The organism is Pantoea sp. UYEF8 (genome assembly GCF_040546285.1).
GTDB classification, from domain to species: domain Bacteria; phylum Pseudomonadota; class Gammaproteobacteria; order Enterobacterales; family Enterobacteriaceae; genus Pantoea; species Pantoea brenneri.
The window spans coordinates 1-53,800 of record NZ_JBEPNM010000009.1 but is presented as its reverse complement, the minus strand read 5'-3'; the positions used below and the strand labels follow the sequence as shown (position 1 = coordinate 53,800).

60 protein-coding genes, 1 tRNA gene, 1 other RNA gene and 1 other annotated feature (1 of these 63 cut by a window edge) are annotated in these 53,800 nt (G+C 57.2%); of the genes, 26 read left to right on the top strand and 36 right to left on the bottom strand.

Annotation, left to right across the window (positions count from 1 at the left end):
• On the top strand, positions 1-293 hold the final stretch of the coding sequence (gene amtB, locus ABIB18_RS16605; RefSeq protein ID WP_069727946.1) for an ammonium transporter AmtB. It extends 994 nt beyond the left edge of the window; only the last 293 of its 1,287 coding nucleotides appear in the window; its start codon lies beyond the left edge, outside the window; its stop codon occupies positions 291-293.
• Between the two features lie 47 nt (positions 294-340).
• Here amtB and tesB read toward each other — a convergent pair whose 3' ends face one another.
• Positions 341-1,204, bottom strand: coding sequence for an acyl-CoA thioesterase II (gene tesB / locus ABIB18_RS16600; RefSeq protein ID WP_031374662.1), 864 nt, complete (start codon positions 1,202-1,204; stop codon positions 341-343).
• Positions 1,205-1,393: 189 nt separating this feature from the next.
• Here tesB and ABIB18_RS16595 point away from each other — a divergent pair, with 189 nt between their 5' ends.
• Positions 1,394-1,951, top strand: a complete 558-nt coding sequence (locus ABIB18_RS16595) for a YbaY family lipoprotein (protein WP_069727947.1) — start codon at positions 1,394-1,396, stop codon at positions 1,949-1,951.
• Between the two features lie 39 nt (positions 1,952-1,990).
• Here the strand turns inward: ABIB18_RS16595 and ABIB18_RS16590 are convergent, their stop codons facing one another.
• Positions 1,991-2,302 (bottom strand): MGMT family protein, encoded by a 312-nt coding sequence (locus tag ABIB18_RS16590; RefSeq protein ID WP_354474868.1) that lies wholly within the window; start codon positions 2,300-2,302, stop codon positions 1,991-1,993.
• Between the two features lie 175 nt (positions 2,303-2,477).
• On the opposite strand from ABIB18_RS16590, the gene ffs reads away from it, so the two are divergent.
• Positions 2,478-2,574: signal recognition particle sRNA small type (ffs, locus tag ABIB18_RS16585), an RNA gene on the top strand.
• Between the two features lie 136 nt (positions 2,575-2,710).
• Here the strand turns inward: ffs and hha are convergent.
• The 3 genes from hha to ABIB18_RS16570 all read right to left on the bottom strand — a co-directional run bounded on the left by hha (position 2,711) and on the right by ABIB18_RS16570 (position 3,830).
• Positions 2,711-2,926 carry a hemolysin expression-modulating protein Hha gene (hha, locus tag ABIB18_RS16580; protein ID WP_031374659.1) on the bottom strand — a complete coding sequence of 72 codons (216 nt, stop codon included), beginning with the start codon at positions 2,924-2,926 and terminating at the stop codon, positions 2,711-2,713.
• A 25-nt stretch (positions 2,927-2,951) separates the two neighbouring features.
• Entirely contained in the window at positions 2,952-3,329 is a 378-nt protein-coding gene (tomB, locus tag ABIB18_RS16575) for an Hha toxicity modulator TomB (RefSeq protein ID WP_031374658.1), read from the bottom strand.
• Between the two features lie 147 nt (positions 3,330-3,476).
• The gene (locus ABIB18_RS16570) at positions 3,477-3,830 is read right to left on the bottom strand and encodes a hypothetical protein (protein ID WP_354474865.1); all 354 of its coding nucleotides are present in this window, start codon (positions 3,828-3,830) and stop codon (positions 3,477-3,479) included.
• 350 nt (positions 3,831-4,180) lie between these two features.
• On the opposite strand from ABIB18_RS16570, the gene ABIB18_RS16565 reads away from it, so the two are divergent.
• From ABIB18_RS16565 to ABIB18_RS16555, 3 genes are read left to right on the top strand one after another with little or no spacing between them, the layout of a single operon-like run.
• A complete protein-coding gene (locus ABIB18_RS16565) occupies positions 4,181-4,849 on the top strand; it encodes a metal ABC transporter ATP-binding protein (protein WP_069727949.1) in 669 nt (222 codons plus the stop codon).
• Entirely contained in the window at positions 4,846-5,685 is an 840-nt protein-coding gene (locus ABIB18_RS16560; RefSeq protein WP_069727950.1) for a metal ABC transporter permease, read from the top strand. The genes ABIB18_RS16565 and ABIB18_RS16560 overlap by 4 nt, the downstream gene beginning before the upstream one ends.
• A 16-nt stretch (positions 5,686-5,701) precedes the next feature.
• Entirely contained in the window at positions 5,702-6,580 is an 879-nt protein-coding gene (locus ABIB18_RS16555) for a metal ABC transporter substrate-binding protein (RefSeq protein ID WP_089562058.1), read from the top strand.
• Between the two features lie 45 nt (positions 6,581-6,625).
• Here ABIB18_RS16555 and ykgO read toward each other — a convergent pair whose 3' ends face one another.
• The 4 genes from ykgO to ABIB18_RS16535 all read right to left on the bottom strand — a co-directional run bounded on the left by ykgO (position 6,626) and on the right by ABIB18_RS16535 (position 11,969).
• Positions 6,626-6,766, bottom strand: coding sequence for a type B 50S ribosomal protein L36 (gene ykgO / locus ABIB18_RS16550; RefSeq protein WP_031374653.1), 141 nt, complete (start codon positions 6,764-6,766; stop codon positions 6,626-6,628).
• Between the two features lie 11 nt (positions 6,767-6,777).
• Positions 6,778-7,032, bottom strand: a complete 255-nt coding sequence (locus ABIB18_RS16545; protein WP_031374652.1) for a type B 50S ribosomal protein L31 — start codon at positions 7,030-7,032, stop codon at positions 6,778-6,780.
• 568 nt (positions 7,033-7,600) lie between these two features.
• Positions 7,601-10,756 carry a multidrug efflux RND transporter permease subunit AcrB gene (locus ABIB18_RS16540; RefSeq protein ID WP_046288481.1) on the bottom strand — a complete coding sequence of 1,052 codons (3,156 nt, stop codon included), beginning with the start codon at positions 10,754-10,756 and terminating at the stop codon, positions 7,601-7,603.
• 16 nt (positions 10,757-10,772) lie between these two features.
• Positions 10,773-11,969 (bottom strand): efflux RND transporter periplasmic adaptor subunit, encoded by a 1,197-nt coding sequence (locus ABIB18_RS16535; RefSeq protein ID WP_031374651.1) that lies wholly within the window; start codon positions 11,967-11,969, stop codon positions 10,773-10,775.
• A gap of 142 nt (positions 11,970-12,111) precedes the next feature.
• Between ABIB18_RS16535 and acrR the strand changes: the two genes are divergently transcribed.
• A complete protein-coding gene (gene acrR / locus ABIB18_RS16530; protein ID WP_031374650.1) occupies positions 12,112-12,750 on the top strand; it encodes a multidrug efflux transporter transcriptional repressor AcrR in 639 nt (212 codons plus the stop codon).
• On the opposite strand, the gene rsmS is transcribed toward acrR, so the two are convergent.
• From rsmS to priC, 3 genes are read right to left on the bottom strand one after another with little or no spacing between them, the layout of a single operon-like run.
• Entirely contained in the window at positions 12,747-12,902 is a 156-nt protein-coding gene (gene rsmS / locus ABIB18_RS16525; protein WP_069727952.1) for a pleiotropic regulatory protein RsmS, read from the bottom strand. The genes acrR and rsmS overlap by 4 nt on opposite strands.
• Before the next feature lie 8 nt (positions 12,903-12,910).
• Positions 12,911-13,156 (bottom strand): GlsB/YeaQ/YmgE family stress response membrane protein, encoded by a 246-nt coding sequence (locus ABIB18_RS16520; protein WP_031374649.1) that lies wholly within the window; start codon positions 13,154-13,156, stop codon positions 12,911-12,913.
• Between the two features lie 57 nt (positions 13,157-13,213).
• A complete protein-coding gene (gene priC, locus ABIB18_RS16515; protein WP_069727953.1) occupies positions 13,214-13,744 on the bottom strand; it encodes a primosomal replication protein PriC in 531 nt (176 codons plus the stop codon).
• A gap of 57 nt (positions 13,745-13,801) precedes the next feature.
• Here priC and ABIB18_RS16510 point away from each other — a divergent pair, with 57 nt between their 5' ends.
• From ABIB18_RS16510 to htpG, 6 genes are all read left to right on the top strand, one after another.
• Positions 13,802-14,191, top strand: coding sequence for a DUF454 family protein (locus tag ABIB18_RS16510; protein WP_031374647.1), 390 nt, complete (start codon positions 13,802-13,804; stop codon positions 14,189-14,191).
• Positions 14,192-14,335: 144 nt separating this feature from the next.
• Positions 14,336-14,887, top strand: a complete 552-nt coding sequence (apt, locus tag ABIB18_RS16505; protein WP_031374646.1) for an adenine phosphoribosyltransferase — start codon at positions 14,336-14,338, stop codon at positions 14,885-14,887.
• A gap of 157 nt (positions 14,888-15,044) precedes the next feature.
• Positions 15,045-17,141 carry a DNA polymerase III subunit gamma/tau gene (dnaX, locus tag ABIB18_RS16500; RefSeq protein WP_354474859.1) on the top strand — a complete coding sequence of 699 codons (2,097 nt, stop codon included), beginning with the start codon at positions 15,045-15,047 and terminating at the stop codon, positions 17,139-17,141.
• Positions 16,483-16,544: a sequence feature (DnaX frameshifting element), on the top strand. (Overlaps the previous gene by 62 nt.)
• 55 nt (positions 17,142-17,196) lie before the next feature.
• The gene (locus ABIB18_RS16495) at positions 17,197-17,526 is read left to right on the top strand and encodes a YbaB/EbfC family nucleoid-associated protein (protein WP_031377860.1); all 330 of its coding nucleotides are present in this window, start codon (positions 17,197-17,199) and stop codon (positions 17,524-17,526) included.
• Positions 17,526-18,131 (top strand): recombination mediator RecR, encoded by a 606-nt coding sequence (gene recR, locus ABIB18_RS16490; protein WP_031377861.1) that lies wholly within the window; start codon positions 17,526-17,528, stop codon positions 18,129-18,131. Before ABIB18_RS16495 ends, recR begins: the two co-directional genes overlap by 1 nt.
• A 97-nt stretch (positions 18,132-18,228) precedes the next feature.
• Complete coding sequence (gene htpG, locus ABIB18_RS16485; RefSeq protein WP_046288479.1) at positions 18,229-20,103, top strand: molecular chaperone HtpG; 1,875 nt, start codon at positions 18,229-18,231, stop codon at positions 20,101-20,103.
• A gap of 32 nt (positions 20,104-20,135) precedes the next feature.
• Here htpG and ABIB18_RS16480 read toward each other — a convergent pair whose 3' ends face one another.
• Positions 20,136-21,005: a LysR substrate-binding domain-containing protein gene (locus ABIB18_RS16480; RefSeq protein WP_031377862.1), complete on the bottom strand. Its 870-nt coding sequence runs from the start codon at positions 21,003-21,005 to the stop codon at positions 20,136-20,138.
• Between the two features lie 186 nt (positions 21,006-21,191).
• Here ABIB18_RS16480 and ABIB18_RS16475 point away from each other — a divergent pair, with 186 nt between their 5' ends.
• From ABIB18_RS16475 to ABIB18_RS16460, 4 genes are all read left to right on the top strand, one after another.
• Positions 21,192-22,076 (top strand): DUF6024 family protein, encoded by an 885-nt coding sequence (locus ABIB18_RS16475; protein WP_159223792.1) that lies wholly within the window; start codon positions 21,192-21,194, stop codon positions 22,074-22,076.
• 105 nt (positions 22,077-22,181) lie between these two features.
• Positions 22,182-22,826 carry an adenylate kinase gene (gene adk / locus ABIB18_RS16470; protein WP_031376054.1) on the top strand — a complete coding sequence of 215 codons (645 nt, stop codon included), beginning with the start codon at positions 22,182-22,184 and terminating at the stop codon, positions 22,824-22,826.
• 113 nt (positions 22,827-22,939) lie between these two features.
• On the top strand, positions 22,940-23,899 hold the full coding sequence (gene hemH / locus ABIB18_RS16465) for a ferrochelatase (RefSeq protein WP_031376055.1): 960 nt from the start codon (positions 22,940-22,942) through the stop codon (positions 23,897-23,899).
• A gap of 57 nt (positions 23,900-23,956) precedes the next feature.
• The gene (locus tag ABIB18_RS16460; protein WP_354474854.1) at positions 23,957-25,258 is read left to right on the top strand and encodes an inosine/guanosine kinase; all 1,302 of its coding nucleotides are present in this window, start codon (positions 23,957-23,959) and stop codon (positions 25,256-25,258) included.
• Between the two features lie 298 nt (positions 25,259-25,556).
• On the opposite strand, the gene ybaL is transcribed toward ABIB18_RS16460, so the two are convergent.
• Positions 25,557-27,251, bottom strand: a complete 1,695-nt coding sequence (gene ybaL / locus ABIB18_RS16455; RefSeq protein WP_354474852.1) for a YbaL family putative K(+) efflux transporter — start codon at positions 27,249-27,251, stop codon at positions 25,557-25,559.
• A 487-nt stretch (positions 27,252-27,738) separates the two neighbouring features.
• On the opposite strand from ybaL, the gene ushA reads away from it, so the two are divergent.
• Positions 27,739-29,505: a bifunctional UDP-sugar hydrolase/5'-nucleotidase UshA gene (gene ushA / locus ABIB18_RS16450; RefSeq protein ID WP_069727957.1), complete on the top strand. Its 1,767-nt coding sequence runs from the start codon at positions 27,739-27,741 to the stop codon at positions 29,503-29,505.
• A gap of 35 nt (positions 29,506-29,540) precedes the next feature.
• Here the strand turns inward: ushA and ABIB18_RS16445 are convergent, their stop codons facing one another.
• Positions 29,541-29,972 (bottom strand): multidrug/biocide efflux PACE transporter, encoded by a 432-nt coding sequence (locus tag ABIB18_RS16445; RefSeq protein WP_046288477.1) that lies wholly within the window; start codon positions 29,970-29,972, stop codon positions 29,541-29,543.
• 90 nt (positions 29,973-30,062) lie between these two features.
• Between ABIB18_RS16445 and ABIB18_RS16440 the strand changes: the two genes are divergently transcribed.
• On the top strand, positions 30,063-30,932 hold the full coding sequence (locus ABIB18_RS16440; protein WP_354474951.1) for a LysR family transcriptional regulator: 870 nt from the start codon (positions 30,063-30,065) through the stop codon (positions 30,930-30,932).
• On the opposite strand, the gene ybaK is transcribed toward ABIB18_RS16440, so the two are convergent.
• The 3 genes from ybaK to copA all read right to left on the bottom strand — a co-directional run bounded on the left by ybaK (position 30,929) and on the right by copA (position 34,973).
• Positions 30,929-31,408: a Cys-tRNA(Pro)/Cys-tRNA(Cys) deacylase YbaK gene (gene ybaK, locus ABIB18_RS16435; protein WP_069727959.1), complete on the bottom strand. Its 480-nt coding sequence runs from the start codon at positions 31,406-31,408 to the stop codon at positions 30,929-30,931. The genes ABIB18_RS16440 and ybaK overlap by 4 nt on opposite strands.
• A gap of 176 nt (positions 31,409-31,584) precedes the next feature.
• A complete protein-coding gene (locus tag ABIB18_RS16430; protein ID WP_354474849.1) occupies positions 31,585-32,388 on the bottom strand; it encodes a TraB/GumN family protein in 804 nt (267 codons plus the stop codon).
• 68 nt (positions 32,389-32,456) lie between these two features.
• Positions 32,457-34,973 (bottom strand): copper-exporting P-type ATPase CopA, encoded by a 2,517-nt coding sequence (copA, locus tag ABIB18_RS16425; protein WP_354474847.1) that lies wholly within the window; start codon positions 34,971-34,973, stop codon positions 32,457-32,459.
• A 97-nt stretch (positions 34,974-35,070) separates the two neighbouring features.
• Here copA and cueR point away from each other — a divergent pair, with 97 nt between their 5' ends.
• Positions 35,071-35,487, top strand: a complete 417-nt coding sequence (cueR, locus tag ABIB18_RS16420; RefSeq protein ID WP_354474845.1) for a Cu(I)-responsive transcriptional regulator — start codon at positions 35,071-35,073, stop codon at positions 35,485-35,487.
• Here cueR and ABIB18_RS16415 read toward each other — a convergent pair.
• The 5 genes from ABIB18_RS16415 to tesA all read right to left on the bottom strand — a co-directional run bounded on the left by ABIB18_RS16415 (position 35,463) and on the right by tesA (position 39,260).
• Positions 35,463-35,921: an NfeD family protein gene (locus tag ABIB18_RS16415; protein WP_031376062.1), complete on the bottom strand. Its 459-nt coding sequence runs from the start codon at positions 35,919-35,921 to the stop codon at positions 35,463-35,465. The two genes, cueR and ABIB18_RS16415, sit on opposite strands and share 25 nt — an antisense overlap.
• A complete protein-coding gene (locus ABIB18_RS16410; RefSeq protein ID WP_031376063.1) occupies positions 35,921-36,835 on the bottom strand; it encodes an SPFH domain-containing protein in 915 nt (304 codons plus the stop codon). The genes ABIB18_RS16415 and ABIB18_RS16410 overlap by 1 nt, the downstream gene beginning before the upstream one ends.
• Positions 36,836-36,892: 57 nt before the next feature.
• Complete coding sequence (locus ABIB18_RS16405) at positions 36,893-37,750, bottom strand: tetratricopeptide repeat protein (RefSeq protein WP_354474843.1); 858 nt, start codon at positions 37,748-37,750, stop codon at positions 36,893-36,895.
• Between the two features lie 79 nt (positions 37,751-37,829).
• Positions 37,830-38,603: an SDR family oxidoreductase gene (locus ABIB18_RS16400; protein ID WP_031376065.1), complete on the bottom strand. Its 774-nt coding sequence runs from the start codon at positions 38,601-38,603 to the stop codon at positions 37,830-37,832.
• Positions 38,604-38,633: 30 nt separating this feature from the next.
• A complete protein-coding gene (gene tesA, locus ABIB18_RS16395; RefSeq protein ID WP_152659097.1) occupies positions 38,634-39,260 on the bottom strand; it encodes a multifunctional acyl-CoA thioesterase I/protease I/lysophospholipase L1 in 627 nt (208 codons plus the stop codon).
• Between tesA and ybbA the strand changes: the two genes are divergently transcribed.
• Both ybbA and ybbP read left to right on the top strand, forming a co-directional pair.
• Positions 39,228-39,914, top strand: a complete 687-nt coding sequence (ybbA, locus tag ABIB18_RS16390) for a putative ABC transporter ATP-binding protein YbbA (RefSeq protein WP_159223788.1) — start codon at positions 39,228-39,230, stop codon at positions 39,912-39,914. The genes tesA and ybbA overlap by 33 nt on opposite strands.
• Positions 39,911-42,328, top strand: coding sequence for a putative ABC transporter permease subunit YbbP (ybbP, locus tag ABIB18_RS16385; protein ID WP_354474840.1), 2,418 nt, complete (start codon positions 39,911-39,913; stop codon positions 42,326-42,328). Before ybbA ends, ybbP begins: the two co-directional genes overlap by 4 nt.
• Positions 42,329-42,650: 322 nt before the next feature.
• Here the strand turns inward: ybbP and purK are convergent, their stop codons facing one another.
• From purK to ppiB, 4 genes are all read right to left on the bottom strand, one after another.
• A complete protein-coding gene (gene purK, locus ABIB18_RS16380; protein ID WP_089562577.1) occupies positions 42,651-43,715 on the bottom strand; it encodes a 5-(carboxyamino)imidazole ribonucleotide synthase in 1,065 nt (354 codons plus the stop codon).
• Positions 43,712-44,221: a 5-(carboxyamino)imidazole ribonucleotide mutase gene (gene purE, locus ABIB18_RS16375; RefSeq protein WP_031376070.1), complete on the bottom strand. Its 510-nt coding sequence runs from the start codon at positions 44,219-44,221 to the stop codon at positions 43,712-43,714. Before purE ends, purK begins: the two co-directional genes overlap by 4 nt.
• A gap of 130 nt (positions 44,222-44,351) precedes the next feature.
• Entirely contained in the window at positions 44,352-45,068 is a 717-nt protein-coding gene (lpxH, locus tag ABIB18_RS16370; protein ID WP_279809547.1) for a UDP-2,3-diacylglucosamine diphosphatase, read from the bottom strand.
• The gene (gene ppiB / locus ABIB18_RS16365; RefSeq protein WP_031376072.1) at positions 45,068-45,562 is read right to left on the bottom strand and encodes a peptidylprolyl isomerase B; all 495 of its coding nucleotides are present in this window, start codon (positions 45,560-45,562) and stop codon (positions 45,068-45,070) included. The genes lpxH and ppiB overlap by 1 nt, the downstream gene beginning before the upstream one ends.
• Positions 45,563-45,774: 212 nt before the next feature.
• On the opposite strand from ppiB, the gene cysS reads away from it, so the two are divergent.
• Positions 45,775-47,160: a cysteine--tRNA ligase gene (gene cysS / locus ABIB18_RS16360; RefSeq protein ID WP_031376073.1), complete on the top strand. Its 1,386-nt coding sequence runs from the start codon at positions 45,775-45,777 to the stop codon at positions 47,158-47,160.
• Positions 47,161-47,193: 33 nt separating this feature from the next.
• On the top strand, positions 47,194-48,300 hold the full coding sequence (locus ABIB18_RS16355) for an AAA family ATPase (protein ID WP_354474836.1): 1,107 nt from the start codon (positions 47,194-47,196) through the stop codon (positions 48,298-48,300).
• A gap of 27 nt (positions 48,301-48,327) precedes the next feature.
• Here ABIB18_RS16355 and ybcJ read toward each other — a convergent pair whose 3' ends face one another.
• Both ybcJ and folD read right to left on the bottom strand, forming a co-directional pair.
• Positions 48,328-48,540 carry a ribosome-associated protein YbcJ gene (ybcJ, locus tag ABIB18_RS16350; RefSeq protein WP_031376075.1) on the bottom strand — a complete coding sequence of 71 codons (213 nt, stop codon included), beginning with the start codon at positions 48,538-48,540 and terminating at the stop codon, positions 48,328-48,330.
• On the bottom strand, positions 48,541-49,407 hold the full coding sequence (gene folD / locus ABIB18_RS16345; protein WP_031376076.1) for a bifunctional methylenetetrahydrofolate dehydrogenase/methenyltetrahydrofolate cyclohydrolase FolD: 867 nt from the start codon (positions 49,405-49,407) through the stop codon (positions 48,541-48,543). It abuts the gene before it with no gap.
• 174 nt (positions 49,408-49,581) lie between these two features.
• Here folD and ABIB18_RS16340 point away from each other — a divergent pair, with 174 nt between their 5' ends.
• Together ABIB18_RS16340 and ABIB18_RS16335 are read left to right on the top strand one after the other, a co-directional pair.
• Positions 49,582-50,085 (top strand): DUF1198 family protein, encoded by a 504-nt coding sequence (locus tag ABIB18_RS16340; RefSeq protein ID WP_354474834.1) that lies wholly within the window; start codon positions 49,582-49,584, stop codon positions 50,083-50,085.
• Between the two features lie 94 nt (positions 50,086-50,179).
• Positions 50,180-50,256 (top strand) — tRNA-Arg (locus tag ABIB18_RS16335).
• 15 nt (positions 50,257-50,271) lie between these two features.
• Here the strand turns inward: ABIB18_RS16335 and ABIB18_RS16330 are convergent.
• From ABIB18_RS16330 to ABIB18_RS16300, 7 genes are all read right to left on the bottom strand, one after another.
• Positions 50,272-51,429, bottom strand: coding sequence for a tyrosine-type recombinase/integrase (locus tag ABIB18_RS16330; protein ID WP_354474949.1), 1,158 nt, complete (start codon positions 51,427-51,429; stop codon positions 50,272-50,274).
• A complete protein-coding gene (locus ABIB18_RS16325) occupies positions 51,312-51,659 on the bottom strand; it encodes a helix-turn-helix domain-containing protein (RefSeq protein ID WP_279809545.1) in 348 nt (115 codons plus the stop codon). Before ABIB18_RS16325 ends, ABIB18_RS16330 begins: the two co-directional genes overlap by 118 nt.
• 66 nt (positions 51,660-51,725) lie before the next feature.
• Positions 51,726-52,388, bottom strand: coding sequence for an HNH endonuclease signature motif containing protein (locus ABIB18_RS16320; protein ID WP_354474832.1), 663 nt, complete (start codon positions 52,386-52,388; stop codon positions 51,726-51,728).
• A 46-nt stretch (positions 52,389-52,434) separates the two neighbouring features.
• The gene (locus ABIB18_RS16315) at positions 52,435-52,764 is read right to left on the bottom strand and encodes a hypothetical protein (protein WP_354474830.1); all 330 of its coding nucleotides are present in this window, start codon (positions 52,762-52,764) and stop codon (positions 52,435-52,437) included.
• The gene (locus ABIB18_RS16310; protein WP_354474828.1) at positions 52,761-52,985 is read right to left on the bottom strand and encodes a hypothetical protein; all 225 of its coding nucleotides are present in this window, start codon (positions 52,983-52,985) and stop codon (positions 52,761-52,763) included. The genes ABIB18_RS16315 and ABIB18_RS16310 overlap by 4 nt, the downstream gene beginning before the upstream one ends.
• On the bottom strand, positions 52,982-53,200 hold the full coding sequence (locus tag ABIB18_RS16305) for a hypothetical protein (protein WP_354474826.1): 219 nt from the start codon (positions 53,198-53,200) through the stop codon (positions 52,982-52,984). Before ABIB18_RS16305 ends, ABIB18_RS16310 begins: the two co-directional genes overlap by 4 nt.
• 297 nt (positions 53,201-53,497) lie before the next feature.
• Entirely contained in the window at positions 53,498-53,740 is a 243-nt protein-coding gene (locus tag ABIB18_RS16300; protein WP_354474824.1) for a DNA polymerase III subunit theta, read from the bottom strand.
• Positions 53,741-53,800: the final 60 nt, after the last annotated feature.

Below are 53,800 nucleotides of genomic sequence, written 5' to 3'. Positions count from 1 at the left end.
ATCCCTGCGATGTGTTCGGCGTGCACGGCGTCTGCGGCATCGTGGGCTGTATCCTGACCGGCGTCTTCGCTTCTTCTTCACTGGGCGGTGTGGGCTACGCTGAGGGCGTGACCATGGGCCATCAGGTGTGGGTGCAGCTGTTCAGCGTCGGCCTGACCATCGTCTGGTCTGGCGTAGTAGCCTTCATCGGCTTCAAGCTGGCGGACATGATTGTCGGACTGCGCGTGCCGGAAGAGCATGAGCGTGAAGGTCTGGACGTCAACAGCCACGGCGAGAATGCTTATAACCAGTAAGTTTTCCTCGACAGTTTGAAATCAGGGGCGAGAAATCGCCCCTTTTTTTATTCGCTGCGCTGCCGCATCACCCCTTCCTGCACCGTCGACGCCACCAGCACGCCTTGCTGATTATAGAACTCGCCACGGACAAAACCGCGCGCGCCAGAAGCGGAGGTGCTGACCACGCTATACAGCAGCCATTCGCTGAAGTCGAACGGGCGGTGGAACCACATCGAGTGATCGATGGTGGCGACCTGCATATCCGCCTCGAGAAAGCCTTTACCGTGCGGCTGCAGCGCCACCGGCAGGAAGTTAAGATCGGAAGCATAGCCCAGCAGATATTGATGGATGCGCAGATCGTCCGGCAGCGTGCCGTTGGCGCGGATCCATACCTGACGCTCAGGTTTATCGACGTGACCCTTGAGCGGATTGTGGAGCTGCACCGGGCGAATCTCCAGCGGCCGTTCAGCGATAAACTTCTCACGCAGTTTTTCCGGCAGCAGATGCGCCATTTTCTGCGCCATCACCTGCTCAGACAGCAGGTTGTCAGGGCCGGCAACCTCCGGCATGGCATTCTGGTGTTCAAAGCCGCTCTCCGGTGCCTGGAACGAGGCGGTCATATAAAAAATTGGCTGACCGTTCTGAATGGCGCTGACCCGGCGAGCGCTGAAGCTTTTGCCGTCACGCAGGGTTTCGACATCATAAATAATCGCTTTCTGACTGTCGCCGGGGCGCAGGAAGTAACTGTGAAACGAGTGGATAATGCGATCTTCCGGCACCGTCTGCTTGGCCGCATAGAGCGCCTGTCCCACCACCTGACCGCCAAACACCTGGCGCAGCCCAAGATCTTCACTCTGGCCGCGGTATAACCCTTCTTCCAGTTTTTCCAGATTTAATAAATTCAGCAGATTTTGCAGTGCCTGGCTCATGGCGCATTCCTCAATATAGTGACCGGCTCAGTGTGAAAGATCCGACCAGTTTACGTCAATCAGACTTTCCTCTTTGCTGCGGCCAGGCAAAATCCCGATTTTGTGCCAGTATTAAGCACATACGGCGAGTGAAGCGCTGTACGCAGGATTCGCTGCCGAAATCATTTTGATCAAAAGGAGACGACATCAATGAAACTCTGGCATGTGTTCAGTGGGGTAGTTATGGCGGTTGCTGTTGCAGGATGCGCCGACAAAGGTAAACCGGTGCCAACGCCGACGTTAGGAGCGGCAGTGGCAGGACAGCAGGCGGCGATTGCGCAGCCTAACGTCAGCGGTTCGGTCTATATTCGTCAGCGTATTGCGCTGCCGCCGGATGCGGTATTAACCGTTACGCTGTCTGACGCTTCCGTGGCGGATGCGCCGTCGAAGGTGCTGTCACAGCGCGTAGTGCGTACTGAAGGCAAACAGGCGCCGTTCCAGTTCGTGCTGCCGTTTAACCCAGCCGACATTCAGCCGAATGCGCGTATTCTGCTGAGCGCCGCCATCTCGATTGATGGCAAACTGGCCTTTATTACTGAAGGCGTGAAGCCGGTGATCAACCAGGGCGGCACCAAAGCTGAACTGCTGCTGGTACCGGTACCGTCTATGGCGATGCCAACCCAGCCGGGTGCAGCCACCAGCGTCCCATCGACCTCACCGACTCAGGTGACGCCGTCGGCTGCGGTTCCTGCGCCTACCAGCCTGTAATACCTTGTGGGGCGACGCTGTCGCCCCGTTTCGCTGCGTTTAGTAGCGCCAGCGGTAAGCCTCAAGATCGATATGACCGTCATCACTCACCTCTACGCCTTCTGCCTCCAGCGCATCACGCTGACGAAACAGTCCGTCCCCCTGCAAAGAGATCGCCCCATGACGGTTAACCACCCGATGCCAGGGCAGGGTGCTGCCTTGCGGTAACCGACTCAGCACGCCGCCAACCTGACGTGCGGCGCGGGGAGAACCGGCCAGCTGAGCGACGTCGCCATAGGTGGCTACGCGACCCGCTGGAATGGCAGCAACAATCTGCCAGATGCGTTGCCGAAAACTGTCAGGTTGATCCATCTGCTTATCCCGTCAGGAAAAAAGGCTTCAACTTTAGCACGCGCGGCGCCAGCCGGATGCGGCAAACCACCGGTTGTTCAAGAAACCAACGGTCGTCCCGACTGCGCTTGCAATTGCCAGGGCCTTCCCCGATAATGCCTGCGCTCTCGTAATGAGGGCTTGTCAATGGGGGCCCTGTTGGTTCTCCCGCAATGCTAGCTTGTGAACTCGGTCAGGTCCGGAAGGAAGCAGCCGCAGCAGGTGACGCGTGTGCCGGGATGTAGCTGGCAGGGCCCCCACCCATTTCCCCCGCGTAAAAAATCCCCACTCAGATTGCAGACAGGCGAAACTCGCCTGAGGCCGATCCATTGCCGGCAGGCGAGATGATAAAGCTAAGGATGAGACAGTCGAACGAAAGGGCTGCGCGAATTAACGCACAAATTTCCACACCGAACCTGGGACTTTATCGTAGAGCTTGTTCATCGTCAGTTCAGCCAGGCGATGATCGGCTGCAGAGTAAAATACCGCTAACTCATCTTCAGGTAATTCATACTTATTTTTTTCAATGACCCTTTCAAGGGTATCGATTGAGCGACAGCGGCGCAGTCGCATCAAATAATCCGTTTTAGTCAGGTTTTTGTTCATAAATAAACCGTTCTCACGTCAGTACTTATAATGAATGGCTCGGTTGCTGGAGAAAAGCGCACTCTTCAGTGAACAGGTTAAATAAGCGTTTTGCTGAACGTTGCCATCGTTGCAGATCCTGAGTGTTGACACCGTAGTTGCTGAACAACATAAAGGTATCATCAAGATATTCATCGATTTGCGAAATCAGCGCTTCATCTTCAACGTGCTTAATTTTGTAATTCATGGTGAAAGAGGCGATATGCTCGATCAAATCATTGAGCTGTAAATTGCTTTCAGAAGTGGGATCATTAACCCAGCCGTGATGGCTATCCGTTAATGTTGCCATGCTCTCGTCAAACAGACTCTCACACAGGTATTTAAGCTGGGCAATATCATGCCGTTTCGGTGAGTATTCGTCCATCTTTTTCCCCTCCATAGCTAGCACAGTTGCCGCAGGGCGGCGATATAGGGTAAAGCGGCCAGGAAGCGATTTATCAGGCAGTTATTAAACGGGATTCGTCAAATATAGTGTAAAACCATTAGTTCTGCTCACCTCCATTACTAAATATTACAATTCATCGCTGGGGGAGGGCCGCTGATTGGCGATCACATCAAACTCAAGCGCACCGGGCTCAATATGAAAGCTGACCCGGTCGGAATGGCTAACGGTTTCATTTAGATCCTGGCAGGGACTAAATACATTCCAGTCAAAATCATAAAGTAACTTAAAACTATTCGGACCCTGCTTTTCAACAGAAATAATTTTCAGACTGCCTGGAACTAACCGGGCATTTTGAGAATACCACTGTAAATCGCCTACCAGCGCGGGTGATATTTTGAGAATATTCCACTGAATAATCGCTGCTATTTTTTCGCAGTCGGTTTCGTCCTGCGCAATATCACATTCAATACGTGACAGCATAACTGATCCACTAATAACAGTTGATAAACCTATCATTGGTTTTCTGCAACCGCTTTGCAAGCCAGCCGCGAATGAAATTGTCTATTTCTGTCATTTGCCGACCCCTGACGCCGCAAAATTTGCCTTGCTGGCGGGATTTGCCTCATCCGTTGCCCGGATGACCGTTATTTTTTGATACACATTGCCCTCTGTTCACCGCAGCAGCATTCGATAGAATAAGTGTTATGTTATAACATTATAGGTATGGCGATGCAGCAGAGTGGGCTTTTGATGTCTCTGGCAGGACGGCTGACGGTGGCGATGATCCTCATTGCGTTACTGGCGGCAGCAATGTGGTGGGGTGTCAGCGAATGATTGCGTTTAACGCGCTACAGGTGGGTTACCAGGGCAAGGAGGTGACGCCCGCAATAACCGGCCGGCTTGCGCCCGGCAGTATGACCGCTCTGGTGGGCGCAAACGGCAGCGGCAAATCAACGCTGCTGAAAACCATCGCTGGCTTATTACCGCCGGTGAAAGGCGAGTGCCGCTTGCAGGTGAGCCGCCGTGATACCGGCTGGCTGCCCCAGCGCAGCGAACTGGAAACCCGTTTTCCTCTGACGGTGTATGAACTGGTATCGATCGGCTGCTGGCCGCGCTGCGGCTGGTTTGGCGGCATCAACCGGGCGCTGCGTCAGGAGATCTGGCAGGCGCTGGACGCGGTGCAGATGCGTGATTATGCCGATGCGCAACCGGTCACCTTATCTGGCGGCCAGCTACAGCGGGTGTTGTTTGCCCGACTGATGTTGCAGCGCAGCCGGTTGTGGTTGCTGGACGAACCCTTTAACGGCATTGACAGCCAGACCGTCAGCTTACTGATGTCGATACTTGAGCGGCAGCAGCAGGCGGGGGCCACCTTGCTGGTGGTACTGCACGATCGCCCGCTGGTCGCGCGCTACTTCAGCGACCTGCTGTCACTGGATGACGGCACCTTCACGCATCGTCCCGTCAGCCCTTTCCCGTTACAGGAGGTCGCGCCGTGACGCTGATTCAGCCTTTTCTTGAATTTGGTTTCATGCGGCGTGCGCTGGTGGCCTGTATCGCGCTGGCAATCAGCGCCACCCCGCTGGGTGTGTTTCTCTCGCTACGTCGCATGAGTCTGATTGGTGATGCGCTATCGCATGCCGTGTTACCCGGGGCCGCCATCGGTTACCTGATCTCTGGGCTGTCGCTGGTGGCGATGGGCATGGGCGGATTAATTGCCGGGCTGGCGGTGGCGCTGCTCTCCGGCGCGGTCAGTCGTTATACGCCGCTGAAAGAGGATGCCAGCTTCGCCGGTTTTTATCTTGGTTCGCTGGCGCTTGGCGTCACGCTGATCTCACTGCGCGGTTCAAGCGTGGATCTGCTGCACGTACTGTTCGGATCGCTGCTGGCGGTTGATAACGGCGCGCTGCTGCTGGTTGGAGGCATCGCCGCCTTCACCCTGACCCTGCTGGCGATACTCTACCGGCCGCTGGTGATTGATGCTTTTGACAGTGACTTCCTGCGGGCGCAGGGCAGGTGGAATGCGCCGCTGGTACATGGCCTGTTTCTGATGCTGGTGGTGCTCAATCTGGTGGCGGGTTTCCAGGTGCTCGGCACCCTGATGTCGGTCGGCTTAATGATGCTGCCCGCCGCCAGCGCACGCTTCTGGAGTCGCCATCTCGCCGCCATGCTGGCGATTGCCATCCTGATGGCCGTGATCTCAGCTCTGGCTGGCCTGATATTCTCCTGGCACTTTTCACTGCCGGCCGGACCCGCCGTGGTGCTGAGTGCCGCGATGCTGTTTTTTGTTTCGATTCTGACAGGACCGTGCGGTGGTATTTTGCGCCGCCATTAAACTTAAAGGGGTATTGATGAAGAAATTACCGGTTAGTCTGGCGCTGGCTGCGCTATTTGTCGCGCCATTAGCGATGGCAAAAACGGTGGATGTGGTCGCCAGTTTTACCGTACTGGCGGACATCGTTAAACAGGTCGGCGGTGACCATGTGCGGGTTAAAAGCCTGGTCGGGCCGGATGGCGATCCGCATACCTTTGAACCGACGCCGCAGGACAGCCAGGCGCTGGCAAAAGCCGATCTGGTGTTTGTCAGCGGTTTAGGCCTGGAAGGGTGGATGGATCGGCTGGTCAGCGCGTCGGGTTATCGCGGCCAGCCGGTGGTGGCGTCAACCGGGATTACCACCCGTAGCATGGAAGAGGAGGGCAAAACCATCACTGACCCGCATGCCTGGAACAGTATGCAGAACGGCGTAATTTACGCCACTAACGTAATGAATGCGCTGGTAAAGGCGGACCCAGATGATGCTGCACAGATCCGTCAGCGCGGTGAAAACTATATTCAGCAGTTGCAGGCGCTGGACCGCTGGGCAAAAACGGCTTTCGACCGGGTGCCCGCCGAACGACGCAAGGTGCTGACCAGTCACGATGCGTTTGGCTATTTTGGCCAGCGATATGGCATTACATTCCTCGCACCGGTCGGTTTCTCCACCGAAGCGGAGGCCAGCGCCAGTGAGGTGGGAAGCCTGATCACCCAACTGAAGCAGCAGCATATCCAGCGTTACTTCATTGAGAATCAGACCGATCCGCGGCTGGTGAAGCAGATTGCCAGCGCGACCGGCGCACAGCCCGGCGGGGAGCTTTACCCTGAAGCGCTGTCGCCGGCGGCGGGTCCGGCGCCCACCTATGAAGCGGCATTCAGACATAACGTCAACGCGATGCTGAAAAGCATGCAATAAACATAAAAAAGGCCGGGCATGCCCGGCCAGTCATCACGACACAAACTAGCGTTTTTTCTTTCTTCCCTGTACCGCTTTGAAGCGCGGATTGGTTTTGCAAATCACGTAAATACGGCCTTTGCGACGCACCACTTTGCAATCCCGGTGGCGCTTTTTTGCTGAACGCAGCGAGCTTAATACCTGCATCGTCCTCTCCCTTACTTATGACCCAGGAAGCGACCAAAACGCTGGTTAAAGCGTGCGGTGCTGCCCTCTTTGGCGAAATCTTTCTGTTTACCGGTATAAAACACGTGCGAGGCTGACGAGACATCAAGCGTCACGTAAGGCAGGGTTTCGCCTTCGAATTCCACGGTACGGTCGGTGCGGATAGTCGAACCGATTTTGAACCAGACGTCAGCCGAAGTGTCGTGAAACACCACGTGGCGATACTCAGGATGAATAGCGGTTTTCATAATAATGCCTCTTTTGTAATGTTATAATATAACAATATTATGCGCCGGCTCTGTTGAGATTGCAACCACCGGGAAGAGCGGAGCTAAAAGTGAGGGCAGGGGAGCGCAGCGCTGGCAGTCATACGCCTGGCAGAGTCAGCGCAACCCGTCAGTGAGGAAACGACAGCAGGCAGCAGAAAGACCAGCGCGATCCGTCAGTAAGGGAACGGCGGAAGAGAGCAGAAAGGCTAGCGTGACCCGTCAGTGAGGAAACGGCGGCAGAGAGCAGAAAAGCCAGTGCGATCCGTCAGTAAGGGAACGGCGGAAGAGAGCAGAAAGACCAGCGCGATCCGTCAGTAAGGGAACGGCGGAAGAGAGCAGAAAGGCTAGCGCAACCCGTCAGTGAGGAAACGACAGCAGGCAGCAGAAAGACCAGCGCAATCCGTCAGTGAAGGAACGACAGTAGGCAGCAGAAAGACCAGCGTGGCCGTCAGTAAAGAACAGCAGCATCATCGCGCCCGCCAGCGAGCAGCGACAGCCGCCATAAAAAAAGGCCGCTTGCGCGGCCTTTTATACTGTCAGTCAGATCTTAGTGAGTCTGGTTGTGTTCAACCGGATGACCTTTTTCGATCTCCGCTTTGTTCTTACCGAAGCGGCGACGCACCACCACGAAGAACACCGGAACGAAGAAGATAGCCAGCGCGGTTGCGGTAACCATACCGCCCATTACGCCGGTACCAACGGCGTTCTGCGCACCAGAACCGGCACCGGTACTGATCGCCAGCGGCAGTACCCCGAGAATGAACGCCAGTGACGTCATCAGGATAGGACGCAAACGCATACGACAGGCTTCCAGCGTCGCTTCAACCAGCCCTTTGCCCTCTTTTTCCATCAAATCTTTAGCAAATTCGACGATCAGAATGGCGTTCTTCGCCGAGAGGCCAATGGTTGTCAGTAACCCCACCACGAAGTAGACGTCGTTACTTAAACCACGCAGCGTGGTGAAGATCAGCGCACCGACTACCCCGAGCGGTACCACCAGCATCACGGAGAACGGAATCGACCAGCTCTCATACAACGCGGCGAGACAGAGGAAGACCACAATCAGCGAGATTGCGTACAGCGCCGGCGCCTGGTTGCCTGACAGACGTTCCTGATAAGACATCCCGGTCCAGTCATAACCGATACCGGCAGGCAGTTTCGACGCCAGCTCTTCCATCAGATCCATTGCCGCACCGGAGCTCTTACCAGGCGCAGCCTGTCCGAGGATCTCCATCGCCGGCAGACCGTTGTAACGCTCAAGACGCGGTGAACCGTACTGCCATTTCGCGGACGAGAAGGCCGAGAAGGGCACCATGGTTCCGCTGCCGTTGCGGACATACCATTTACCAATGTCGTCCGGCAGCATACGCGAGTCTGCCTGACCCATAACGTACACCTTCTTCACACGACCGCGGTCGATGAAGTCGTTGACGTAAGAGCCGCCCCACGAGGCCGCCAGCGTGGTATTGATATCGCTTAACGATACTCCCAGCGCCTGTGCTTTCTCCTGATCGACAATCAGCTTGTACTGCGGCGTATCTTCCAATCCGTTCGGACGGACGCCTACCAGAGTATCCGGATGCTGAGCAATCATGCCGAACAGCTGATTACGTGCCTGGGTTAACTTTTCGTGACCCAGGTTAGCCTGATCGATCAGTTCAAAGTCGAAGCCGGTGGCATTACCCAGTTCGATAATCGCTGGCAGGTTAAATGGAATCACCATCGCATCTTTGATCGCGCCCAGCGCCTGCATGGCACGGCCCGCAATCGCCGGTACCTTCAGGTCGCTACTGCTACGTTCATCCCACGGCTTCAGGCTGACGAAGGCGATACCGGTGTTCTGTCCACGACCGGCAAAGCCAAAGCCGTTAACGGTGAACACCGACTTAACCGAGTCCTTCTCTTTGGTCAGGAAGTAGTCGGTAACCTGGTCCAGCACTTTCTGAGTACGTTCCTGGGTCGCGCCAGCAGGCAACTGCGCCTGTGCCAGCAGCAGGCCCTGGTCCTCTTCAGGTAAGAATGAAGAAGGTAAACGCAGGAACAGAAATGCCATGCCGACCACAATGACCAGATAGATCACCAGATAACGGCCAGTGCTGCGAATGATGTGGCCAACGCTGTCGACGTAATGGTTGGTGCTCTTGTCGAACAGACGGTTAAACCAGCCGAAGAAACCGGTGGTTTTACCGTGATCGCCTTTTTTCACCGGCTTCAGCAGGGTGGCACAGAGTGCTGGCGTCAGGATCAACGCCACCAGTACTGACAGCGCCATCGCCGAAACGATAGTGATGGAGAACTGACGATAGATAACCCCGGTCGATCCGCCAAAGAAGGCCATCGGGATAAATACCGCCGACAGCACCAGGGCGATACCAACCAGCGCACCCTGAATCTGCTCCATCGAACGTCGGGTCGCTTCTTTTGGCGGTAATCCCTCTTCCGCCATCACACGCTCAACGTTCTCGACCACCACGATGGCGTCATCCACCAACAGACCGATGGCCAGCACCATCCCGAACATCGTCAGGGTGTTGATCGAATAACCAAAGGCGCTGATAACCGCAAAGGTCCCTAACAGTACCACCGGCACGGCAATCGTTGGGATCAGCGTGGCGCGGAAGTTCTGCAGGAACAGATACATCACCAGGAACACCAGCACGATCGCTTCTAACAGCGTTTTCACCACTTCGAAGATAGAGATCTTAACGAATGGCGTGGTGTCGTACGGATAAACCACTTTCAGGCCAGCCGGGAAGGAGGACTGCAGTTTTCCCAGCTCCGCTTTCACCGCATTTGCGGTATCCAGCGCATTGGCGCCGGTAGCCAGTTTAATACCGATACCGGAGGCCGGTTTGCCGTTATAACGTGCGATGATCTCGTAGTTTTCAGCACCGAGTTCAATTTTCGCCACGTCACGCAGACGCACCTGCGAGCCATCCTCATTCACTTTGAGCAGGATTTTGCCGAACTCATCGGTAGAGGTCAGACGGGTCTGCGCAATGATAGAGGCGTTCAGCTGCTGGCCCGGCACCGGCGGCGTACCGCCTAACTGACCGGCAGCAACCTGGGCGTTCTGAGTATTCAGCGCGCTGATGACGTCAACCGGCGTCAGGTTGTAGTTATTCAGCTTGTGCGGATCCATCCAGATACGCATCGCATACTGCGCACCAAACACCTGAGTATCACCGACGCCAGGCGTACGGCTCAGCGGGTCTTTGATGTTAGATGAAACAAAGTCAGAAATATCATTCTGAGTCATGTTGTCATCGTCACTGATGAAGCCGGCGACCATCAGGAAGCTGCTGGAGGATTTTTTAACCTGAATCCCCTGCTGTTGCACTTCCTGCGGCAGCAGCGGCATCGCCAGTTGCAGTTTGTTCTGCACCTGAACCTGCGCGATATCCGCATCGGTACCTGACTCAAACGAAATGGTCAGCGTCAGCGTACCGGATGAGTCACTGCTCGAGGACATATACATCAGTCCATCGATACCGTTCATGTTTTGTTCGATGACCTGGGTCACCGAATCCTGCAGTGTTTTCGCATCCGCACCTGGGTAGGTGGCCTGAATCTCAATCGCCGGCGGCGCAACATTGGGATATTGCTCGATCGGAAGTTTGAGAATCGATAGCGCACCAGCCAACATGATGATGATGGCGAGCACCCACGCAAAGATGGGGCGATCGATAAAGAACTTAGCCATGAATCAACGGCTCCTGTTATGACGATGACTTATCAGATGGCGACTTTGAATCGGGTGCAGCTTTAGCATCGTCTGAGACTTCTTGTGGGGTGACCTGCGCGCCAGGTTTAGCACGTTGCAGACCAGTACTGATCACACGTTCACCCGCTTTCACGCCGTCGGTCACTAACCACTTATCGCCAATCGCTTGTGCGGCCGTAACGGTACGCGCTTCCACTTTATTGTCTGCACCGACCACCATCACGGTCGCCTGACCGGTTGGGGTACGGGTTACCGCCTGTTGCGGAACCAGCAGCGCATTAGGGTTGGTGCCTTCATCCAGACGCGCACGCACGAACATGCCCGGTAACAGCGCATGGTTCGGGTTCGGGAAGATAGCGCGCAGGGTGATAGAGCCGGTGGTTTCATCGACGGTGACGTCAGAGAATTCCAGCGTACCTGGCTGAGAGTAAGTGCTGCCGTTTTGCATCAGCAGCGTCACATTGGCTTTACCGTCGTTCTGCTTCAGCTGACCGGATTCCAGTTCGGAACGTAAGCGCATGAAATCTTCGCTCGACTGGGTAACGTCAACGTACATCGGGTCAAGTTGCTGCACGGTGGCCAGCGCGGTGGTTTGCGCGCTCTGCACCAGGGCACCTTCGGTGACCGATGATTTGCCGATGCGACCACTGATCGGCGAGGTGACTTTGGTATAAGCCAGATTGATACGGGCGGTTTCGACGTTAGCCTTAGCCACCTGAACCGCAGCATCGTTCTGCGCGGCCGTAGCGACGGCGGTGTCATAGTCCTGCTGACTGATATATTTGGTGCCAAGCAGCGGCTTGTAACGTTTAACGGTCAGCTGAGCGATGCGGGCATTAGCTTCTGCCTGCACCAGATCGCCTTTCGCACTGTCATAAGCGGCCTGATAGGTAGCAGGATCGATCTGATAAAGCGACTGACCCGCTTTGACATCGCTGCCTTCAATAAAATTACGCTTCAGAATGATACCGGAAACCTGAGGACGCACTTCGGCCACGCGATATGCAGAGGTACGGCCAGGCAATTCGGTGGAAATTTTCAGTGGCTCGGTTTTTAACGTGACTACGCCCACTTCTGGCGCCTGTTGTTGGGCGGCTTGTTCGGATTTATTGTTATCACATCCTGTTAACAAAAAGCTGCCTGATAGCATCAGGACGGCCGCCAGAGGCGATAATCCTCTGATTTTATTCATAAATAAACCTCTAGTGTCCGATATCAATTGATCAATGGATCACAATCCGAAGAACCCATTGCTGCGTCAAATCGCGGGTCATGCTATGGTACATACATTCACAAATGTATGTAAACTTACCCGTTTGTAAAAAAAGTCCCTTATGGCACGAAAAACCAAAGCGCAAGCACTTGAAACGCGGCACCAAATTCTTGATGCCGCCATTGTCCTGTTCTCGCAACAGGGCGTTTCTGCCACTTCACTGGCGGATATTGCTTCGGCGGCCAGCGTCACGCGGGGGGCCATCTACTGGCATTTCAAAAATAAAGCCGATGTTCTGCATGAAATCTGGCTTCGTTGTGATGCCGGGCTGGATGACGTGGAACTTGAGTATCAAACAAAATACCCGGGCGATCCACTTTCTGTTTTACGCGCCATGTTGGTCTATATCTTTGACGCGACAGCAAACGATCCACAACGCCGCGCTCTGATGGAGATCATTTTCCATAAATGCGAATTTGTTGGCGAAATGGCGTCGCTGAAGAATATCCAGCAAAGCTTACTGCTCGAATGCTACGACAAAATTGAAGATATTCTGCGTCAGTGTATCGAAGCGGAACAGCTTCCCGGCAGCCTTAATACCCGTCAGGCCGCGCTGATTATGCGCGGTTACGTTAACGGCATGATGGAAAGTTGGTTATTTACGCCCGAAAGCTTTGATTTAGCCGGCGACGCGCCGGCGCTGGTCGACGCTTTTATCGATATGCTGCGTCTTAGCCCGACCCTGACCGCTCGCGCCTAAACCGGCGGCTGACGATCGCGTTTATTTTCGAAATCGCGCTGCACCATCGCCAGCGCGGATAATACCGTCTCCACCGGCAGCTGGTGCTCTTCCAGCAACTGAATTAAATCGACCGCCAGTTTAACGTCATCCGGGGCATTCTCCAGCGACATCTCTCCTCCTATATACGTAATTTTGCTGCCACCAGCAGCATTAATAGTGAACCGGCAATCGCCATAGCTAAAGCGCCCATATGCAGCGTCGCCAGGCTACCCAATTCAAAATAGCTGGCAATATAGCCGCCAATCAGTGCGCCAATCATCGACAGCGTCAGGGTCGCGAACAGGCCGCCGGGTCGGCCCGGCATCACAATGCGCTTAAGCAACCCTAACAGCAATCCGCTGAGTAGCCAGATGAATAAACCCATTATTCTCCTCCGTACCGAACCCTATCGAGTATAGAAGCGCTTTTTTACCGCTGCGCTTTATTCCTCTTGCTGGTCGCCGCGCAGCGATAATGCCCACTCTACCGAACGAATCGCCTGCCGGCAGCGTGCCAGACGGCCTTCTAACGTCTCCAGATCGTGTTTCAGCTGGTGCTGAACCGCCAGGGTTTCCGCCAGCGCCAGCCGCTGTTCGCGCTGATCGATCATCGCCAGCAGGCGCCGCTCATATTCACGATACTCCTGATACTTCGAGACACGTGGGTTGCTCAGCGGCTTTTCCCGGCGGGTGCGCAGCTGCTGCGTGCTGGCTTCCCGTTGCAGCGCGGCAATTTGATCGACCAGCCGCTCAGCCAGCCAGGCGCTGCGGTCCGGATCGCCGGCGCTGTCGCACAGCCGGGTAAAGTTCTGTTCCACCTCCGCCAGATAATCGGCGAGGCGGGTGCCTTTGCTGCGAAACAGCTGGCTGTCGAAGCGGGGAAGCCGGCACTGTCCGTCGGGATGGGTCGCAATATCCTGACGCAGCGTAATAAGGAGATGTTGCAGACGCTGTTGTGCGGTGATCAGGCTCATGGCGTCAGGCTCAGTTGTGCTAACGTAAGGGGATCAGGAAAGAGTTGGGCGGCATTCATGCAACGCATTGTGTTATTAACCCTCGGCTGGCTGGCAGTTGTGCTGGGAACCCTGGGCATTGTATTACCATTATTACCCACCACGCCATTTATGCTATTGGCCGCCTGGTGCTTTGCCCGCTCCTCGCCGCGCTTTCATCACTGGCTGCTGTGGCGCTCGCCGTTTGGCCGTTACCTGCGCCACTGGCAGCAGCATCGTGCTATGCCGCCTGGGGCGAAAGGGCGGGCTATCTGCCTGATTGTGGTGACCTTTGCGATTTCCATCGTGCTGGTCTCGCTCTGGTGGGTGCGGATTATGCTGCTGCTGATGCTGGCGGCACTGTTGCTGTTTATGTGGCGGATACCGGTGGTGGCAGAAACAGCGGACGCGCCGCCGCCGCCGCGATAAAGTTGCAATTATCCGGTCATTTGCTTAGATTTGGGCGTCTTCGTGCGTGGCTTCCCTTTGTGAATTGACTTCCGCTGAGCCTTTTACCAGGTATTGGCGCTATTGAAGCTGCGCGAAACAGAATTTTTTACCAGGCGTATCATTATGACCGACACTGCGCAGCAGCTTGAATTCATTAAAAACAGCATTAAAAGCATCCCTGATTATCCCAAGCCGGGCATCCTGTTCCGTGATGTCACCAGCCTGCTGGAAGATCCTAAAGCCTATGCCGCCGCTATCGCGCTGCTGGTGGAGCGCTACCGTGACAAAGGCATCACTAAAGTGGTGGGCACTGAAGCACGTGGTTTCCTGTTCGGCGCGCCGGTGGCGTTAGGCCTGGGCGTAGGTTTTGTTCCGGTGCGTAAGCCAGGCAAGCTGCCGCGTGAAACGTACAGCGAATCTTACGAGCTGGAGTACGGCACCGATCGGCTGGAACTGCATAAAGATGCGATTCAGCCTGGTGACGTGGTGCTGGTGGTGGACGATCTGCTGGCAACCGGCGGCACCATTGAAGCGACCGTTAAGCTGATTCGTCGCGCAGGCGGCGAAGTCCGGGATGCCGCGTTCATTATCAACCTGTTCGATCTGACCGGTGAAACGCGCCTGAAAGCCCTTGGCGTTGAGAGCTACAGCCTGGTCAATTTCCCCGGCCATTAAGCCATTTTTCGGCCTTGCCAGGCGGCAGGGTCGTCACGCCTTCTCGTTCAAGATAACGAGTGCCAGGCAAAAGCGTAGCTGTTAGACTACTGCAATCCTGTACAGGGGTTGCAGAGCGTCTGCGCTCACCTTTTCCATCCAACTTCGTCGAATCCACATGAGCTATCAGGTACTTGCGCGAAAATGGCGTCCCCAGGCTTTTGCTGATGTTGTCGGTCAGGAACACGTTCTGACGGCGCTGGCGAATGGATTGTCTCTGGGACGTATCCACCATGCTTATCTCTTCTCCGGCACACGCGGCGTAGGGAAAACCACCATTGCGCGTCTGCTGGCCAAGGGCCTTAACTGCGAAACCGGTATCACCGCCACGCCATGTGGTCAGTGTGATAATTGCCGGGAGATTGAGCAGGGCCGTTTTGTCGATCTGATTGAGATCGATGCCGCGTCGCGTACAAAAGTCGAAGACACCCGCGATCTGCTCGATAACGTGCAGTACGCACCGGCGCGCGGCCGCTTCAAAGTCTATCTGATTGATGAAGTGCACATGCTGTCGCGTCACAGCTTCAATGCGCTGTTGAAGACGCTGGAAGAACCACCATCACACGTTAAATTCCTGCTGGCGACCACCGATCCGCAGAAGCTGCCGGTGACTATCCTGTCTCGCTGCCTGCAGTTTCATCTCAAAGCGCTGGATGTCGATCAGATCCGACAGCAGCTTGAGCATGTTCTGCAGCAGGAGCACATCGACAGCGAAACGCGGGCGCTGCAATTGCTGGCGCGCGCGGCTGACGGCAGCATGCGTGATGCGTTGAGTCTGACCGACCAGGCGATTGCGATGGGGCAGGGCGCAGTGACCAGCACCACGGTCAGCGCCATGCTCGGCACGCTGGATGACGAACAGCCGCTCGGCCTGCTGGAAGCGCTGGTTGACGGCGATGGTCAGCAGGTGATGTCGCTGCTGAGTCAGGCCGCATCGCGCGGTGTGGAGTGGGAAGCGCTGCTGGTTGAAATGCTGCGCTTACTGCACCAGATTGCCATGGTGCAGCTGTTGCCAGCCTCGCTGAATGACGACGACGAAAGTAACGCGCTCAGGCTGCGTGAACTGGCACGCATGGTGCCGCCAGCCGATCTGCAGCTCTACTATCAGACCTTGCTGATGGGCCGTAAAGATCTGCCGATTGCGCCAGATCGCCGGATGGGCGTTGAGATGACGCTGCTGCGGGCGCTGGCCTTCCACCCTAAAGTCGCAGTGGCGGAACCGATTGCCCGGCCGACGTTAACGCAACAGTCGGCCCCGGTCGCGCCGGTGGAACACGCGTCGTCGCCGCAGGGAATGGCACCCTCGGCTCCGCCGGCTGGCCGGCCAGTAACGGCGCCGTCGTCTTCCGCGCAGGCTCAGCCGCCAGCCCGGCCAGCCGCCTCCGCGCCGTCGCCGGTTGCCTCGTCGCCCAGCCAGCAGCAGATTGCTGCGCAGCCGCAGATGGCCGCGCCCGATCCTGCGCCGCAGGCCGCGACGCCACCGCCTGCCGCCGCCGCGGATAATGCCCTTTCCAGTTCCACCAGTCAGCTCCTGCAGGCGCGCACCCAGTTGTTGCGTCAGGGAGCGAACAAGCCAAAAAAGAGTGAGCCGGCGGCGCCAGGTGCGCGGCCGGCCAACTCCGCGCTGGAGCGGCTGGCCTCGGTTACCGAGCGCAGCCAGCAGCGTATCCGCGAGCGTGAGCCTGCTGCGCCGGTAAAAGAAGAGGCATATCGCTGGAAGGCGCAAACCCAGCCGGTGGTGGTGGCGGAACCGGTTGCCACGCCAAAGGCCTTGCGTTCTGCGCTGGAGCATGAGAAAACCCCTGAGCTGTCGGCGCGTCTGGCGGAAGAAGCGCAGCAGCGCGATCCGTGGGCGGCTGAAATTGCTTCGCTGCCGCTGCCTAAACTGGTGCAGCAGCTGGCGCTGAATGCCTGGAAAGAGACCACCGAAACCGGTGTCTGTCTGCATCTGCGTTCCAGCCAGCGCCACCTTAATTCGGCATCTGCTCAGCAGGTGTTAAGCGCCGCCCTGAGTGAGGCTGCCGGGCAGGCAGTTGAACTCTCGGTGGTTGAAGACGATAATTCATCGGTGTTGACACCACTTGAGTGGCGTCAGGCCATTTACGAAGAGAAACTGGCGCAGGCGCGTCAGTCAATCACTTGCGATACCCACATTCAGACGTTACAGCGGTTTTTCGATGCCGATCTGGATGAAGAGAGTATCCGACCTGTTTGAACACGCTGCCGCTATCTCAACGATAGCGTTGTGGCCTCAGCTGAGAGAGAAAACTATGTTTGGTAAAGGCGGATTGGGCAACCTGATGAAACAGGCCCAGCAGATGCAGGACAAAATGGCCAAGGTTCAGGAAGAGATCGCCGCGCTGGAAGTGACGGGTGAATCAGGCGCAGGCCTGGTGAAGGTCACCATCAACGGTGCTCACAACTGCCGCCGCGTCGAAGTCGATCCCAGCCTGCTGGAAGATGACAAAGATATGCTGGAAGATCTGATCGCTGCGGCGTTCAACGATGCTGCACGCCGCATCGATGAAACCCAGAAAGAGAAGATGGCGTCTGTCTCCTCCGGTATGCAGCTGCCACCAGGCTTCAAGATGCCGTTCTGATGCAAACCAGCCCACTGCTTGAATCATTGATGGAGTCGCTGCGCTGTCTGCCCGGCGTTGGGCCGAAATCGGCGCAGCGCATGGCTTTTCAGCTGCTGCAACGCGATCGCAGCGGCGGGATGCGCCTGGCGCAGGCACTGACCCGGGCGATGTCGGAAATCGGCCACTGTGCCGATTGCCGTACCTTTACCGAGCAGGAGATCTGCACCATTTGTGCCAATCCACGGCGTCAGCAGAATGGTCTGATCTGCGTGGTAGAGAGCCCGGCGGATATCCACGCCATTGAGCAAACGGGCCAGTTTGCCGGTCGTTACTTCGTGCTGATGGGGCACCTGTCACCGCTTGACGGCATTGGCCCGGCCGATATCGGTCTGGATCGCCTTGAGCAGCGACTGGAAAGCGAAACCATTCAGGAAGTCATCCTCGCCACCAACCCGACGGTGGAAGGGGAAGCGACCGCTAACTATATCGCCGAGCTGTGCGGTCAGTATGGCGTAGACGCCAGCCGCATCGCGCACGGAGTGCCGGTTGGCGGTGAGCTGGAAATGGTCGATGGCACCACGCTCTCCCATTCGCTGGCGGGCCGCCACAAGATTAAATTTTAACCGCTTGCCGGTGTTGTGACAGACACCGGCTTGAAAACCTCGCCGTCATCCCCACATCAACCTCAACGTTTGTTCAACCTGTTTTGTTGAGGTAGCAATGACCATGAAAGGACAAGAGACCCGTGGCTTTCAGTCGGAAGTAAAACAACTTCTGCACCTGATGATCCATTCTCTCTATTCAAACAAAGAGATTTTCCTGCGTGAGCTGATTTCCAACGCCTCGGATGCGGCAGACAAACTGCGTTTCCGTGCGCTGTCGGATGCCAGCCTGTATGAAGGCGACGGTGAACTGCGCGTCCGTCTCTCTGTTGACAAGGACAACCGCACCCTGACCCTGAGCGACAACGGTATCGGTATGCGTCGTGACGAGGTGATTGAGAACCTCGGTACCATCGCAAAATCGGGTACTAAAGCGTTTCTTGAATCGCTGGGCTCCGATCAGGCGAAAGACAGCCAGCTGATTGGACAGTTCGGGGTGGGCTTCTACTCTGCCTTCATCGTGGCGGATAAGGTCACCGTGCGGACCCGTGCGGCCGGTGCCTCGGCTGACGAAGGCGTATTCTGGGAATCAGCGGGCGAGGGTGAATATACCCTCGCGGACATTGAGAAAGCCGATCGCGGTACCGAAATCACCCTGCATCTGCGCGAAGGCGAAGATGAATTCCTCGACGCGTGGCGCGTTCGCAACATCATCAGCAAATATTCCGATCACATTGCGCTGCCGGTTGAAATCGAAAGCAAAGATGAAGAGAGCGACAGCACCCACTGGGAAAAAATTAACAAAGCCCAGGCGCTGTGGACCCGCAACAAGTCAGAGATCAGCGACGAAGAGTACAACGAGTTTTACAAGCACATTGCCCATGACTTCAGCGATCCGGTCGCCTGGAGCCATAACCGGGTGGAAGGCAAGCAGGAATACACCAGCCTGCTCTACATTCCGGCGCGCGCACCGTTTGATATGTGGAACCGCGAGCACAAGCATGGCCTTAAACTTTACGTACAGCGCGTCTTCATCATGGACGACGCCGAACAGTTTATGCCGAACTACCTGCGCTTCGTCCGCGGTCTGATCGACTCGAATGACCTGCCGCTTAACGTCTCCCGTGAGATCCTGCAGGATAGCCGGGTCACCCAGAGCCTGCGCGGCGCGCTGACCAAACGCACCCTGCAGATGCTGGAAAAACTGGCGAAAGACGACAGCGAAAAATACCAGACATTCTGGAAAGAGTTCGGTCTGGTGCTGAAAGAGGGCCCGGCTGAAGATCACGCTAACCAGGAAGCGATTGCGAAACTGCTGCGTTTTGCCACCACCCAGAGCGAAGGCGCGGCGCAAACCGTTTCGCTGGAAGATTACGTCAGCCGGATGGTGGAAGGTCAGGAGAAGATTTACTACATCACCGCAGATAGCTATGCCGCTGCGAAGAGCAGCCCGCACCTCGAGCTGTTCCGTAAGAAAGGTATTGAAGTGCTGCTGCTCTCCGATCGCATCGATGAGTGGATGATGAGCTACCTGACTGAGTTCGACGGTAAAACTTTCCAGTCGGTGAGCAAAGCGGATGATTCGCTGAGCAAACTGGCGGATGAAGAGACCGAAGAGCAGAAAGAGGCGGAAAAAGCGCTGGAGCCGTTTGTTGAGCGGGTGAAAACCCTGCTGGGCGAGCGGGTGAAAGAGGTGCGTCTGACTCATCGTCTGACCGACACGCCAGCGATCGTCACCACCGATGCCAACGAAATGACTACCCAGATGGCGAAGCTGTTTGCTGCGGCCGGTCAGGAAGTGCCGGAAGTGAAGTACATCTTCGAGATCAACCCGGATCATTCGCTGGTGAAACGCGTGGCGGACACCCAGGATGAAGCGCGCTTCGGCGAGTGGATTGAACTGTTACTGGATCAGGCGCTGCTGGCAGAACGCGGCACGCTCGACGATCCAAACCAGTTTATCCGTCGCATGAATCAGCTGCTGACGGCATAACCAAAAAAGCCGGTGACCCTCACCGGCTTTTTTTATGGCTGCGCGGCCTCACGCAGCCAGTCCCGAAACAGACTAATTTCCGGCTCAGGAGAGCGGCTCTGTCGGGTCAACATCCAGGTCGCACGTTCAACGCGAACAAACCCCAACGGCGCGATCAGCGTGCCATCCTCCAGCTCCTGCCGCACCAGCAAATGGGGCGCCATTAACACGCCCAGTCCACTGCGCGCTGCCTGGATACCCAGAGTCAGGCTATCGAAATGCTGACCCCCGCTAAAGTTGCCGCTGATACCGGCTTTTTCCGCCCATTCTGACCAGGCGTGCAGCCGCGTATCGGCATGCAGCAGCGGCAGGGCGCGCAAATCGTTGCCGCTCTGTAACTGACGGGCAAACTGCGGTGCGCACAGCGGACCGATCTCATCTTCACTGATCAGCATGGCGTCAATGTCGCTTTCAGGGCGCGCGCTGTGGCTCAGAATCAGCACATCGACATGTTCACTGCGCAGCTGCGCCAGATCCGCCAGCGGCTGGAAGCGGATCTCAATCCCGGGGTAGCGCTGGTAAAAGCTGGCAATGCGTGGGATCAGCCACTGTGACAAAAAACTCGGGGCGCAGGAGACGCTGATATACTGGCGCAGGCCGGTGCGGATGGTTTCACAGCTGCTGCGCAGTTCACTGAACGCCTGCTGACAGCTCTGCAGCAGGCGTTCACCGTGTGAGGTTAACTTTACGCGGCCGTTGCTGCGAACAAACAGCGGTTTGCCCATCCAGCTTTCCAGCTGACGTATCTGATGGCTGATCGCACTGTGCGTGACGTGCAGACGGTCCGCCGCCACGCTAAAGCTGCTGTGTAATGCCGCCTGGTGAAAATAGTGCAGCGCCCTCAGCGGTGGCAGTCCGGTCATCCTCATCCCCTGTTTAAAAATCTAACAAGGATTGTTCATTTATATCATTTTAAAGTCCAGCCGCATTGACCTACTCTACAGGGCAGATTCTGGCGGGTTGACTCAGCATATTATCTATGTGTCCTCCTGATATTCCGCCGCACTTCACCTTCTCTTATGCTGCACTACAACGAAAACGAGACGCTCATGGCATATGCTCCATCTTCCTCTGCCACGCCGTCAGAGACGCGCGACCGTTTGCGGCTGGCACTCTCACGTTTTTACAAGCTGGAGCAGTTCGATCTCTTCTTCGCCCCTTCGCTGCATATAGCGCGGGTGCTACTGTCACAGCTGTTTTTGCGCCAGGAGCAGGCGCGCAATCAGACACGCTACGCCTCACACTATCCGGTGACTGAACTCAACATTTTGCCGGCGATCCCGCTGATGGCCGGTAACATCATGCTGGTGCCACACGTCGATTTGCCCAACGCGCGGGTTCGCCCGCTGCGCGATTGCCAGAATCAGGGCGTCACTGAGGCGAGCGAAAGCTTTGCCAGCGTGCTGCACCCTAATCTGATCGATGATGCGCATCTGTTTGTCACCCGGCTGGATCGTCACGCTGAGATCTGTGGCGATCTGGTGCTGGTGGCGCTGCGCACCTGTGATTTCAGTACGCTGGTGCGCAGCGAACTGCGCCTGTTTGAACAGGGGCTGAGTCTGACGGCCGTCGACGCGGCGCTGCGCCGTTTTGACGATCCGCAGTGGCGGCCGTATAACGCCGCGACCGTGGATGCGCTGTCGCTTCCCGGCCCGCTGTCACTGCATTCCAGCCATCAGCCCGGCTTGCCTTTTGCCAGTTTTAATCTGCCGCCGGCGATCATCACCACCCTGTGTGACGCGGAGGATGTGGTGAAATGGCCACAGCAGGCGCGGCTGCAGCTTAATGCCAACGTGCGCGGCAGCGGCAAAAAGAGCATCAATATGACCCACCAGCTGGGCAAGCGATTGCAGACCTTATTGGGGTGCGGCGGTAAATCTGAAAAAGGCGCGGGCCGCTCGACAGGCGCTGCTATCGGGCCGGAAAGGCAGTAGAGTAGACGGGTGCGATCCGCGCCCTTCCTTGTGATGAGCGGGTCATAATGGTATGTTCTTCGCCTTCTCAGATAGATCAATGCGATTCGCAAGGGGATTTACGCAATGCGTATTATTCTGCTCGGAGCTCCGGGCGCAGGTAAGGGGACTCAGGCCCAATTCATCATGGAGAAATATGGCATTCCGCAAATCTCCACCGGCGACATGTTGCGTGCAGCGGTAAAAGCAGGCAGCGAGCTGGGCAACCAGGCGAAAGCCATTATGGATGCCGGCAAACTGGTAACCGATGAGCTGGTGATTGCGCTGGTTAAAGAGCGTATCACTCAGGAAGACTGCAAAAACGGTTTCCTGCTGGACGGTTTCCCACGCACCATTCCTCAGGCGGATGCGATGAAAGAAGCCGGGATCACCGTTGATCACGTGCTGGAGTTCGCCGTACCGGATGAACTGATCGTTGAGCGTATCGTCGGTCGTCGTGTTCATACGCCATCTGGCCGGGTTTACCATGTCACCTTCAATCCACCGAAAGTGGAAGGTAAAGATGACGTTACCGGTGAAGAGCTGACCACCCGTAAAGACGATCAGGAAGAGACCGTGCGTAAGCGCCTGGTGGAATACCATCAGATGACCGCACCGCTCATTGCCTATTACAGCAAAGAAGCGGAAGCCGGTCACACCGCCTATCACAAAATCGACGGCACCCGTAAAGTGACCGAAGTGAGTGCCGAGCTGGCGAAGATCCTCGGCTAAGCACCAGGGGGCCGGTATTACTGGCCCCTTTTGCAGTAATTGCTTTTACCTCCCACTAATTCCGCTACAATTTCCTCGTTTTCACGCATCCCCGTCGTCATCAAGGAATCACAATGAGGCAAGATAAGCCCGGCGTGTTACTGGTTAATTTAGGTACGCCAGACGCCCCAACCACACCTGCTGTTAAACGCTATCTGAAACAGTTTTTAAGCGATCCTCGCGTGGTCGATACGCCGCGCTGGCTCTGGTGGCCGATCCTCAATGGCGTGGTGCTGCCGTTTCGCTCGCCGCGCGTGTCGAAACTCTACGCCTCGGTCTGGATGGAAGGCGGCTCGCCGCTGCTGGTTTACAGCCAGCGTCAGCGTGATGCGCTGGCGGCACGTGTCGATATGCCGGTTGAGCTTGGCATGAGCTACGGAAATCCCAGCATGAAAAGTGCGGTAGATAAGCTGATGGCGCAGGGCGTAACGCGCCTGATCGTGCTGCCGCTCTATCCGCAGTTCTCCTGCTCGACGGTGGCGGCGGTGTGGGATGGTTTAACCGCAGTATTTAAAGATTACCGTTCGTTGCCTGAGGTGCAGTTCATTCGCGATTACGCCGAACATCCGGCCTATATCGCCGCGCTGAAAGCGTCAGTAGAGCGATCTTTCGCGCAGCATGGTCAGCCCGATCTGCTGGTGATGTCGTTCCACGGCATCCCGCAGCGTTTCGCGAATGAAGGCGATGACTATCCTCAGCGCTGTGCCGATACCACTGCGGCACTGACCAAAGCGCTGGGTCTGCGTGACGACCAGTTTATGCTGACCTTCCAGTCGCGTTTCGGCCGCGAACCCTGGCTGATGCCTTACACCGACGAAACCATGAAAAGCCTGCCGGCCAAAGGCATCAGGCATGTGCAGGTCATGAGCCCCGGCTTCTCTTCAGACTGTCTGGAGACGCTGGAAGAGATCAGCGGTGAAAACTGTGAAATCTTCATGCACGCCGGTGGCGAGAAGTTTGAGTACATTCCGGCGCTCAACGCCGACGAAGCCCACATCGAAATGATGGTGCAGCTGGTCAACGCACGCCGTTAAAGCGAAGGCAGAGAGTGTGATATCATTCTCTGCCTGTTTTTCCAGACGGCATTCCCGATGAAATTTCCCGGCAAACGCAAATCCAAACACTACTTCCCGGTCAGCGCACGCGATCCCCTGTTACAGCCTGCTCAACACGATGTTGACGCGGGAAGCTGGGTAGTCGGCATCGATCAGACGCTGGTCGATATCGAAGCGAAAGTCGACGAGGCTTTCCTGACCCGTTATGGCCTGAGTGCCGGTCATTCACTGGTGATCGACGATGCCGTCGCGGAAGCGCTCTACAACGAACTGATGCGCGATGCGCTGATCACTCACCAGTTTGCCGGTGGCACCATTGGCAACACGCTGCATAACTTCTCGGTGCTGGCCGATGACCGTTCAGTGCTGCTGGGCGTGATGTGCAACAACATCCAGATCGGCGGCTACGCCTATCGCTATCTGTGCAATACCTCCAGCCGGATGGATCTCAACTATCTGCAGGGGGTTGATGGTGCGATTGGCCGCTGCTTTACGCTGATTGGTGAGAATGGCGAGCGGACGTTTGCCATCAGCCCGGGCCAGATGAACCAGCTCCAGCCCGATAACGTGCCGGAGTCGGTGATTGCCGGCGCTTCAGCGCTGGTGCTGACCTCCTACCTGGTGCGCTGCGCTGAGGGTGAACCGATGCCGCTGGCCACCTTGCGGGCGATCGAGTACGCCAAACGTCACAATGTACCGGTGGTGCTGACGCTCGGCACCAAACACGTGATCGGCGATAACCCCCAGTTCTGGCGCGACTTCCTACGCGAGCACGTCACTATCGTGGCAATGAATGAAGAGGAAGCACTGGCGCTGACCGGCGAAGCCGATCCGCTGCTGGCCTCGGATATGGCGCTGGAGTGGGTGGATCTGGTGTTGTGCACTGCCGGGCCGACCGGGCTCTACATGGCGGGTTATACCGAAGAAGAGTTCAAACGTAAAACCAACCATCCGCTGCTGCCGGGTGCCATCGCTGAGTTTAACCAGTATGAGTTCAGCCGGGTAATGCGCCAGCAGGATTGTCAGCAGCCGCTGCGGATTTTCTCGCACATTGCGCCCTACATGGGCGGACCGGAAAAGATCATGAACACCAACGGTGCCGGAGATGGCGCGCTGGCGGCGTTACTGCATGATATTACCGCCAACAACTACCATCGCCTCAACGTGCCCAATTCCAGCAAGCACGCCCGCCCTTATCTGACCTATTCATCGCTGGCGCAGGTGTGTAAATATGCCAACCGCGTAAGCTATCAGGTTCTGAATCAGCATTCGCCGCGCTTAACCCGCGGGTTACCGGAGCGGGAAGACAGTCTGGAAGAGTCTTACTGGGATCGTTAAGCTGCCAGCCACAGGGCGTCAGATAGCTGACAAACTCAAATAAGGCTGAACCTGGCAGCAATGGATTAGCTCAACGCACAGGGTACAGGGTCAGAAGAGGAAAGCGTTCCGTCGCCCGGATAAAACGCCGGGCGCGTTTTTAGACAACGCAAAGCGTTGGCCCGGCTCTGGGCGCACCTCAGGGATGAGGTGCGTAATCGCGTGGGCCGGGCGAGTCAGGGATGGGCTTTTGCATCTTTCCGATCTGACCGTATTCCCTGTGCCGGCTCGCTCTCATCGCTATCCGGCCCTGGCTGAATCAACGCACCACGTCACAGGGATGTAAATCTGTTCCCTGCTTCATCTCATCCTGCAGAATCTGCAGCATGCTGCTGGCAATTTCACGCTCGCCCATCACCACCCGGGTCGCGCCGCGCTCCATGATGTATTCCACCTCATCGTCGTAATGCGCCCGGGCGATGATCTCAATATTCTGATGCTTCTCGCGCGCGGCGGTCACGACTTCACCCGCTTCATAGCCATTCGGGATGGTCAGCAACAGCCAGCGGGCGCAATCCAGCCGTGCCAGCTCCATGGTTTCAGCCCGGGCTGCATTGCCCAGCACCGCTTTAATGCCTCGCTCACGCAGCGCTTCGACGCGTGGACGGGAATTCTCAACCACCACCAGCGGCACGTTGGCCTCAATCAGCTTCTGGCCGATCAGGCTGCCGACCCGGCCATAGCCGACGATGACCGCGTGATTGCAGAACTCCACCGGGATCTGCTTCTCTTCCTCGATCGCCTCTTCCAGCGTCTGCTCTTCCATGGTTTCGGTTTTCGCCAGGAAACGCTCCAGCAGGGTAAACAGGATCGGGTTGATCATGATCGACAGGATAGCCGCTGCCAGCACCAGATTGCGGCCTTCATCGCTCAGCAGGCCGAGCGAGATGCCGAGTCCGGCCAGAATAAAGGCGAACTCGCCAATTTGCGCCAGGCTGACCGAGATAGTCAATGCGGTACGGCGGGAGTGGCCCAGCAGCGTCACCAGCAGCCAGGCGGCAACGGATTTGCCCACCACGATAATCACCAGCGCACCCAGCACCGCCAGCGGCTGCGTCACCAGAATCGACGGATCAAACAGCATGCCGACCGAGACGAAGAACAGCACGGCGAAAGCATCGCGCAACGGCAGGGTATCGCGGGCGGCGCGGTGGCTCAGTTCAGATTCGTTCAGCACCATGCCGGCAAAGAAGGCACCGAGCGCGAATGAGACATCGAAGAATTCAACCGCGCCAAACGCAATTCCCAGCGCCAGCGCTAACACCGCCAGCGTAAACAGTTCGCGTGAGCCGGTGGCGGCGCTGCGGGCGAGGATCCACGGAACGGCACGCCGTCCGACCACCATCATCAGCACCATAAAGGCGGCCACTTTACCGATGGTCCACAGCAGGTCCCACGCCAGCAGTCCGGCGCTGGCGTTACCCTGTTCCATCATGCCAGCAATCGCCGGCAGCAATACCAGCGTCAGCACCATCACCAGATCTTCAACAATCAGCCAGCCAATAGCGATCTGGCCGCGCTGGCTATCAATTAACTGACGCTCTTCTAACGCCCGCAGTAACACCACGGTACTGGCGGTGGAGAGACAGAGGCCAAACACCAGGCCGGTCATCCACGACCATCCCAGCGTCCATGACAGACCCATTCCCAGTAACGTCGCAACCGCTATCTGTGCGACCGCACCGGGAATGGCGATCGACTTTACCGACATCAGGTCTTTTAACGAGAAGTGCAGGCCAACGCCAAACATCAGCAGAATCACCCCCAGCTCCGCCAGTTCCGGCGCGAGGTTAGTATCGGCGACAAAACCTGGCGTAAAGGGACCGGCCAGCACGCCAGCCAGCAGGTAGCCGACCAGCGGTGAAATGCGCAGGCGGTTTGCCAGCATCCCAAGGAGAAATGCCAGAACCAGTGCTCCGACAATGGTGGTGATCAACGGTGTGGTGTGATGCATGCCTGTCTCCTTGTATGCAAATGTATCTGCTTGTAACAAAGAAGTTTAATGCAAAATGGACGCTTTCGCTGAGCAATTTGCGGGAAGAGCAGAAAAAATCGGTTAAATGAGAGGAAAACGTAACCGAAAGGCCATTTTGGTTGCTTATCGTTAATATCGGCCGTGCTGGCGCATTATTAAAGGCCGGATAAATAAAGATTACGTCGGATAAATGCCCTAAGCGTGACGCGAATCAATGGCTAATGACCCTATTCGTCAGCTAAACCGTCGCCCGGCACAGTTTTGACAGGCCGTCAGCCGTCAGGTCGGCGCAATCCACTTTCATCTGGCATTCACTATGCTGCCCGCCGGGGCGTAATTCATCGTCACTGACGCCTGCCGCGTGCTTTAGCCTTGAGTTCATCAGAAGAATGTGCGAAACAGTGGGGCAGCCCGGTGAGCGAACCCGCAGAGATAAACGGGCCAGACAGAAATAAGGAGATTAACGGTGTTGTTATCACGATGGGCAGGATCGAGCGTTGCGCTAGTACTGGCGCTGATGCCGCTGTTTTCTCAGGCTGCAGAGCCTGACCGCACGTACCGCTTTAGCCTGCTGCACACCAATGATGAACATGGTCACTTCTGGTTCAATCCGCAGGGTGAATATGGTCTGGCAGCACAAAAAACGCTGATGGATACGCTGCGCTATGAGGTGCAGGCCAAAGGCGGCGGCGCATTAATCCTCTCGGCGGGCGACGTCAACACCGGGGTGCCGGAATCGGATGAACTGGATGCTGAACCCGATTTTCGCGCCATGAACCTGATTGGTTACGATGCAATGGCGCTCGGCAATCATGAATTCGACAAGCCGATTGCGGTGCTGCGCAAGCAGGAGAAGTGGGCAAGATTCCCGCTGCTGGCGGCTAATGTCTACCAGAAGAGCAGCGGCGAGCGGATGTTTAAACCGTGGGCGGTGTTCAATCGTCTCGGCCTGAAAATTGCGGTACTGGGGCTGATTACGCCCGATACTGCCCGGCTGGCCAACCCGGCGGGCTTAACCGATGTCGAATTCCGCGATCCGATCGCCGAAACCATCAAAGCGGTGGCAGAGTTACGCGCCAGTGAGAAACCGGACGTGATTGTCGCGCTGACGCATCTGGGCCACTACGACGACGGCAAGCACGGCAGTAACGGCATCGGTGATGTCACGCTGGCACGCAGCCTGCCGGCCGGCACCCTCGACCTGATCGTCGGCGGTCACTCGCACGATGCAGTCTGCATGGAAAAAGAGAACGTCAGCGTGAAAAATTATCAGCCTGGCCAGCCGTGTCAGCCCGATAAACAGAACGGCATCTGGATCATGCAGGCGGATAAATGGGGCAAATATGTCGGGCGCGGCGATTTCACCTACCGTAATGGTCAGGTCACGCTGGAGGCGTACCAGCTGGTGCCGGTTAACCTTAAGCATCTGGTGAAGAATGCCGACGGCAGTGAAACCTGGCTCACCTGGCAGCAGGAGATCCCGAAAAACAGTGCGATGATGAAGCTGCTGATGCCGTTTCAGAAACGGGCTGAAGCAAAGCTGACCGTCAATGTCGGCAGCGCAGAGGGGGATTTCAGGGGCGAAAAAGAGCAGGTGCGCTTTGAGCAAACCAATCTCGGCCAGCTGATTTTACGGGCACAGATGGCGCATACCCAGGCTGACTTTGCGGTGATGAGCGGCGGCGGTATCCGCGCGTCCCTGAAAACCGGCAAACTGAGCTGGCGCGATCTGCTGCAGGTTCAGCCGTTCGGCAATCAGGTGGTGTCGGTAAGCCTGACCGGTGCCGAGATCAAAAAATATCTGGCGGTGGTGGCCAATATCCAGCCTGACTCAGGCGGCTACGCCCAGTTTGCCGGGATCAGCCTGACGGCCGACGGCAAAGAGGTCAGCGATATCCGCATCAACGGTAAGCCGCTCGAAGAGACGCAGCACTATCGCATGGCGACCAACAGTTTTAATGCCGCGGGCGGCGATGGCTATCCACGGCTGGATAATCATGCTGGCTACGTTAACAGCGGCGTGCCAGATGCGCAGGTGCTGCGCGACTGGATCAAGGCGCATTCGCCGATCAAGGCCAGCGACTACCAGCCGCAGGGACAGGTAGTGCATCTCACCGACGAGCAGATCAGGCAGCGTGATGAGGCGGCGGAGAAAGCGCGTAAACGCAACTACCCTAAAATGATTCTGGCGTGGATCTGGCCGTGGGGGAACGAAACAGCCCGGGCGCATTGAACGCATCGGGAGGCGCTTGCGCCTCCCGATTGTTTTTATGCCTGACAGGATTTGCGGCTGATCCAGCGCTCGCGCAGTTTGTCCCACACCCAGTTATAGGCCATGGTGTAGGGCAGGAAGAACAGGAAGAAGGCGACTTCCACCAGAAACGCCTGCCACAGCGAAATAGCCAGCATCCAGGCCGCAATCGGCAGGCCAATCAGGATAAATCCCCCTTCAAAACCCAGTGCGTGCATCACGCGCACGCCAGCACTGCGTTTCTGCCCTGGCGGGTGCAGCCGATCAAATCCGCTGTTGTAGATCATGTTCCACAGCATCGCGACGGTAGACAACATAATCGCCAGCGATCCCATCTGAAACAGTGGTTTATTCATCGCCCATGCGGCCAGCGGTGATACGGTCAGAATCGCCAGCGTTTCAAAACAGACGGCATGTAAAATACGTTCTTTTAGTGAGCGGGTACGCATGACTTAACTCTCCTCGGGTTATGCCAGGCATTCTCTCACCGCAGAATGCTAAAATGAAATGAACACCTATCGAAAAAAGCGATGGATAAGATGCGTTACTCCCCGGAATCCCTTGAGGCCTTTGTCCAGACCGTGACCAGCGGCTCGTTTTCTGCTGCCGCGCGGGCGCTGGGAAAAAGTCAGTCCACCATCAGTGCGGCGGTGGCGAATTTAGAAGACGACCTCGGCCTGGTGTTGTTTGATCGTGGCGGACGCCAGCCGGTATTAACCGAGCAGGGACGACGCGCACTGCCGCAGGTGCAGCAAATTCTCGCCGCCAGTGAGCGGCTGGATGCGCTGGCAATACGTTTATCGCAGGGCGTAGAGCCGCGGTTAAGTTTTGCCGTCTCTGATTTCTGGCAAACCGATCATCACGAGCATCTGCTAAAGCAGTTTGACGCACGCTTTCCGGAGATCGAGCTGGAGTGCATGATGGCGGAAGATGGCGATGTGCTGGATCTGTTGCAGGCCGGGCGGGTCCATCTCGGGGTGGTGCGGGCGCAGCCCGCGCTGCCAGCCGATATTGCGGTGGCACGCCTGCAGGTGGAGGCTCAGATGGCGGTTTATCTGCACCATCAGCATCCGCTGGCGATGCTTAAAACCCTCAGTGAGAGTCAGCTTGAAGAGGTGCGCCATCTGCGACTGAATACCTGGGTCGAGCAGCGCGAACCGACCTCAATGGGGCGCATCTGGTCAGCGCCCACCTATTTATTGCTGCTGGAGATGGCAGAGCTGGGCTTTGGCTGGACCATCCTGCCACGCTGGCTGGTAAAGCAGTTTGGCCATGGCGTGTTGCAGGAGCTGCCGCTGCCGGGCTGGCCGCAGCATATTGCGGTTGAGGTGATCTGGTCGCGCCGTAACCCACCGGGTCCGGCGGGACGCTGGATGATCGATCAGCTATGCGCCCAGCCGCGGGTTTAATCGTGGCGGGCGATATCCGCCAGAGGGGCGTCCAGCAGGCGGGCAAGTTCCTGCGGTGCCAGTTCAATATCCAGCCCGCGCTTGCCGCCGGAAATAAAGATAGTGGCAAAGTCGGCAGCAGAAATATCGATCACCGTCGGCAGCCGTTTCTTCTGCCCCAGCGGACTGATGCCGCCGACCAGGTAGCCGGTCACCCGCTGCGCCTGTAGCGGATCGGCCATATCGACTTTTTTAGCCCCCAGCGCTTTGGCGACTTTTTTCAAATCGAGCTGGGTTGATACCGGCGTGACCGCCACCGCCAGCTGTTTTGCCTCGCCATTCAGCGCCACCAGCAGCGTTTTATAGACCTGACGCGCGTCCAGATTCAGTTTACGCACTGCCTCATCACCAAAATGGGTTTCGCTGCTGTCGTGTTCATAGGGGTGCAGAGTGAAGCTGACTTTTTGTTTTTCCAGTAGTTTTACTGCAGGTGTCATACCGGTCCCTTCCTAAGAAAAATCTTATTGCGCCCGATCGTTGAATAAAGGTGGCGAAATTTTGTGCTTTGCGCGAGAATTGGCCGCGCGCCAGCAATCTGATTGCTGAGCGATAACCAAAATCATAAACAAATTCCTCTTTGACGGGCCGGTAGCATTATCGGCTCTCTTTTTTTTCAGCGCGTCTTCAGCATCCCGGGCAAATTATCCTCACCGTAGAGATGCAGCGCACCGACCGCCACCACGTAGTCTCCCGCCGCTAAGGCCTGCAGTTTATCCCGCCACTGCGCATTACGCTGACCGATCAACGTATCGTTGAGCGCCTGACTAAACGTGGCCGGCAGAGCAATCTGCGGCTGGCGCGGCGGCGTATCCAGCCACCAGCTGACCATCATTTGCAGCAGCCGCGCATTGGTATGCCAGTGGGTCAGCGTATCCTGCAGCAGCGCCATGCCGTCATCCGGCAGCGTATTCAGCAGCGCAATCTGCGCTTCAGCGCCCTCCAGCTCAATCACCGGCTTGTTCCAGCGCTTTGCCGCCTGCAACAGCTGATAATCAATGCCGTAGTCGGGCCGCAATCCCAGCCGTTGCGCCTGCTGCGCCTGCAACATCAGCGCAATCTGCCAGGCGGGCAGGTTATCAAATGAACCGATCGACAGGTTCATTTCGTGACACAGCGCGGTGAGCGTCTGCAAAGCCTCGTCATCAAGCCGGGTCACCAGCGGGGGACGATCCGCGCTGCCATCAAACGGCGAGCTGCCCTGGGTAATATCCGCTTCGACGATCAGCGCATCGGCCTTCTGCAGCTGACGCAGCAGCCGCGCCGGCAGCGGCTGCATATCCCGCGTTCCCATATGAATACTGCCCACCAGATGCAGATGACATTCGCCGAGCCGGACATCGATGGCAGGCCAGCGGTAGCTGGCGGGAAAAAGTTGGCTGATGAAGCCGCGCAGTGAGCGCCAAACGTTGCCTGTCATTCCCGGTCCTTCGCTATTTAAAACCCCATGCTAGCGGCTTCAGTCGCCGAAAAACAGCGCCGAAACGGCTATTGCTGGCGCGGCGGCTGATAGCGCAGCAGGCGATTGGCGTTGGCAACCACCGTAATCGAGGAGAGCGCCATCGCAGCGCCTGCCACAATCGGGCTGAGCAGGGTGCCGGTCAGCGGGTAGAGCACTCCAGCCGCTACCGGAATACCAATACTGTTATAAATAAAGGCCCCGAACAGGTTCTGGCGGATATTGCGCAGCGTGGCTGACGAGATGGCTAACGCATCGGCGACGCTGTTGAGATCGGCGCGCATTAACGTAATGCCGGCGGTTTCTACCGCCACGTCGCTGCCGCCGCCCATGGCAATCCCTACCTCAGCCTGGGCCAGTGCGGGCGCATCGTTAATGCCATCACCGACCATGGCGACGCGCCGGCCCTGCTGCTGTAACTGCGCAATCGCCGCTGCCTTGCCTTCTGGCAGCACGCCGGCGATCACCTCATCAATTCCCACCTCAGCCGCAATCGCCTGCGCAGTATTCTGGTGGTCACCGGTGAGCATAATCAGGCGATAACCCGACTGATGCAGCCGTTTCAGGGCGGTGGCGCTTTCCGGCCGCAGCGCATCGCGCAGGGCGATCAGGCCAATCAGCTGGCCCTGTTCAGCCAGTAACACCGGCGTCGCACCCTGTTGCGTCAGACGTTCGATATCCGCCATCGCGGGCTGATAATCGACCCCATTCTCCTGCAGCAGGGCGGCATTACCCAGCAGTAACGCTCTGCCATCCAGTATGCCGCTGACCCCTTTGCCGCGTATTGTACGAAATTGTGCCAGTGACGGCGCACGGGTGAGGTCAGCCGCGGCAACAATCGCTTTAGCCAGCGGATGGCCGGAGGAGTATTCCAGCGCGGCGGCGGTCTGCAGTACCGACTCGCGGCTGGCATCACCCCAGACCCGAACCTCGCTGACCTGCGGCGTACCGGCCGTCAGGGTGCCGGTTTTATCGAACACCAGCGTGTCGATTTGACTGGCACGCTGCAACGCATCGGCATCCCGTACCAGCACGCCGAGTTCGGCGGCCCGACCCACGCCAGCGATAATCGACATCGGCGTCGCCAGTCCTAATGCGCAGGGACAGGCAATAATCAGCACGGTGGTGGCGATCACCAGCATATAGGCGATTTGCGGTTGTGGCCCGAACAGGTACCAGATGCCGCCGCTGATCAGCGCAATCGCCACCACCACCGGGACGAACACCGCAGAGATGCGATCGGCTAAGCGGCCGACGTCAGGTTTGCTGCTCTGGGCCTGGCGTACCAGCCGGATAATGCGCGACAGCGTAGTGTGACTGCCGGTTGCGCGGGCTTCAAACTGCACTGAACCATCCTGCACCAGCGTACCGGCAAACACCGCCTCACCCGGGCCTTTACTTTGCGGCACCGCTTCACCGGTCAGCATCGCCTCATCAAACCAGGCCTCACCAGCGGTAATCTCCCCATCAACCGGCACCCGATCGCCGGTCACCAGACGCAGCATCATGCCGGGCTGCACCGCGCTAAGGGGAATTAAGCTATCGCCCTGTTCATCTGCCAGTCGCGCCTGCGCCGGAGTCAGATCGAGCAGGCGTTCCAGCGCTTTTGACGATCGCTGACGCGCCCGCTGCTCCAGCGCATGCCCGAGGTTGATCAACCCGAGGATCATCACGCTGGCTTCAAAATAGAGATGCCGCGCCTGCGACGGGAAAAAGTCGGGCCACAGCACCACGCCGAACGAGTAGATCCAGGCCGCGGCGGTACCCAGCGCCACCAGCGTATCCATGGTGGCGCTGCCGTTGCGGGCACTGCGCCAGGCGCTGCGATAAAAATGTCCGCCGGTGATCACCATCACCAGCAGTGTCATCACCCCCAGCGTCAGCCAGAGGCTGTGGTTGCTGGCGGTCAGCATCATGTTGTCGCCCAGCATGCCCCAGATCATCAGCGGCACGCCAAAGGCTAAGGCCACTGCGGCCTGCCAGCTAAAACGGCGCATTGCGCTGCGGGCGCTCTGCTGCTGTTTTTCACGCCGTTCCTGCTCATCATCGACTACCTGCGCGCCATAACCGGCGGCATCCACCGCCGCGATCAGCTGCTGCGGATCGGCTTCGCCCAGCACCAGCGCGCTGCGTTCGCCCAGGTTAACCCGGGCCTGGCTAACGCCAGCCACCTGCTGCAACGCTTTTTCTACCCGACTTACGCAGCTGGCACAGGTCATGCCTTCAATCAGCAACATGTGAGCAGGAACGGTTTTTTCTGCCGGACGGGAAAGCGATTCCGTTGTCAGCGCCTCCGGCGGCGGCTCCGATGCTGTCAACGGCTCAGGCTTTGGGGAGCTGTCAGCCGTTTTCCGCGTGGCGTGATAACCGGCCTGTTCGACGGTCGCGATCAGGTCTGCCGCATCGGCCGCACCGGAAACCCGTGCTTCCTGCTGCGTGACCTCAGCCTGCTCAACATCGTCCCGCTGTTCCAGCGCTTCTTTTACCCGTTTAACGCAATGGCCGCAGGACAGACCGTCCAGGGCCAGAGAAATGGTATGTGACATGATGAACTCCTTGTGTGATCAGATTTGACCGGGTGGTCAGTTTCGATTCATGATTAAGCATAAACCTTCCATCAAGGGGAAGGTCAAGGGGAGCAAAATGAACATCAGCGATGTGGCGAAAAAGACCGGACTCACCAGCAAGGCGATTCGTTTTTATGAAGAGAAGGGGGTGGTGACGCCTCCGCTGCGCAGTGAAAACGGCTATCGCAGCTACAGCGTGCGTCATCTGGATGAACTCAATCTGTTACGCCAGGCGCGTCAGGTCGGCTTTACGCTGGATGAGTGTCGTGAACTGGTGGCGCTGTTTAATAATCCGGCGCGCCACAGTGCCGACGTTAAGGCGCGGACCCTGCAGAAAGCCGATGAGATTGCGGCGCATATTGAGGAGCTGCACGCGATGCGCGCACGTTTGCTGACGCTGGCCGAGGCCTGTCCGGGCGACGACAGCGCAGAATGCCCAATCATCAACAATCTGGCCGGATGCTGTTCTCAGCCGGGCGGTAAGCGCGGCTGAATGCGCAGGGTAATGCCTTCAACCGCCACCACTTCGACCGGCGTTCCCGCCGGCAGATCCTGTTCAGCCTGAACTCGCCAACTGCTGTCGCCAATCCGCACGTGCCCGGTGCGGTTCTGCAGCGCGCTATCGAGGGTTAACTGCAGGCCAATCATCTGGCTGCCGCGCTGATTGAGCGAGTTCGGAACCTGGCGTGCTTCACGGTAGCGCATCCAGCGATACCAGAAAAAGACGCAGACCAGCGTCAGGACGGCAAACATTGTGCCCTGAGCGGTCCAGCTGAACGGGATAAACCATTCGATAATGCCTACCATCACCGCGGCCAGGCCGCTCCACAGCAGATAACCGCTGGTGCCCAGCATTTCCGCCGCCAGCAGCAGGCCGCCGAGCGTCAGCCAGAACCAGTGCGGATGGGCAATGATATCGACCAGCATCAGCGTTTCGACTCGGTGCGGGATTCTTTCAGCAGTTCACCGATGCCGGCAATCGAGCCGAGTAAGCTGCTTGCCTCCAGCGGCATCATCACCACTTTGCTGTTATTGGCTTCGCCAATTTTTTGCAGTGCGTCGGTATATTTCTGCGCCACGAAGTAGTTGATCGCCTGGATATCACCGGCGGCAATCGCTTCAGAAACCATTTTGGTGGCGTTGGCTTCCGCTTCCGCCTGACGTTCCCGCGCTTCGGCCTGCAAAAAGGCCGAGGTCCGTTCCCCTTCGGCTTTAAGGATCTGTGACTGTTTATCCCCTTCGGCGCGCAGGATCGCTGCCTGTCGTACTCCTTCCGCCGTCAGAATATCGGCGCGTTTGGTACGCTCCGCTTTCATCTGCGCATTCATCGCACCGATCAGCTCCTGCGGCGGACGCACATCGCGGATCTCAATACGGGTGATTTTAACGCCCCACGGATTGGTGGCTTCGTCGACGATATGCAGCAGCCGGGTATTAATGCTGTCGCGCTGCGATAACATTTCGTCCAGCTCCATGCTGCCAAGCACGGTGCGCATATTGGTCATGGTGAGGTTCAGAATAGCCTGCTCAAGATTGCTGACTTCATACGCGGCGCGTGCCGGGTCAACGACCTGAATAAAGCAGACCGCATCAATGGTAACGTTGGCGTTATCTTTGGAGATGATCTCTTGCGAGGGAATATCCAGTACCTGTTCCATCATGTTGATCTTACGACCGACACGATCCATGAACGGCACCACCAGGCTCAAGCCGGGTTGCAGCGTGCGGGTATAACGTCCAAATCGTTCAACCGTCCATTGAAAACCCTGTGGCACAATCTTGACGGTCGCCCAGACAGCCACCAGCGCCAGCACGATCAGGGCAGGAATTACAGTTATCATACAACCTCCGCGTTGTCAGATGAACGGGCCGAGTCGCTTCGGCCCGTGGTCCCGCCGTTAGTAGAGCAGCGAGTAAAGCTGGCGGCGATAGCGCGCGGCGAGGGCATCGCCGGTGCCCAGCGCAGCCAGAATCTCCTGCAGCATTTTACGTGCCTGGCCATCGGCGGCGTTAAGATCGGTTTTGAGGAAGCTGAACAGCAGTTCCAGCGCCTCTTCATTACGGCCGACCTGATGCAGCTGTAACGACAGTTTAGCAGCCAGCCCGGCGTTCGACGGATCGGCCTCCAGCTGGGATTGCAGCTGCTGGATCTCCGGGGTATCGGCCGCCTGTTTCAGCAGATCGATCTGCGCCATCAGGCTCTGATAACGGGTATCCTGATCCTGTAACGGCACCGCTTTCAGCACTGCTTCCGCTTCATCGCTGCGGCTCAGGGTGATCAGCACTTCAGCCAGCAGGAAACCAATCTCGCTCGATTGATTGCTCAGCTGCCAGGCCTCCTTTAACAGCGGCAGCGCATCCAGCGGTTTGCCTTCTTCCATCAGCGCCATCGCCTGCTGTGCTTTCAGCTCTTCTTCACGCGGCAGAACTTTTTCCAGCAGAGCGCGGATCGCCTCTTCCGGTTGCGGTCCCTGGAAGCCATCGACTGGCTGCCCGTTCTGGAACAGATAAACCGTTGGAATAGAACGCAGACCAAACTGCGATGCCACCATTTGCTCTCTATCGCAATCCAGACGGGCGAGAATAAACTGGCCGGCATATTCCTGCGCCAGCTGCTCCAGCACCGGCGTCAGCTCCTGACAATGCTGGCTGCGCTCAGACCAGAAGTAAAACAGCACCGGCAGCTGCATCGACTGCTCAAGCGTCTGCTGCAGGTTAGATTCGTTGATGTCGATTATCGAAGCATGTGGTGACATGGATAAGTCTCTTTGCAAAAAGTGTTTAAAGAATATGGGGCCAACTGGCCGCGCTTCAAGTTCTAATCAGGCCGCAGGCTCAATGGCTGCGCAAAATGCGATCCAGCATCCAGCCTGGCAGCAGGCGTTTCAGCAGGCTCATGGCATGTGCGACCAGCGTCACCGGATAGCGTAAACGCGGATGTTTGCTCTCGAGTGCATGACGAAGTTTAGGCAGAATGGCCTCCGGTGGCAGCGTAAAGCGTGCGGCAATGCCCGGATTACGCACCGGCTTATCCTGCTCGCCCTGCGTCACATTATCGGTGAAACGGGTGTGAATCGGCCCCGGTTCGATCAGGCTGACGCGGATGTTACTGGTGCGCAGTTCCAGCCGCAGCGCATCGCTCCAGGCTTCCAGCGCGTATTTACTGGCGGCGTAAGCGCCCCGGCCAGGGGTAGAGATCAGCCCGAGCACTGAACTGGTATTAATAATCCGGCCGTCGCCACTGGCCGCCAGCGCGGGGATCAGCCGCAGCGTCAGCTGATGAACGCCGAAAAAGTTACTGGAAAACTGCTGCTCCAGCTGCTGACGGGAAAGGGTTCGTAACGGTCCGTAGAGACCAAAACCGGCATTGTTAAACAGGCCTGCCAGACAGTTATCGCTGAGCGCAATGACCTTATCGGCCGCATTATCGACGCTTTGCGGATCGTCGAGATCCAGCTGAAGTCCGATAAAACCCAGCGTCTCCATGCGCGCCACATCATCCGCTTTGCGACAGGCGGCGATCACCCGATAGCCGCGCGCCTGAAGATCGTGCGCCGCGACCAGGCCAATACCGCTGGAACAACCTGTAATCAGGATGGTTTTTTGCATTTCTTTACCCTTTTTGCGCGCCTGTTCGCGCTACGGCTGCTTAACTAAGGGAGCCAGCTCTTTTGCCATCAATCCGGCGATAAAGGGTTGGGCATCAGGATTGGGATGAATGCCGTCCTGCTGCATCCACTCCGGTTTCAGGTAGACCTGCTCCATGAAAAAGGGCACCAGCGGGATGCTGTACTGTTGCGCTAAGTCGGGATAGATACCGCTGAACGCTTCGGTGTAGCGGCGTCCGTAATTGGCCGGCAGCCGAATCTGCATCAGCAGCGGCTTCGCATTAGCGGCTTTAACATCATCGATCACTTTACGCAGATTTTGTGCAATGTCGGCCGGCGGGAAACCGCGCAGGCCGTCGTTACCGCCCAATTCGATTAACACCCATTGCGGCTGATGCTGCTTTAATAGCGCGGGCAAACGCGCCAGGCCTTGTGCGGCAGTATCGCCGCTGATGCTGGCGTTGATCACTCTGGGCTGCTGTTGCCACTGTTTATCCAGCAGGCTCGGCCAGGCCGCGGTGGCGGACATGCGGTATCCCGCGCTGAGGCTGTCACCCAGCACCATCAGGGTATCAGCGGCGGCAAGACGCGACACCAGCAAAAGAATCAATAACAGGAAGGGATAATGCCAGCGGAAAACATTGTTGAAGTTCATCATCTTACTAAGTCCGTCGGTCAGGGAGAGCATCAGTTAACCATCCTTACCGGAGTTGAGTTAGTTGTCAAACCAGCCGAGACGCTGGCGCTGATCGGCGAATCGGGCTCCGGAAAGTCAACCCTGCTGGGGATTCTGGCCGGGCTGGATGATGGCAGCAGCGGTGAAGTCCATCTGCTGGGCCAGCCGTTACACCAGATGAATGAGGAGCAGCGTGCGGCGTTACGCGCCCGCCAGGTAGGGTTTGTGTTTCAGTCGTTTATGCTGGTGCCGACCCTGAATGCGCTGGAGAACGTGCAGCTGCCGTCACTGCTGCGCGGCGACAGCGATCGCCAGAGCCGTGAACAGGCGCGGGAGCTGCTGACCCTGCTGGGACTGGGTGAACGCCTGCATCATCTGCCGGCGCAGCTTTCCGGTGGCGAACAGCAGCGCGTGGCGCTGGCACGCGCCTTCAGTGGCCGCCCGGGCCTGCTGTTTGCCGATGAGCCGACCGGTAATCTTGACCGCAAAACCGGCGATCGGATTGCTGACCTGCTGTTTTCACTGAACCGCGATTTTGCCACCACCCTGATTCTGGTTACCCACGATGAGCAGTTGGCCGCGCGCTGCGATCGTCGCCTGCGGCTGCGTGACGGTAAATTGTGGGAGGAACAATGATCTGGCGCTGGTTCTGGCGCGAGTGGCGCTCGCCCTCGCTGTTAATTGTCTGGCTGGCGTTGACGCTGGCGGTGGCCTGCGTGCTGGCGCTGGGTTCGATCAGCGATCGGATGGAGAAAGGTCTCAGTCAGCAGAGCCGTGATTTTATGGCGGGCGATCGAACGCTGCGCAGCAGTGATGCCGTCCCGGCGGCGTGGCTGGACAAGGCACAGGCAACCGGGCTGATGGTCAGCCGCCAGCTGACGTTCATGACCATGACTTTTGCCGATCAGTCGCCACAGCTGGCGTCGGTAAAGGCAGTAGATGACCGCTATCCGATGTTTGGCACCCTGCAAACCCAACCGGCGGGCCTGAAGCCGCAGGCGGGCACTGCGCTGGCGGCACCGCGGCTGATGGCGCTGCTCAACCTGAAGGTCGGCGATTTGCTTGAGGTCGGTGATACCCGGCTGCGGATTACTGGCGAAGTGATTCAGGAGCCGGATGGCGGTTTTAATCCGTTTGAGATGGCGCCTCGACTGCTGATCAACCTGGCCGATGCGGCCAGCACCGGTGCGATTCAGCCTGGTAGCCGCATCAGCTGGCGCTATAAGTTTTCCGGTAATCCGGAGCAGCTGGCGCGCTATGACCGCTGGATAGAACCGCAGCTCAAGGCTGACCAGCGCTGGATCAGCATTGAAAACTCAGAGGATGCGCTGGGGCGTTCGATGCAGCGCGCGCAGCAGTTCCTGCTGTTATCTGCGCTGCTGACGCTGATGCTGGCGATTGCTGCGGTGGCCGTTGCCATGAGCCACTACTGCCGCAGCCGTTACGATCTGGTGGCGGTGTTGAAGACGCTGGGAGCGACCCACGGCGCGTTGCAGAAGTTAATCATCGGTCAGTGGCTGGCGGTGCTGCTGCTGGCGGCGATGGCCGGCAGCCTGGTCGGGCAGGGGGTGGAAGCGGCGCTGATGGTGATGCTGAAGCCGGTGCTGCCAGCCAGCCTGCCGGCTGCCAGTTTCTGGCCGTGGATCTGGGCGGTCGGATCGCTGTTTATTATCTCGCTGCTGGTGGGACTGCGACCTTATCGTCTGCTGCTGGCGACCCAGCCGTTGCGCGTGCTGCGGCGTGATGCGGTGGCTAACCTGTGGCCGCTGAAATTCTATATTCCGCTGATGGCAGCGGTGGTGGTGGCGCTGTTAGCGCTGCTGGTGGGCGGCAGTAAAATGCTGTGGGCGCTGCTGGCAGGCGTGGTGGTGCTGGCCGGATTACTGGCGCTGCTGGGCTGGGGCACGCTGCTGCTGCTGCGTCGGCTGGTGGTGCGCAATCTGGCATTACGGCTGGCGATCAACCGTCTGCTGCGCCAGCCGGGCATCACGCTGAGTCAGCTCTCTGCTTTTTCGCTGTCGTTTATGCTGCTGGCCCTGCTGCTGGTGATGCGCGGCGATCTGCTCGATCGCTGGCAGCAGCAGTTACCGGCCGACAGCCCGAACTTCTTCCTGCTGAATATGACTGCCGATCAGGTGCCGCAGGTGCGCAACTTCCTGCAGTCTCATCAGATTAAGCCGGAAACCTTCTACCCGATTGCGCGGGTGCGGCTCAGCGAACTCAACGGCAAACCGGCCGATCCGACGCTGGATAACGCCCTGAACCGTGAACTTAACCTGACCGCGCTGGCGGAGCGGCCAGACCACAATCCGCTGGTCGCCGGAAGCTGGCCGCCCAAAGCGGGCGAAGTCTCGATGGAGGCGGAGCTGGCTACCCGCTTAGGGGTGAAGCTCGGTGACACCCTGACCTTTGATGGCGATACGCAAAAGTTCAGCGCCAGAATCACCAGCCTGCGTAAAGTGGACTGGGAGAGCCTGAAGCCGAACTTTTTCTTCATCTTCCCGCCGGGCGCGCTGGATAGTCAGCCGCAGACCTGGCTCACCAGCTTCCGAATGGAGGCCGATCCGGCGCTGCTGGCGGCGCTGAACCGCAGTTTTCCGACGCTGAGTCTGCTGGATATCGGCAGTATTATGCGGCAGATCGGCCAGGTGCTGACGCAGGTCAGCCAGGCGCTGGAGGTGATGGTGATACTGGTCACCGCCTGCGGTGTGCTGCTGTTGCTGGCGCAGATTCAGGTGGGGATGCGTCAGCGTCGTCAGGAGCTGGTGGTTTACCGGACGCTGGGTGCCAGTAAACGGCTGCTGCGCACCACCTTATGGTGCGAGTTTGCGCTGCTCGGCGTGGTTTCCGGGGTGGCCGCCGCGATGGGCGCGGAAGCCGCACTGTGGGGATTGCAGCGTAAAATCTTTGATTTCCCGTGGCAGCCTGACTGGACCTTGTGGCTGGCGCTGCCGTTATCCGGCGCGCTGTTATTGTCGCTGTGCGGTGGCTGGCTCGGGGTGCGGTTACTGAAGGGCAAAGCGCTGTTCAGGAAGTTTGATGCGGCATAAGGGGAGGGCTGGGTGCAGGGCGCTATTCAGCCTGCATCCGGTCGTCATCCAGAACGCATTAGCGCTCACAGCGCGCGACGATAAGGTGTTAGCTCAGGGAGCATCCGCCCTTCGCAAAGACGCAAAAATGCCATCCCTGGCAGGCTCAGCGCGGGCGATTACGCTCCTCATCTCTGAGGTGCGCCCGTAGCCGCTCCAACGCTTTGCGTTGTTCAAAAACGCATCCGGCGTTTTTGTCACTGGCCCGCTATGCTGTGCGCTCCCCTCGCGTTGCGCTTCTCAGCCGCCTGACAATGCCATCAGCAGGCTTTGGTGCGGAGGATTACAGTTTTTCAATCGCCCAGGCGATGCCACTGGCGTACTCTGCCGGTAGCAGAGGGACCAGCGCGTTGAGGGCAGCCCTGAGTCGATCTGTATCGCTGTCGGTCAGATTGAGGTGCCCGACCTTACGGCCCGGGCGCACCTCTTTGTCATACCAGTGCAGGTGCACCAGCGGCTGCTGCAACCAGTCAGGGTTGACGGCAGTGCCAATCAGATTGACCATCGCCGACGGCGCAAACACCACCGGTTGCGGCAGGGGCAGCGCCAGAATCGCCCGCAGATGCAGCTCGAACTGGCTGATGGAGGCACCATTCTGCGTCCAGTGGCCGCTGTTATGCACCCGCGGAGCCAGTTCGTTAATCAGCAATCCGTCCGGGGTGACAAAACACTCCATCGCCATCACGCCGACGTAGTTCAGTTCCTGCATGATGGCGCTCAGCATCGCTTCCGCCTGCTGCTGTTGCGCCTGATCCGCCTGGGGCAACGCCACGCTGGTGCGCAGAATGCCGTCCTGATGCAGATTGTGCGTCAGCGGATAGAACACCGTGCTGCCATCATGGCCGCGCGCGCCGACCAGCGACACTTCGCCGGAGAAATTAATGCCCTGTTCGACGATGCATTCGCCATAGCACTCTTCCGGCAGTGCATCGGTTTCGCCAGCACGCAAACGCCACTGACCACGACCGTCATAACCCCCGGTGCGGCGCTTCACAATCGCCAGTTCGCCGAGTGAGGCAAATACCGACGGCCATTCGGCTTTGTCGGCCAGCAACTGCCACGGCGCAGTGGCGAGATGGAGCTGATCCAGCAGCTGTTTCTGGGTCAGGCGATCGGCCAGCCGCGGAAATATATCGCGGTTCACAAACGCCGGATGACTCGCCAGTTCGCGGGTCAGCGCGGTTTCCGGCCAGCGCTCAATTTCGGCGGTGATCACGCTGTCGGCCATTGGCAGGGCAGCCGGATCGGCATCCAGACCTACCGGATAAACCGCGATCCCCAGCGGTTCACCCGCCTGGCGCAGCATACGGCCTAACTGACCGTTACCGAGGACGCAAACCGGCTTCATGCCTCCTCCCGTGGATCAGGATGATTCAGCACTTCATCGGTCTGGCTCTGACGCCAGTTCGCCAGTCGTGAACGCAGCGCGTCGTCATGAATCGCCAGAATCTGCGCAGCCAGCAGCCCGGCATTAGCGGCACCGGCTTTACCAATCGCCAGCGTACCGACCGGAATTCCGCGCGGCATCTGCACAATCGAATAAAGGCTATCGACCCCGCTCAGCGCCGCGCTCTGAACCGGCACGCCCAGTACCGGCAGCAGGGTTTTAGCCGCCAGCATACCTGGCAGATGTGCTGCGCCACCCGCGCCAGCAATGATGACCTGAAAACCCCGCTCAGCGGCGGTTTCGGCAAAGCTGAACAGTTTATCCGGCGTACGGTGTGCAGAAACCACTTCAACATGGAAGGGCACGTCGAGGCTGGTAAGAATTTCAGCAGTGAACTGCATGGTGGACCAGTCACTTTTGGAACCCATAACAATCGCGATGCGGGCCGGGGCGGCGTTGGATGACATGCGGTCAACTCCTGTGAATGAACAAACAGACCTGGCCGGGCGGACAGGTTTTGAAGGGCACAGAGAATAGCATGAGAAGAGAGCAAGGAAAACGGTTGCGTCGGGCTAAACACGCGGATTTACCCGACGATTAAAAGTCAAAATCGATCAGCTGAATCCCGCTGGCGTCGAGCTGAATCATCGATCCCCGACTGTGCCAGGCCCCCAGCACCGCCCGTTGCGCGGTTTCACCCTGCAGCGTCAGCTGATGAATGGCCGGACGGTGAGTATGACCGTGGATCAGCAAACGTACCTGCTGGCGCAGCAGGGTAGCGATCACCGCGTCGTGGTTCACATCCATGATGGTCTGGGACTTATGCTGATTGGCTTGTTTGCTGTCGGCGCGCATCCGGGCGGCGATGCGTTTGCGCAGCCGCAGCGGTAACGCCAGAAACAGTCGCTGGATCCACCGGTTATGGACTTTGGCACGAAAGCGCAGATAGCCGACGTCGTCGGTGCAGAGCGTATCGCCGTGCATGATCAGCAGACGGTGGCCGTAGAGCGTCAGCACCTGTTCTTCAGGCAGCAGCGTCATGCCGCTGGCGCGGGCGAAGCGCTGGCCAATCAGGAAATCGCGGTTGCCGTGAATAAAGTAGACCGGAACGGAGAGGGCGCGCAGGGCGCTGGCAACCTGCTGATGCAGTGGATTGGGATCGTCGTCACCAATCCAGGCTTCAAACAGATCGCCAAGAATATAGAGCGCGTCGCAGTGTGGCGCTTCGCGCTGTAAAAAATGCAGAAAACCGGCGGTGATCGCCGGTTCTTCCTGACACAGATGGAGATCTGCGATAAACAGGGTGCGCGACATTACTCGCTGACAGTGACTTTCTGGATGATAACGTCATCTTTTGGCACATCCTGGTGCATGCCACTGCGGCCTGTTGAAACACCTTTGATCTTCTCGACCACGTCCATGCCTTCAACCACTTCAGCGAACACACAGTAACCCCAGCCTTGTACGCTTTCGTCACGGAAGTTCAGGAAGTCGTTGTCAGCCACGTTGATGAAAAACTGTGCGGTCGCAGAGTGCGGTGCAGAGGTACGTGCCATTGCCAGCGTACCTTTGGTGTTTTTCAGGCCATTGTTGGCTTCGTTCTGGATTTCATCTTTGGTGGCTTTCTGCTTCATGCCCGGCTCAAAGCCGCCGCCCTGAATCATAAAGCCGTTGATCACCCGGTGGAAAATAGTGTTGTCGTAGAAACCTTCACGGCAGTAATCCAGGAAGTTCTTTACGGTTGCCGGCGCTTTATCATCGAAGGTTTTGATTACGATATCGCCATGGTTCGTCTGGAAAGTTACCATTTTTGTCGTCCTGTAAAGGTTGTCGTCAGTTGCTGAGGCCGCTTCATCGGTCGGCGTGCCCCTTTTTGTCGACCGTTCTTATATCATAATTTCTGATGACGCGTCAGCAGCGCGGCGCAGTTGGCTTGCTTTGCGTCGCGCGAGCGATAAAAATACGGCACAATGTCTGGATACTTAAAAGTGTCAACCACACGCCAATACGGAACCGTTCAATGCTTAAGATTTATAACACCCTGAGTCGACAGAAAGAGGAATTCAAACCCATTCATGCCGGTAAAATCGGGATGTATGTTTGCGGCATCACGGTGTATGACCTCTGTCACATTGGTCATGGGCGGACGTTCGTGGCGTTTGACGTGGTGGCACGTTACCTGCGTTACCTCGGCTACCAGCTGGACTACGTGCGTAACATCACCGACATCGACGATAAAATTATCAAGCGTGCCAATGAAAACGGCGAGAGCATCGAAACCCTGACCAACCGGATGATTGGTGAGATGCACAACGATTTCGCTGCGCTGGGCATTCTGCCGCCCGATCAGGAGCCGCGCGCCACGCGCCACATCGCCGAGATCATCGAGCTGGTGGAAACCCTGATCGCCCGCGGTCACGCTTATGTGGCGGACAATGGCGACGTGATGTTTGATGTGCTTAGCGATGCCGATTACGGCGCGCTGTCACGTCAGGATCTGGAGCAGCTGCAGGCGGGCGCGCGGGTTGAAGTGGCTGACGTGAAGCGTAATCCGATGGATTTCGTGCTGTGGAAGATGTCCAAAGCGGACGAGCCCGCCTGGTCATCACCGTGGGGCAATGGTCGTCCCGGCTGGCACATCGAGTGTTCGGCGATGAACTGCCGGCAGTTGGGCACCCATTTTGATATTCACGGTGGCGGCTCAGACCTGATGTTCCCGCACCATGAAAACGAGATCGCCCAGTCGACCTGTGCGCATGACGGTCCGTACGTTAACTACTGGATGCACTCCGGCATGGTGATGGTCGACCGCGAGAAGATGTCGAAATCGCTTGGCAACTTCTTCACGGTGCGTGACGTGCTGCAACATTATGATGCTGAAACGGTGCGTTACTTCCTGATGTCCGGTCACTATCGCAGCCAGCTGAACTACGGCGAAGATAACCTGAATCAGGCGCGTGCGGCGCTGGAGCGTCTGTATACCGCGCTGCGTCACACTGACAGCAGCGTGCCAGCCCGCGGCGGCGAAGCGTTTGAAGCCCGTTTCCGCACCGCAATGGATGATGATTTCAATACCCCGGAAGCCTATTCGGTGCTGTTCGATATGGCGCGCGAAGTCAATCGACTGAAAAGCGAAGACCGTGATTCAGCGAACGGCCTGGCATCGAAGCTGCGTGAGATCGCCAACGTACTGGGCATCCTGCAACAGGACCCGGAGCAGTTCCTGCAAAGCGGCGCTCAGGTGAATGATGAAGAAGTCGCTGAGATTGAACACTGGGTGAAAGCACGTGCTGATGCGCGTGCCGCCAAAGACTGGGCGCAGGCGGATATCGCCCGCGACAAGCTGAATGCGCTCGGCGTGATCGTTGAAGATGGGCCGCAGGGGTCCAGCTGGCGCCGCAAATAAACCGGAGAGGGCGAGCAATCGCCCTTTTTTATTATGGCGATTGAACAGATTCAGATACGTGGCTTTCGATCAATTCGTGATCTGACGTTGCCGCTGCAGCAGCTCAACGTGGTAAGCGGCCCTAACGGCTGCGGCAAATCCAACCTGTATAAAGCGGTCCGGCTGCTGCATGAGGCAGCCAGCGGTCGTCTGGCGCTGGCGCTGGCCGAAGAAGGCGGCATCCAGAAAGCGATGTGGGCGGGTGGCTTACGGCGTGGCGATCGCCGTCATGATCCGAAGCGACTGATGCTGGCGGTGGTGATGGAGGATATCGATTATCAACTGGAGATCGGTTTTCCCGAACCGCTGGTCACCAGCCTGTTTAATCTCGATCCGCTGGTCAAGCAGGAGCGGCTGTGGCTGAGCGGACAACAGCGCCGTCCTTCTTCATGCATCCTGCAGCGTGAAAATCAGACCGCCTTTCTGCACAACGTTGAGGGCGAACGTGTCGCCTATCCGGCGGTGCTGCATCCGGAAGAGTCGCTGTTTGGTCAGCTCGGCGAACCCCATCGTTATCCTGAACTTTCCCAGTTGCGTGAACGGCTGCGCCAGTGGCGCTTCTACCATGAGTTCGCCGTCTGGCCGGGCTCGCCGATTCGTGCACCGCAGATTGGGGTCCGCGCCCCGGTGCTGGCACATGACGGCAGTAATCTGGCGGCGGCGTGGGCGACGATCGTTGAACGCGGCCAGACGGAACTACTGTATGAGGTGATGGCGCAGGCTTTTCCCGACAGTCAGTTTGAGGTAGAGGTGCAGAATGGCCGCTTTCAGATGCTGATGTCGCGACGTGGCATTCTGCGCCCGCTGGAAAGCGCTGAGTTTTCTGATGGTACGCTGCGGTTTCTCTGTCTGGTGGTGGCGCTGCTCAGTCCACGTCCACCGGCTTTTATGGCGCTGAATGAACCGGAGAACAGCCTGCATGAAGATCTGCTGCCGGCGCTGGCACGCTTAATCGCAGAAGCCAGTGAGTTCAGCCAGCTCTGGATCACCAGCCATTCACCCCGGCTTGCAGCACTGATCGCGCAGCATACGGCGGTGAATCATATTGCGCTTGAACAGCGGGAAGGAGAGACGCGGGTGGTGGGAGAGGTAACGGAGTAACAGCGTCCCCGCAGGGACGCCGGAGGTTTACGCGACCACAGTAATGCGGAAACCTGAAAACTCCACGGTCTGACCGGCAACGATTTTGCAGCGTTTACGCGTTTCCACCGCGCCATCGACCTTTACTTCACCCTCGGCAATCACGACTTTAGCCTGTGCGCCACTCTGAACCCAGCCTTCCAGTTTCAGCAGATCGCACAGATCGACGTGCGGGAATTTTCCCAGCGAAAAAGTTGCCATTTATTCTACCTCTCCATCGTGAAACTCTTCACACGCCTGCAGCGTGTTTTGAATCAGGGTTGCGACCGTCATCGGTCCGACACCGCCTGGTACCGGCGTGATATAGGCCGCGCGCTGTGATGCGGAATCAAAATCGACGTCGCCAACCACTTTGCCGCTTTCCAGCCGGTTAATGCCCACATCAATCACGATAGCGCCGGGTTTAATCCAGTCGCCCGGAATAAAGCCCGGTTTACCGACCGCCACCACCAGCAGATCGGCATGCTCAACGTGATGGCGCAGATCTTTGGTGAAACGGTGGGTGACGGTGGTGGTGCAGCCCGCCAGCAGCAGTTCCATACTCATTGGACGACCGACGATATTGGACGCGCCAACCACCACCGCATTCAGGCCATAGGTATCGATATTGTAGCGCTCCAGCAGCGTCACGATGCCGCGCGGGGTGCAGGGGCGCAGTTTTGGCGCACGCTGGCACAGGCGACCGACGTTATATGGGTGGAAGCCATCGACATCTTTATCCGGCGTGATGCGCTCCAGCACTTTGACGTTGTCGATACCGGCTGGCAGCGGTAACTGCACCAGAATGCCATCAATGTCGTTGTCCTGATTGAGCTGGTCGATCAGCTCCAGCAGCTCAGCTTCGCGAGTGGTCGCGGGCAGATCGTAGGAGCGGGAGAGAAAACCGACCTCTTCACAGGCGCGGCGTTTGCTGGCCACATAAATCTGCGATGCCGGGTTTTCACCTACCAGAACCACGGCCAGACCTGGCGCACGTTTGCCGGCTGCCAGACGCTGCTTTACTTTTTCCGCAACCTCAAGACGCACCTGCTGCGCAATCGTTTTACCGTCAATAATTTTTGCTGCCATCAGAGAGGAAATCCACTGTGTTGTGTTGAATCGGGGGAAGGGGGCTATTTTGTCAGAAGCGTGGCGCGCTGTCAGTTACAGTTTCAGACGCGTACGCGCTTTCCGGCTTTTTCGTCGCGACGAGTGCCGGCCTGCATGCGTATGATATCTGCAGGACAATCAGGGGACGATGTAATGATTTGGATAATGCTTGCTACTCTGGCGGTGGTGTTTGTCGCTGGATTTCAGCTGCTCACCGCTGGCTCACGTCACGCCGCTCAGCGGCTCAGCAAACGGCTGCAGCTGCCACCGGTACAGGTGGAATCAATGATCTCTATGATGGGGAAAGAGGCGGCGAAAGAGTTTACCGACTATCTCAGCAACGATAATGAAACGCATCTGCATAATGGCGCAGCGGTACTGCTGATCTGGCAGGTGTTGATTGTTGACGGCAGCGAGGAGAACAGTCAGCGCTGGCATGCGATTCTCAGTCGTGCTGGTTTTCCACCGCTTATTAGCCGCCAGCAGCTGCTGCTCGCGCTAGGCTTTCTGCGCCAGCTGGAGCCAGACATCCCGGCGCTACATGCACTTCGTGAGCAATACAATGCGCGTTTCACACCACAAGCGATTGAGCTGGAAGGAGAATTTACCGACAACAGTAAACTCGTGTCGCTCAGCGAATGGCGCAGGCGTCACTGACGCCAATTGGTCATTACCGCAGCACTTCGCTGCGGAGGAACGGCAAAAACGTTGACGTACCCGCTTCCCGACGTATAATCCACGCCATCTCCATGCGCCCTTAGCTCAGCTGGATAGAGCACCGGCCTTCTAAGCCGTAGGTCACAGGTTCGAATCCTGTAGGGCGTACCAATACCTTTCAATGACTTACGCTAACTTCAATCCTACCTGATTATCTCCTTGTGTCGTATTTGTGTCGCTCTCACCCAAAAGTGAGTCAATTTTGCGCGCATGTTCGGTCAGGTGATTAGGTGCAAGGTGAGCATACCGGCGCACCATTTCGATGCTTTCCCAGCCACCCATTTCCTGCAGTGCAGACAACGGCACGCCAGACTGGATTAACCAGCTCGCCCACGTATGCCGCAAGTCATGAAAGCGGAAGTCTTCTATCCCTGCCGCTTTTAGACCGATATTCCACGCCGTGTTATCATCACTTCGCATTTTCCTGCCTGCCGGAGCCAGCGTTCCGTCGCTGCGATGTTTCGCTTTGGTGTGTACGAACACCCAGCGTGAATGCTTCCCTATCTGCCCCTTCAGCACTTTGCATGCCGTATCATTCAGAGCCACGCCAATAGCCTTGCCCGCTTTGGCGTTCTCCGGATTAATCCAGGCAACTTTCCTTTGCATATCAACCTGAGTCCATTCCAGATCGAGTATGTTTGAACGACGAAGCCCGGTAGCCAGCGCGAATATCACCACCGGCTTAATGCTTTCCGGCATGCACTCAATTAGCCGGTTTGCTTCCTCTCTGGTTAGCCAGCGGATGCGCTTGCTGACAGGCTTCTTAGTTTTGATAACCGGCGCCGACTTTATCCAGCCCCATTCATTTGCTGCTGCGCGTAACAGCGATCGCATAAATGAAAGGTAATGGCTCTTTGTTCCCGCGCTGACTGGCTTGTCCTTGTATGGCGGCACCGGCTTTTCATCCCTGATTGCAGTGTCGCGCTGTATCTCCCACTTCCTGCGGTGGTTGCGGTTTATCATCCTGCTCACAATCTTCTGCACTTCCTCGCCGGTAATGGTGGCGATATCGCGTCCGGCGAAGTGCTTGAGAAAGAATTCAATCTTAACCTTGTCATCATCAAGGCTTCGCTTGTGCTCCTTCTCATCCAGCCACCGCATGCAGGCCTCTTCGAATGACCTCTGCGGCAAATCCCCTAACTCCTCTACCCGCCATGCTTCTGACTTCAGCCTGTCGTGCAACTCCTGCGCTTGCTTTTTGTCCGCTGTCCCAAGCGATCGCCTAACTCTTTTGCCATTCGGGGTAAAGAAATGACAGTGCCATACTCCTCCCCTGAGGGTGATTGACATGATGGACCTCCAGTTGTGCCATCACCCATGCTCGCCGGGCGATTTTGAGATGGATTTGAAAGATAAGCAATACAGGCTGAGCGCAGTACCAGGTACTTGCCGGTGTCTCCACTCGTCCGCCGGCCGACCAGCTCCCCGCGATTGATGAGATTACTGACGGTTCTGGATGAAACTTTCAGAAAGTCGGCCGCTTGGGCCAGCGTCCATGTTTCGTCATACTCCATATCTACTCCTTTGGCGGCTTACCGCGGATAAATGCGATGATTAATAAAAGGGTCATACGTACCGATTTATTCTGCTTTACCAATGTGCCTCCACGTTTTCCGTCTTTTGATCGCGAGTATCGTTGAAGAGTTAACTCCGAATTTCTTTCCCAGGAACGTGTTGTTATCTGATGATTGCAGGATGTAAAGGACATCCTTATTGGTTAGCTTTGAGTTGGGGGTGGTTTCGCCAGCGTGTACGAAAGTGCGACCTCTCTCATCTCTGTCCCTAATATTCTCTTGCTGAGTTCCTATCTCAAGGTGGGCAGGGTTTATACAGGAAGGGTTATCACACTTGTGACGGACTACCATTCCTTCTGGGATAGGTCCGTTAGCCAATTCATAGGCCAATCGGTGAGTTCTTATATCCTTGTGGTTCACTTGGATTCGTCCATACCCTTGTGAATTCTTGTGTCCAACCCACTCTATACATCCGTTTTCCTTGTGCTCTATATGCTCTTCCAGCCGATGCTTTGGGTTGCTGTGATCAAACGGATAAAGGTGGCGTGGGTTGACGCACTCTTTATTGTGGCAGCGGCTTTTAATCTGATGTCCTTCAGGAATCATGCCGAAGAATAGCGTGTAAACGGTCCGGAACATGTTCTGATGTTTACCGGTTGCTTCCATAAAGAGGCATTCTTTTTCATCAACGGCGAGCAGCAATTTTGCTCGCGTGCTTTCATCAGACATAACAACTCCTCACGCAGAGCGCGATAGTGAATAGGGTGGGTGGGGGTTAGATGTACTGCGCTGAATCGGCGGCCAGCAGAGTAATGGCCCGGCGCATGGCCTCAATTCGGCGATTCATCTGATATTCGATAGTGCGAGATTGCGCCCCTGCTGGCTCACTGACCAGCACAACACGATCACCAAAGCAGACATTCATGTTCATCAGGGCTACAAGGTGCATCGCCTGCTCGGTTGACCTGATGGGATTCCAGCTCTTGCCGGCCACGGTCGAAAGTTCGATTTTCTCCAGTGGTGAGGTGGACCAGAAGCTGGCTGCAGCGCGTGACAGGCGGCACAGCTCTTCGTCGGTCAACTCTTTAACTTCATCCTGTGTCATTGGTGTAGCTCCTTATCCACCTGCCGCACGTAATAGCTCAGCCATAGCTTTGCTGGAAACGTATTAGGCGGCAGGGCGGTGATTGATTTGGCGTGTTTGTCGAGAAGGGAGGTGATGATGCGGTCGTGTTCTTTCTTGGGCCTGCCGTCAATGGCTGTGATGATTTCGCTCCTGCATTTACGCGCTACGGCCCTTAGCACGTTTTCGGCTACCGGCGTCATGCCACCTTGCGATGCTGCTTAGCGCGCTCAATGCGCTCATAATCGGTGCGGCACTCAGGGCAACAGAAGAAGCCTTTATCGACCTTCTCGCCGCAATCACCATTCTGACAAGTTCCGGTAAACTGCATACTCGGCTTAGGCCGGTTATCCAGGGCAATCTCAATCATCTGCTGCTCGCGTTCTGCTGCTTCATCTGCTGGGTCTGGAAAATTCATGGTTACCTCCGAAATTTTGGCGTAAAAAAACCGCCTCAGTGGGCGGCTTAGTTGGCTATCTGACTCTTATGAATGTGAACTTATACCCTCCATACTCCCCCGTAGCTTTATCTCCTATTTTTTCGCAATTTCCTGCCACTGAACTTGCCCTGAAGGCAATATGTGCATTTGGCTGGCAAGGGATATTTAATTTTTCGAAAGCTACTTTGGTGCTGGAATAGGTCTGGCCATTCACAATTACATTATATCTTCGTCTTCTTGCCTCTTCAGACTGTTTGAGGGTTGGGTATCTTAACTTCACTCCTTAACCTCCTTCTGATAAACCGGGTCAGTGCCGCGCGGGTACTGCAGCGCAACGTTCCTGTAATGCTGCAAGCGCTCTCGGAAGTACTCTTTATACTGCTCCGGCTGCTGCATCTCCATCTCCATGGCGATAACCGGCATATTCATACGCTCCTTGTACGCTACTCCTGACGCGGCTAAATCCACGTTAATCCGGTCTCGCTCTTCTCTGCTGCGTGCTGCTAAGTTGTGTGACATGGCGATGTCCTCCTGTGGGGAGTATATCGCCACAAAACCTATCAGGCACCAATATCAACC

What these genes read in the sequence shown, in the direction of transcription:
- tesB (WP_031374662.1), bottom strand. Translation starts at nt 1,204, where the DNA reads ATGAGCCAGGCACTGCAAAATCTGCTGAATTTATTAAATCTGGAAAAA.
- ABIB18_RS16595 (WP_069727947.1), top strand. Translation starts at nt 1,394, where the DNA reads ATGAAACTCTGGCATGTGTTCAGTGGGGTAGTTATGGCGGTTGCTGTT.
- ABIB18_RS16590 (WP_354474868.1), bottom strand. Translation starts at nt 2,302, where the DNA reads ATGGATCAACCTGACAGTTTTCGGCAACGCATCTGGCAGATTGTTGCT.
- hha (WP_031374659.1), bottom strand. Translation starts at nt 2,926, where the DNA reads ATGAACAAAAACCTGACTAAAACGGATTATTTGATGCGACTGCGCCGC.
- tomB (WP_031374658.1), bottom strand. Translation starts at nt 3,329, where the DNA reads ATGGACGAATACTCACCGAAACGGCATGATATTGCCCAGCTTAAATAC.
- ABIB18_RS16570 (WP_354474865.1), bottom strand. Translation starts at nt 3,830, where the DNA reads ATGCTGTCACGTATTGAATGTGATATTGCGCAGGACGAAACCGACTGC.
- ABIB18_RS16565 (WP_069727949.1), top strand. Translation starts at nt 4,181, where the DNA reads ATGATTGCGTTTAACGCGCTACAGGTGGGTTACCAGGGCAAGGAGGTG.
- ABIB18_RS16555 (WP_089562058.1), top strand. Translation starts at nt 5,702, where the DNA reads ATGAAGAAATTACCGGTTAGTCTGGCGCTGGCTGCGCTATTTGTCGCG.
- ykgO (WP_031374653.1), bottom strand. Translation starts at nt 6,766, where the DNA reads ATGCAGGTATTAAGCTCGCTGCGTTCAGCAAAAAAGCGCCACCGGGAT.
- ABIB18_RS16545 (WP_031374652.1), bottom strand. Translation starts at nt 7,032, where the DNA reads ATGAAAACCGCTATTCATCCTGAGTATCGCCACGTGGTGTTTCACGAC.
- ABIB18_RS16540 (WP_046288481.1), bottom strand. Translation starts at nt 10,756, where the DNA reads ATGGCTAAGTTCTTTATCGATCGCCCCATCTTTGCGTGGGTGCTCGCC.
- ABIB18_RS16535 (WP_031374651.1), bottom strand. Translation starts at nt 11,969, where the DNA reads ATGAATAAAATCAGAGGATTATCGCCTCTGGCGGCCGTCCTGATGCTA.
- acrR (WP_031374650.1), top strand. Translation starts at nt 12,112, where the DNA reads ATGGCACGAAAAACCAAAGCGCAAGCACTTGAAACGCGGCACCAAATT.
- rsmS (WP_069727952.1), bottom strand. Translation starts at nt 12,902, where the DNA reads ATGTCGCTGGAGAATGCCCCGGATGACGTTAAACTGGCGGTCGATTTA.
- ABIB18_RS16520 (WP_031374649.1), bottom strand. Translation starts at nt 13,156, where the DNA reads ATGGGTTTATTCATCTGGCTACTCAGCGGATTGCTGTTAGGGTTGCTT.
- priC (WP_069727953.1), bottom strand. Translation starts at nt 13,744, where the DNA reads ATGAGCCTGATCACCGCACAACAGCGTCTGCAACATCTCCTTATTACG.
- ABIB18_RS16510 (WP_031374647.1), top strand. Translation starts at nt 13,802, where the DNA reads ATGCAACGCATTGTGTTATTAACCCTCGGCTGGCTGGCAGTTGTGCTG.
- apt (WP_031374646.1), top strand. Translation starts at nt 14,336, where the DNA reads ATGACCGACACTGCGCAGCAGCTTGAATTCATTAAAAACAGCATTAAA.
- dnaX (WP_354474859.1), top strand. Translation starts at nt 15,045, where the DNA reads ATGAGCTATCAGGTACTTGCGCGAAAATGGCGTCCCCAGGCTTTTGCT.
- ABIB18_RS16495 (WP_031377860.1), top strand. Translation starts at nt 17,197, where the DNA reads ATGTTTGGTAAAGGCGGATTGGGCAACCTGATGAAACAGGCCCAGCAG.
- recR (WP_031377861.1), top strand. Translation starts at nt 17,526, where the DNA reads ATGCAAACCAGCCCACTGCTTGAATCATTGATGGAGTCGCTGCGCTGT.
- htpG (WP_046288479.1), top strand. Translation starts at nt 18,229, where the DNA reads ATGACCATGAAAGGACAAGAGACCCGTGGCTTTCAGTCGGAAGTAAAA.
- ABIB18_RS16480 (WP_031377862.1), bottom strand. Translation starts at nt 21,005, where the DNA reads ATGACCGGACTGCCACCGCTGAGGGCGCTGCACTATTTTCACCAGGCG.
- ABIB18_RS16475 (WP_159223792.1), top strand. Translation starts at nt 21,192, where the DNA reads ATGGCATATGCTCCATCTTCCTCTGCCACGCCGTCAGAGACGCGCGAC.
- adk (WP_031376054.1), top strand. Translation starts at nt 22,182, where the DNA reads ATGCGTATTATTCTGCTCGGAGCTCCGGGCGCAGGTAAGGGGACTCAG.
- hemH (WP_031376055.1), top strand. Translation starts at nt 22,940, where the DNA reads ATGAGGCAAGATAAGCCCGGCGTGTTACTGGTTAATTTAGGTACGCCA.
- ABIB18_RS16460 (WP_354474854.1), top strand. Translation starts at nt 23,957, where the DNA reads ATGAAATTTCCCGGCAAACGCAAATCCAAACACTACTTCCCGGTCAGC.
- ybaL (WP_354474852.1), bottom strand. Translation starts at nt 27,251, where the DNA reads ATGCATCACACCACACCGTTGATCACCACCATTGTCGGAGCACTGGTT.
- ABIB18_RS16445 (WP_046288477.1), bottom strand. Translation starts at nt 29,972, where the DNA reads ATGCGTACCCGCTCACTAAAAGAACGTATTTTACATGCCGTCTGTTTT.
- ABIB18_RS16440 (WP_354474951.1), top strand. Translation starts at nt 30,063, where the DNA reads ATGCGTTACTCCCCGGAATCCCTTGAGGCCTTTGTCCAGACCGTGACC.
- ybaK (WP_069727959.1), bottom strand. Translation starts at nt 31,408, where the DNA reads ATGACACCTGCAGTAAAACTACTGGAAAAACAAAAAGTCAGCTTCACT.
- ABIB18_RS16430 (WP_354474849.1), bottom strand. Translation starts at nt 32,388, where the DNA reads ATGACAGGCAACGTTTGGCGCTCACTGCGCGGCTTCATCAGCCAACTT.
- copA (WP_354474847.1), bottom strand. Translation starts at nt 34,973, where the DNA reads ATGTCACATACCATTTCTCTGGCCCTGGACGGTCTGTCCTGCGGCCAT.
- cueR (WP_354474845.1), top strand. Translation starts at nt 35,071, where the DNA reads ATGAACATCAGCGATGTGGCGAAAAAGACCGGACTCACCAGCAAGGCG.
- ABIB18_RS16415 (WP_031376062.1), bottom strand. Translation starts at nt 35,921, where the DNA reads ATGCTGGTCGATATCATTGCCCATCCGCACTGGTTCTGGCTGACGCTC.
- ABIB18_RS16410 (WP_031376063.1), bottom strand. Translation starts at nt 36,835, where the DNA reads ATGATAACTGTAATTCCTGCCCTGATCGTGCTGGCGCTGGTGGCTGTC.
- ABIB18_RS16405 (WP_354474843.1), bottom strand. Translation starts at nt 37,750, where the DNA reads ATGTCACCACATGCTTCGATAATCGACATCAACGAATCTAACCTGCAG.
- ABIB18_RS16400 (WP_031376065.1), bottom strand. Translation starts at nt 38,603, where the DNA reads ATGCAAAAAACCATCCTGATTACAGGTTGTTCCAGCGGTATTGGCCTG.
- ybbA (WP_159223788.1), top strand. Translation starts at nt 39,228, where the DNA reads ATGCCAGCGGAAAACATTGTTGAAGTTCATCATCTTACTAAGTCCGTC.
- tesA (WP_152659097.1), bottom strand. Translation starts at nt 39,260, where the DNA reads ATGATGAACTTCAACAATGTTTTCCGCTGGCATTATCCCTTCCTGTTA.
- ybbP (WP_354474840.1), top strand. Translation starts at nt 39,911, where the DNA reads ATGATCTGGCGCTGGTTCTGGCGCGAGTGGCGCTCGCCCTCGCTGTTA.
- purK (WP_089562577.1), bottom strand. Translation starts at nt 43,715, where the DNA reads ATGAAGCCGGTTTGCGTCCTCGGTAACGGTCAGTTAGGCCGTATGCTG.
- purE (WP_031376070.1), bottom strand. Translation starts at nt 44,221, where the DNA reads ATGTCATCCAACGCCGCCCCGGCCCGCATCGCGATTGTTATGGGTTCC.
- lpxH (WP_279809547.1), bottom strand. Translation starts at nt 45,068, where the DNA reads ATGTCGCGCACCCTGTTTATCGCAGATCTCCATCTGTGTCAGGAAGAA.
- ppiB (WP_031376072.1), bottom strand. Translation starts at nt 45,562, where the DNA reads ATGGTAACTTTCCAGACGAACCATGGCGATATCGTAATCAAAACCTTC.
- cysS (WP_031376073.1), top strand. Translation starts at nt 45,775, where the DNA reads ATGCTTAAGATTTATAACACCCTGAGTCGACAGAAAGAGGAATTCAAA.
- ABIB18_RS16355 (WP_354474836.1), top strand. Translation starts at nt 47,194, where the DNA reads ATGGCGATTGAACAGATTCAGATACGTGGCTTTCGATCAATTCGTGAT.
- ybcJ (WP_031376075.1), bottom strand. Translation starts at nt 48,540, where the DNA reads ATGGCAACTTTTTCGCTGGGAAAATTCCCGCACGTCGATCTGTGCGAT.
- folD (WP_031376076.1), bottom strand. Translation starts at nt 49,407, where the DNA reads ATGGCAGCAAAAATTATTGACGGTAAAACGATTGCGCAGCAGGTGCGT.
- ABIB18_RS16340 (WP_354474834.1), top strand. Translation starts at nt 49,582, where the DNA reads ATGATTTGGATAATGCTTGCTACTCTGGCGGTGGTGTTTGTCGCTGGA.
- ABIB18_RS16325 (WP_279809545.1), bottom strand. Translation starts at nt 51,659, where the DNA reads ATGGAGTATGACGAAACATGGACGCTGGCCCAAGCGGCCGACTTTCTG.
- ABIB18_RS16320 (WP_354474832.1), bottom strand. Translation starts at nt 52,388, where the DNA reads ATGTCTGATGAAAGCACGCGAGCAAAATTGCTGCTCGCCGTTGATGAA.
- ABIB18_RS16315 (WP_354474830.1), bottom strand. Translation starts at nt 52,764, where the DNA reads ATGACACAGGATGAAGTTAAAGAGTTGACCGACGAAGAGCTGTGCCGC.
- ABIB18_RS16310 (WP_354474828.1), bottom strand. Translation starts at nt 52,985, where the DNA reads ATGACGCCGGTAGCCGAAAACGTGCTAAGGGCCGTAGCGCGTAAATGC.
- ABIB18_RS16305 (WP_354474826.1), bottom strand. Translation starts at nt 53,200, where the DNA reads ATGAATTTTCCAGACCCAGCAGATGAAGCAGCAGAACGCGAGCAGCAG.
- ABIB18_RS16300 (WP_354474824.1), bottom strand. Translation starts at nt 53,740, where the DNA reads ATGTCACACAACTTAGCAGCACGCAGCAGAGAAGAGCGAGACCGGATT.